Genomic DNA, 55,003 nt, shown 5'->3' with positions numbered 1-55,003 from the left:
GACCTTGTGGAAGTCCGGGTACTGCGACAGCGCACGCCCCCCCTGCACGATGAACTCCAGCACGCCGTCCCAGTGCGCGTGGTCCAGTGCGGCGAAGGCATGCGTCCGCCGCACCTGCTCGAACAGCGCCTCGGGATCGAAACCACCGCCGAGCGCGCAGCTCACCGCATGCTGCGCCAATACATCCAGCGACAGCCGCAGCGGCCGGCGTGCTTCGATGTGCCCTTGCGCCAGCGCCCGACGTGCCGCCGCATACTCGACCAGCTCCAGCGCATGCGATGGCACACACACGATGTGTCCGGATTCGCCGGGGCGATGTCTGGCACGCCCTGCACGCTGCAGCAAACGTGCGATGCCCTTGGGGCTGCCGATCTGAAGCACCTGATCGACACTGGGGAAATCAACGCCCAGGTCCAGGCTGGAGGTGGCCACCACGCAGCGCAGCCGGCCCTCGCGCAGGCCTTCTTCGGCCGCGCGGCGCAACGCCGGGTCGAGCGAGCCGTGATGCAGCGCGAGCGTGTCCGGGTCTTCCGGCCACACCGCAGACAGCGCCTGATGCCAGAGCTCGGCGTGCGCACGGGTGTTGGTGAACAGCAGGCTGGTACGCACCGTCAGCAGTTTTTCCAGCACGCGCTGCAGCTGTGACAGGCCCAGATGGCCCGCCCACGGGAAGCGCTCGCCCTGCGCGGGCAGCAGCGTTTCCACGCTGACCGGGCGCGGCCGCGCGCCGGCCACCAGCGGGGCATCGGGCACGTCGGGCAACAGCACCTCGCGCGCTTCGTCCAGATTGCCCAGCGTTGCAGACAGCCCCCATACCTGCAGCGCGGGCAGGGCATCGCGCAGGCGGCGCAGATTCAACTGCAGCAGCACGCCGCGCTTGTTGCCCAGCAGTTCGTGCCACTCATCGACCACCACGCAGCGCAGGTGCTGCAGGCGCGCCATCGTGTCGGGATAGCTGAGCAACAGCGCCAGCGACTCCGGCGTGGTGACCAGCACATCGAGCCGGCCCTCTCGCGCCAGCCGCTTGTCGCGCGCGCTGGCATCGCCGGTCCGCAGGCCCACCTGCCAGTCCAACCCGAGGGCATCCAGTGGCTCACGCAGCGCGCGTGCGGTGTCGGCGGCCAGCGCGCGCAGCGGGGTGATCCACAGCACCTGCAGGACGGGTACGGGGGTCTTCGCGCGGCCGCGGGTGGTCCGGGGCGGTGGATCGTTGAGTGCCTGCAGCAGTGGCCCACCGAACATCGCCAGCGTCTTGCCGCTGCCCGTCGGTGTATGCAGCAGGCCGGACGCGCCGGCCAGGTAGTGCCGCCACATCGCTTTCTGGAAGGGCAGCGGTGCCCAGCCCAGGCTGGCGAACCACGCCGTCAGGCGGGCCATGGCCTCGCGTCGCGTCACCGCGCCAGCGCCTGCAGCTGGGCCAGCGTGTCGGCCTCGCTGGCCGGCTTGTCATGCCGCCAGCGCAGAATGCGCGGGAAGCGTACGGCGATGCCGGATTTGTGCCGTTTGCTGCGGTTCACCGCTTCGAAGCCGAGCTCGAACACCTGCTCGCCACGCACGCTGCGCACCGGCCCGAAGCGCTCGATCGTGTTCGCGCGGATCCAGCGGTCCAGCGCGAGGATTTCCTTGTCGTCCAGGCCCGAGTACGCCTTGGCCACCGGCACCAGCGTTTCGCCGTCCCACACCCCGAAGGTGTAATCGGTGTAGAGCGTACTGCGACGGCCGTGGCCGGACTGCGCGTAGATCATCACCGCATCGATGGTCAGCGGGGCGATCTTCCATTTCCACCAGTCGCCGCGTCGGCGCCCGGCCTGGTAGACAGAGTCGCTGCGTTTGAGCATCAGCCCTTCCACCCCGCGCTCGCGGGCCAGGTCGCGCTGTGCGGCCGCCGCGCTCCAATCCGCCACGCGGACCGCCGGAGACAGCATCAGGCGCGGATCCGCCAGCGTGGCGAGCACCTCGGCCAGACGCGCACGCCGTTGCGAGAGCGGCAACCCGCGCAGGTCGTCACCACCCAGTTCAAGCAGATCGTAGGCAAGCACGCGCACCGGCGTATCGCGCAGCGTCTTCGGGCCAGGCTTGAGGCGCTGGATGCGCGTCTGCAGCGCGGTGAAGGGCAAGGGCAGATCATCGCCGTCGGCCCAGGCCAGCAACTCGCCATCAATCACGCAGCCATCGGGCAAGGCCATCGCCGCCGCTTCAATCTCCGGGAAGCGGCCATCCAGACGTTCTTCGCCGCGCGACCACAGCGCGACCTCACCCTGGCGGCGCAGGACCTGCAGACGGATACCGTCCCATTTCCACTCCACCAGCCAGTCGTCGATCGGCCCGAGCGTGTCGACCTCCGCCTCCAGGGGGGAGGCCAGGAAGAACGGGTAGGGCTGCTGGCGATCTTCCGGCCGCTCTTCCGGTGACAGCAACGCCGCCAGCAGGCCGGGCGTGGGCACCCAGCTGCCGAGCATGCGCTGGGCGATGCGCGCGATATCGATGCCGGACCATTCGGCCAGTGCCTGCTGCACCAGCCGCTGTGACACCCCCACGCGCAGCGCGCCGGTCAGCAGCTTGTTGAACACCAGCCGCTCGTCGAAGGCAAGCTGTTGCCACGCCTGCGTGATCGTGGCGTGGCGCACCGGCTCGGGTTGATTGGCCACCGGCAGCAGCTTCTGCTCGATCCAGTCGGCGAGCGCGATATCCGCACCGGCCTGCACCGGATCATCCATCAACAGGGTGAGGGTCTCGGCCAGATCGCCAACCTGGTCATAGCTGTCGTCCACCAGCCACGCCGGTGTGTCGGACATCTCGGCCACCCACGCGCGCAGCTCGGCGTTGCCGGCGATCTTCTGCCGCGCACTGGTGACCTTGCCGCCGGCCAGCAGGAACAGGGCCCACGCCGCGTCGTGCGGGGGCGCCTGCTGGAAGTAGCGCACCAACGCCGCACGCTTGTCGCCGGTGGCGGTGCTGCGGTCGAGTTCGCTGTAGAGCGCGGCGAAGCGTTTCATTCTTCGTCCCCGTAGCCGGTGGCGAACGCTTCGGCGGCGACACCGCGCTCGCGCAGGAACCGGATCAGCGCATCGGTATTGCCGTGCGTGGCGATGACGCGGCGGGCGCCGGTCTCGGCGATGGTGCGCAGCAGGTCGGGCCAGTCAGCGTGATCGGAGACCACAAAGCCGCGATCGTAGTTGCGCCGGCGGCGGTTGCCACGCACCCGCATCCAGCCGGAGGCAAAGCCCAGCTGCGCGCGCTTGAAGCGGCGCATCCACGCGCTCCCCGCGGCCGAGGGCGGGGCAAGAATCAGCTTGCCGGCGAACTCGGCGCCGCGCGCCTGTTCGCTGACCGGCTCGGTCGCCAGCATCGGGATGCCGGCCTCGCGATAGACCGCCACACCGGTGGCGATCGCACCGTGCAGCAGCGCAGGCTGGTCATCCAGGGGCAGCAGTTCGGCAAGGATCCGCTGTGCTTTGCCGAGCGCGTAGCACAGCAGCACGGCCGCCTCGCCGCGCGCTTCGCACTCGCGGCGCCATGCCACGATGTCGGCGGCGACCTGCGAGGTGTCCGGCCAGCGGTAGACCGGCAGGCCGAAGGTCGCTTCGGTGATGAAGGTGTCGCAGGGCACCACCTCGAACGGGTCGCAGCTCGGATCGGGCTGGCGCTTGTAGTCGCCCGAGGCCACCCAGACCCGTCCGGCATGTGCGATCCGCACCTGGGCCGAGCCGAGCACATGCCCGGCCGAATGCAGTGAGACCTCGGTGTCGCCCAAGGTGAAGCGTTCACCGTAGGCATGCGCGGTGCAGTCCACATCGCCGAGCCGCCAGCGCAGGATCGGCAGCGTTTGCGTGGTGCAGTGGTAGTGGCCCATGCCGTTGCGTGCGTGATCACCATGGCCGTGCGTGATCACCGCGCGCGGAACCGGGCGCCAGGGGTCGATATGGAAATCACCGGCCGGACAGTACAGCCCCTCCGGGCGCAGCACCACCAGATCGTCGTTGTCGGCATCCGCGTTCATGCCTGCACTGTGCCGACGCGCTCGTGCAGGAGGTGAGAATCCGCATGAACGGCGGCCTGTGCGGGGATGCGGCAGAATCGAGGCCTCTGTCTGCAAGGAGGTCGCCGTGATGACGTCTGCATGGCCCGCGTTCGAGACGCATGACGTAAGCAACCAGCCGCCGCCCTTCGGGGGCCGCAATCTGTGGGCTGACGACGTGGTGCTGGCGGAGGCGGTGCAGCGCGAGGGCGGAGCCGCGTTCGTGGGCCAGCTGGCGCGCTATGGCGGCCTTGCCGGCGATGAGCTTTACCGGCTCGGATTCGATGCCAACCGCGATCGCCCGCGCCTGTGCACCCACGATGGGCAGGGTCATCGCATCGACACCGTTGAGTTCCATCCGGCGTACCACCAGTTGATGACGGTGGCGAAAACGCATGGCGTGGCCGGGCTGTCCTGGCACGATGGTCGCCCCGGTGCGCATGTCGCACGCGCGGCGTTGAGCTATCTGCATCACCAGGCCGAGGCCGGCACCAGTTGCCCGCTGACGATGACCCACGCCGCCGTCGCGGTGCTGCGGCAGGCACCGTCGCTGGCCGAATGGGCGGCCAAAGCGGCAGCCCCGCACTACGACCCGCGCGATGTACCGATCGCCGACAAAGCCGGCATTACCGTGGGCATGGGCATGACCGAGAAGCAGGGCGGCTCGGACGTACGCAGCAACACCACGCGCGCCGAGCCCCAGGCCGATGGCAGCTATGCGTTGATCGGGCACAAGTGGTTCTTCTCCGCGCCGATGTCCGATGGCTTCCTGGTGCTGGCGCAGGCACCGGATGGCTTGAGTTGTTTCCTGATGCCGCGACGCCTGGCCGATGGCAACCGCAACGCGTTCCGCCTGATGCGCTTGAAGGACAAGCTAGGGGATTGGTCCAACGCATCCAGCGAAGTCGAATTATGCGGGGCCTGGGCGCAGCGTATTGGCGAGGAGGGGCGAGGGGTATCGACCATCATCGGCATGGTCATGATGACGCGGCTGGACTGCATGCTCGGTGCGGCAGCGGAAATGCGCATGGCGCTGGCCCAGGCGCTGCATCACACGCGGTATCGCAGCAGCTTTGGCAAGCGCTTGTCCGAGCACCCGCTGATGACCAATGTGCTGGCCGATCTGGCGGTCGAGTCCGAAGCGGCCACGGTATTCGCGATGCGCGTCGCGCGCGCCGTGGATCAGGCTGCCACCGATCCTCAGCAGGCTGCGTTCGCGCGCATCGCTACCGCGGTGGGGAAGTACTGGGTGTGCAAGCGGGCCGCGGTGTTCGTCAACGAAGCCCAGGAGTGCCTTGGCGGCGCGGGCTATGTCGAGGAGTCGATGCTGCCGCGGCTGTATCGGCAGGCGCCACTGAATTCGATCTGGGAAGGCAGTGGCAACATCCAATGCCTGGACGTGCTGCGTGCGCTGTCGCGCGAACCGCAGGTGCTGCATGCACTGGAGGCGGAGCTGGACACCGTGGCCGGTGTGGATGCGATCTATGACGCCGCGTTGCGGGCGTTGCGTGCGCAGCTGGCGGCAACGCCGGAAGAAGCGCAGGCGCGTCGCATCACCGAACGCCTGGCGCTGGTGTTGCAGGCTGCCGTGCTGCTGCGCGCGCAGAGCCCGAACGCATCGGTCTTCATCCGCTCACGGCTCGGTGCCGAGCATGGGATGGCGTTCGGGACGCTGCCGGCCGATGTGGACTTCGGCACCGTCCTGAGCCGCGCACTGCCGTAACGCAAACGCCCCCTCCGGGGAGGGGGCGTTGCGACAACCACGGTTCGAACAGCGTGTCTGGCTCAGCGCTTGGCTTCGTTGGCGTTCTTCTGCGCATCGTCGGCAACATCACGCGCCTTGTCGGCCACCTTCTGCGCGGCATCGGCAGTGGAATCGCTGGCGTGGGCGGCGGCATCCTTGGCGGCGACCTTGGCTTCGCCAGCGGCTTCGGAGGTTGCGGCCGCCGCGCGGTCGAGCGCCTGCTGGGTATCGGCGGCGGCGCGCTCGGAGGCGGCAGCCGCGTCATCGGCGGCATTGCGGGTCGCTGCGGCAGCCTTGTCGACGGCTTCGCGCGCGGCGGCGTTGGTGCTGTCGGCTGCCTGGGCGGCATCACGACGGGCCTGTTCGGCCTCCGGGCCCTTGCACGCGGCCAGGCCGAGCAGCAGGGAGGCGGCCAGCAGGGAGGTGGTCAGCGGACGGATCTTCATGTGGCGCTCCGGTAAGGCGATGGATGGGAGGCCAGCCTATTCATGCGTCTGTGAAGAACCGGTGGGTGGCGTCGCCTGCAAAGCACGCGCCCAAAGAAAAAGCCGCTGGCGAACCAGCGGCTTCTTCAGACTTGCTTGAAGAAAGAAGTTATTACTTCTTGGCTTCTTCAGCAGCGTCCTTGGCCTTCTCGGCGGTGCCTTCGGCAGCCTTGGCAGCGTCAGCAGCCTGGTCGGCAGCAGCGTCGGTGGCAGCGCCAGCAGCCTGGGCAGCGGCATCAGCCGAAGCGTCAGCAGCGGTGGTGGCGGTGTCAGCAGCAGCCTGGGCAGCGTCAGCAGCCGGGGCGCCAGCAGCAGCGGCCTGGTCAGCAGCGGCCTGGGCGTCAGCGGCAGCTTCGTTGGCCGAAGCGGCGGCGTCAGCAGCCTGCTCCTGCTTCGAGCAGGCGGTCAGAGCCAGGCCCAGGGCCATTGCGATCAGCAGCTTGTTGATGCTCATTGTTGTGAATCCTCGTCGTTAGATTAGGCAACGCGCTATTGCGCGCCCGGCAACATGATGACAAGCCAAGATTGGCTGTCAAGCGATCGCGCATTCAGTTTTGAGAAATGCGCGTTAAATCAAATCAAATCAATTCGATAGCGATGGCAGTTGCTTCGCCGCCACCGATGCACAGGGTAGCAATTCCGCGCTTGGCCTCACGCTTGCGCAATGCGTTCACCAGTGTGACCACCAAGCGCGCACCCGAGGCACCGATGGGATGGCCCAGTGCGCAGGCGCCACCGTTGACGTTGACCTTGTCATGCGGGATGCCCAGTTCGCGGATCGGCGCCATCGCCACGACGGCGAAGGCTTCGTTGATCTCGAACAGGTCCACCTGGTCCAGCGTCCAGCCGGTTTTTTCCAGCAGCTTCTGGATCGCACCGATCGGCGCGGTGGTGAACCACTCCGGCGCCTGCGAGTGGGTGGCGTGGCCGACGATGCGGGCCAGCGGCTGCAGCCCGCGGGCGACAGCGTCCGCTTCGGACAGCAGCACCACGGCGGCAGCGCCGTCGGAGATGCTCGAGGAACTGGCCGCGGTGACCGTGCCGTCCTTCTTGAAGGCCGGACGCAGGGTCGGGATCTTGGTGACGTCCGAACGGCCCGGCTGCTCGTCCTGCGCGAACTCGACCTCACCCTTGCGGGTGCTCACCTTCACCGGGACGATTTCATCGTCGAAGGCGCCATTGGCCTGCGCAGCCAGCGCACGGCGCACCGATTCGATGGCGAAGGCATCCTGCTCCTCGCGGCTGACCTGGAACTTCTCGACGATGCACTCGGCGAACTCGCCCATCGCTTTGCCGTCATAGGCATTGACCAGGCCGTCGTGGGCCATGTGGTCGACCGCCTGGAAATTGCCGAAGCGGTTGCCGGTACGTGAGTTGGGGAGCATGTGCGGGGCGTTGGACATCGATTCCATGCCGCCGGCAACCACGATGCTGGCCGAGCCGGCCTTGATCAGGTCATGCCCCAGCATGATGGCCTTCATGCCCGAGCCGCACACCTTGTTGAGGGTGGTGGCGCCGGTGGAGACCGGAATCCCGGCGGCGATCGCGGCCTGGCGAGCCGGCGCCTGGCCGAGATTGGCCGGCAGCACGCAGCCCATGATCACTTCGGAAACGTCCGCAGCCGGGATCCCGGAGTGTTCCAGGGCCGCGGCGATCGCGGTGGCCCCGAGGGTCGGCGTCGGCACGCCATTGAACTGGCCCAGGAAGGAGCCGATGGCGGTGCGCTTGGCGGCGGCGATGACGATGTTGGACATGTGCAATCTCTTTGGTGCGTGAGCGAAGAGCGGAATGGGAACGCGGGCGTTGGAAGCCGACGCATTTCCCGGCAGACTGCGTGGGGGTCGGTCCAGTATAGAGGGTCGGCATTGACCGCCGGTGTCTGCCCGGGAGGCCGACAGGTGGGGAAGGTCCATTCACAAGGGGAGCGGGGATGAAACAGGTTGTGATCGGCAGGTCGGCCCTGGCCGCGGCGTTGGCGTTGGCGTTGAGCGCCTGTGGAGGCGGGGGCAGCAATGTCCGCGGGGACCTGGAGCCATCGCCTCCACCGACTACCCCGCCGTCGCCGCCCCCCACCACGCCCCCGACGCCACCGCCGACCACGGCACCGCCGGCACAGCCGGCCTTCGATGCGCACCTGAGCATCATCCAGGCCGGTCCCGCGCAGGCGGCCGGCTGGACCGGCGCCGGCGTGCGCATCGGCGTAGTCGATTCAGGCGTCAACCGCAGCCATCCGGCGCTCAACGGACGCGTCGTGGCCAGTTACAACTACGTCGATCCGCGGGTGAACAACCTCAACGTGGATGATGTGGTCGGGCATGGCACCGTGGTGTCCCAGTTGGCGGCCGGTCGCCGGGTGGGAAGCTGGCCAGGCGGTGTGGCGACGGATGCGCAGATCGTGTCGGCACGGATCATCGCCGACAAAAGCCCGGTCGATGATGGGTCCGGCAGCGGCAACCAGGTCAGCGGTGCGCTGGGCCTGGCGCCCGTGCACCAGGATCTGATCAATGCCGGCGTCAAGATCATGAACAACTCGTGGGGCGGCCTGTACTGGACCAATCCGGCCGCCACCGCGCCGATTGCCCAGGAGTACCGTCCTTTCATCATCGGCAATGGCGGCCTGGTGGTGTTCGCGACCGGCAACGAGAGCAAGGCCGATCCCTCCAGCATGGCGGCCCTGCCCAGCCAGCCGGGCACCGGCGGCAGCCTGCCGGCAGCGGATCTGGAGCGTGGCTGGCTCAGCGTGACCGCGGTCGATACCGCCGACCCGAGCAAGCTGGCTTCCTACGCCAACGCGTGCGGCGTGGCAGCACGCTATTGCCTCGCCGCCCCGGGCACCGCGGCGTACGTCGATCCGGCCAACACCGGCGGCACGCCCACGTACTACTACGGCTCGGGCACGTCCTATGCAGCGCCGCTGGTCTCCGGCGCGGCCGCACTGGTGTGGCAGAAGTACCCGTACTTCACCAACGACCTGGTGCGGCAGACCCTGCTCGGCACGGCGACCGATCTCGGCGCAGGTGGCGTGGACAGCACCTTCGGTTATGGCCTGCTCAACATCGCCAAGGCGATCAACGGGCCGGCCCGGTTCGACTGGGGCGACACCACCGCCACCGTCGGGACGCTTGGCCTGGACTCGGTCTGGGCCAACGACATCAGCGGCGAAGGCGGACTGATCAAGCAGGGCGCTGGATCACTGACGCTGGCCGGTGTCAGCACCTACAGCGGTGACACCCGCATCGAACGCGGCACGCTCGCGCTGCGCGGTGGCGCCTCGATCCGTTCCAATGTGCTCATCGCGCCGCAGGCCGGCAGCCCCGACAATGCGGCCCTGCAGTTCATGAACGGCACGACGCGGGTCGGGGGCAACGTGGACAACGGCGCCAGCGTGATCCTGCGCAGTGCCAACATCGACGCCACCATCGAGGGCAATTACGTGCAGCGCGCCGGTGCGCAGCTGGTGGTGGCGCTCGGCGCCAATGCGCTCAAGATCAATGGTACGGCGTCGCTGGCCGGCAACGTGCACGTAAACAGCATCCTCAGTGGTTACGTGGCCGCGGATGGGCGCACGCAGGCGCTGCTGCATGCCGATGGTGGCGTGAGCGGAACGTTTGCCGAGGTGACCAATGCGCTGGCGACGGGCACGCTGATCGAGACCCGCCTGATCCACGCGAGCAACGATGTCAGCCTGGTCACCGAGCGGATCAACGTCACCAGCGCGACCCAACAGGCCGGCCTGGGCGGCATCACGCTGGCCTCGGCGGCGCGGGTGGAATCGGCGTTCGAGGTCCTTGATGGCAGCGGAGGTGCGCTGGCCGGCTTCGCGGGGGCGGCCGGTGAGCTGCAGCGCGTGGATGGGACCGGCGCATTGCAGGCGAGCCTGGACAGCCTCTCCGGCAAGGCCCATGCGCTGGCGGCCGCATCGACCTTCGACAGCATCGACATGAACCGCCGTGCGCTCTCTGCCCGCGTTGGCGAAGTGCAGGGCGCACCGCGTCTGCGCGGTACCTGGCAAAGCGCGCTGGGCGAGGCCGGGCAGGGCAGCTTTGCCGGCAACGGCGTGGCCACCCGGGGCTGGATGATGGGGCAGGACATGGCGCTGGGCAGCCACGGCATGCTGGGGTTCGCCTTCGGTGAGACGCGCAGCTTCGGCGGCCGTGACTGGGGCAGCGACCGTGGGCGCGACCGCCAGTCGCAGGCGCAGTTGTATGCAGGCTGGGGCACCGGCCGTGCCTATGCGATGGGGCAGCTGGGGGCGGGTCAGTTCACGCGCGAGATCGACCGCCAGCTGCTGCTTGGCGCGGGCCAGTACGGTGTCAATGCACGCTATGGCGGCAGCTTCAGTGCAGCCAGCGTGGAATCGGGGTATCGCTTCGGCAACGCCATCGCGTCGCTGACGCCGTATCTGGGCGCCGAATATGCCCGCGTGGACAGCGACGGTTTCAGCGAGCAGGGCGGCATGGGCTTCGGCCTGCGCACGCTCGATGCGGTCAGTACGCGCACCCAGGCCTTGATCGGCATGCGTGCCGAGCGTCGCTGGGGTGGGTGGTCGCTGCGCGGCTATGCCGAGTGGCAGCAGCACCTGGCCAGTACGGGGCAGGTGCAGGCGGCCAGTTTCGTGGGCGTGGAGGCCTGGGCGCCACTGTCCGGCCTGCAGCCGGCGCGCTCGGGCGGCCTGTTCGGGCTGTCGGTGGAATCGTGGTTGAGCCGCAAAACGCGCCTGGCGTTCGGCTATGACCAGCGGTTCGGCCCGCGTGGCGATCTGCGCCAGGTGCAGCTGCGCTACTCGGCCGGGTTCTGAGGGCAGGCCCCACCGCGAGGGGCGCTACAAAAAAGAGGGCGCGATCCATGATCGCGCCCTCTTCGTTTTGATCGCCGCAGCAGATCAGTTGCCGCGCAGCGTTCCCAGCCGCGGCGTGGCGCGGCCCAGCGGCATCTTCAACTTTCCGATCGACAGGATGCGCGACTCGGCGATCTGATCGGCGGCGCGCTGTGGCGCGATGCCTTCGCTCTGCGACAGCGCGAAGATGCGGCCCAGGTTGTGGTAAATGCTGCGGATCAGGCGCATCGCACGCTCGCGGTTGTAGCCGTCGATTTCCAGCGAGACGTTCATCACGCCGCCAGCGTTGACCGCGTAATCGGGCGCGTAGAGGATGCCGCGCGCATGCAGCTCGTCACCCACGTCCAGGCTGGAGAGCTGGTTGTTGGCGGTGCCGCAGACGATCTTGCACTTCAGGCGCGGCAGCGTCTCCGGGTTGATCGCACCTTCCAGCGCACACGGGGCGAAGATGTCGGCGTTGACGTCGTAGATGTCCTCCGGCTTGACGGCTTCGGCACCGTACTCGGTCACCGCGCGCTCGACCCGCGTGCTGTCCAGGTCGCTGACGTACAGCTTGGCGCCGCGGTCGCGCAGCAGCTTCACCAGTTCCATGCCGATGTGGCCCAGGCCCTGCACCGCGATGCTGGCCTTGCCGACTTCCTCATGGCCCAGCTTGTGCTGCATCGAGGCCATCAGCGCCTGCAGCGCGCCATAGGCAGTGAACGGTGCCGGATCGCCGGAGCCACCGTGGACCTGGTGCACGCCGGTGACGTATTCGCTTTCCAGGTAGATGTTCTCCATGTCGTTGACGTCGGTGCCGACATCTTCGGCGGTGATGTAACGCCCGCCCAGCGAATCCACGTAACGGCCGAACGCGCGGAACAGCACTTCGGTCTTGTCGCGCTTGGGGTCACCGATGATCACGGCCTTGCCGCCACCCACGTTGAGGCCGGCCAGCGCGTTCTTGTAGGTCATGGTGCGGCTCAGCCGCAACGCATCTTCCAGAGCCTCGTCGGTACTGGCGTAGGGACGCATGCGTACACCGCCCAGGGCCGGGCCCAGCGTGGTGTTGTGGATCGCGATGATCGCCCTCAGGCCGGCATCGCGGTTGTGGCAGAACACCACTTGCTCGTGACCGGTAGATTCGAGGGTTTCAAATAACATGGTGGCTCCGATGGTGCGAACGGTGGCGAACAGCGGCGAACGCGCCAGCAAAAGGTGGGGTGTAAAACAAAAAAAGCGACGTCGTCGGGTCTCGGACGGGTCGCGCGGCGCCATTCTAGAGCATTCCGCTGGAGGGTGTTGTCAGGGGCCCCTGGTGACGGGCCGGGCCGGCGCCATCGTGGCCGCCATTAAAGTTGCTGACCTGCAGGCCGATGCCGTCGCAAGGGTGTGCATCACCGGCAATCGCAGGACGGATCACGTGGGCGCAGTCGCAACAAGGCAAGTGCGGTACCCCACGTGGCCAGGAGCCCTGGCGTGACGGGCGCGGTCCTCATCGCGGTCCTGGTGGCAGCCCTGCTGGGTGGGGGGCTGCTGCTCCGCCGTCGGCGGGCCGTGGCAGCGCCATCGGCCGCCCGCGCGGCACGCGGGCACTCCCCGGCGGCAGCGGCCGCGGCCCCGCCCCTGTGTCAGGGGGCCGATCCGGTGGCTGCCCTGCAGGCCGGCCTGCACGCGCTTGCCCTGGTGCCGCGCAGCGGCGATGCCGCCGATGCCGCCGTGCGGCACACGGTCGAGCTTCGCGATGCGGTCACCGCGTCGCTGCTGGCCCGGGACTGGTCGGCCAAGCACCTGCCTCGCCGCCCGCAGCTGCTGCCGCAGCTCATCCAGACCGTCAACGACAGCGACGCCTCGGCGCGCGCGATGGCCGGGATCATCGGCCAGGATCCGGTGCTGACCGGCAACCTGCTGCGCATTGCCAACAGTCCCGTCTACCGGGTGCAGGCCAAGCCGGTGGAAACCCTGCAGCGCGCCGTCACCCTGGTCGGCACCGACGGCATCCGCCAGATCATCAGCGCGGTGCTGGTGCAGCCGGTGATGCAGCTGCAGTGCGATGCGTTTCCGCAGTTCAGCGCGGTGATCTGGGAGCATGCGCTGCTGGCCTCGCGCGTTGCCGCCGACCATGCGCGCACGGTGACCCATGAGGACGGTTTCGCTGCGCAGTGGCTTGGCCTGACCCAGGGGCTCGGCGCGGCGCTGGTGATGCGCCACCTGCTCGATGCCTGCGCGCAGCAGCAGGTGGCCGCGCCGCCGCGCGTGCTGGCCGCCGACCTGCTCGATAGCTGGACCCTGCCGGTGGCGAGCCGGATCGCTGCGGCATGGGAGTTGCCCAAGGCCGTCCATGACGCCCTGATCCGGCAGAGCGGCACCGGCCTGGCCGCGAGCCTGCGGTTCGCGCGGGCAGTGGCTGCGGCCAGCCTGCTGTGCCGCCATGGCCAGATCGGGCAGGTCCAGGCACTGGCCTGGCTGGAACAACTGGACGACACACCGCCGCATGCACTGCAGTGGATCTGGCGGCGCGTCCATGGGCGTGCGGTGGAAACGCTGGAGGGCGATGAGCCTGGCGTCGAGGTGGAGCACGCTGGCTGAGCTAGAGCTGTGACTCCAGCGGCAGCCAGCTGATCGCGCGCGCGCTGGCCCGCAGCCAGAACCCGGCATCGGGTTCGGTGTACAGCCAATGCGGCGGCTGCGCATCACGCTCCAGCCAGCGGACGTCGCCCTCCGGACCCAGCGTTACCCAGTAACTCTGCCGCGGGTCGGCCAGGTGCAGGTATTCCTTGCGCAGCTGGCCCGCCAGCACCGGATCGTCGAACAGCACGCCCATCTCGGTGTTCAGATAGGCCGAGCGCGGGTCCAGATTGAACGAGCCGACGAAGCCGCGCCGGTCGTCGATCATGAAGGCCTTGGTGTGCAGGCTGGCGCCACTGCTGCCGAACAGACCGCCGCCATCGACGTTGCCGCGCGATTTGAGCTCGTACAGCTGCACGCCACTGCGCAGCAACGGTGCCCGGTAGTGCATGTAACCGCTGTGCACGGCGGCCACATCATTGGCAGCCAGGGAGTTGGTGATGACCCCAACCTGGGCCCCGCGCGCGACCATCGCACCCAAGCCTTCAGTGCCGTCCTCGCCGGGCACGAAGTAGGGCGAGATCAGCAGGGCTTTGTGTTGGGCGCTTTCCAGTTCCTGCACCAGGCGCGTGACCAGCCAGCCGGCCTGATCGTCGCGGCGGTGCTTCATGGGCGGGTCCGAGGCGATCTCCACGTGGTGTGACCAGTGCAGATCCAGCGCATCGCGGTAATACGATTTCTCCGCCTGCGAACGCGCCACGCGTTCCAGGTAGGGCTTGGCACTGTCCAGGCGCGCTTCGTGCTCGCTTTCGCGGATCAGCAGGCGCAGCTGCGGTTCGGTGTAGAACGCCAGCGCACGGATCGGCACGGCGGTATCGCTGTTCCAGTAATCGTCGAAAATCGTGTTGGCCTGCTGCACCGCTTCGCCGGCCACCAGCAGGTCCAGGTCGCGGAAGTTCACATCCGGGCGTGCACTGAAATATTCCTCGCCGATGTTGCGGCCACCGACGATCGCCACGCGCCCGTCGGCGATCCATGACTTGTTGTGCATCCGGTGGTTGACGCTGAAAACGCGCTGCACCATCTCGACCAGGCGCCAGAGCCCGTTGCGGTTGCGGAACGGGTTGTACAGGCGGATCTCGATGTTGGGGTGCGCATCGAGCGCCATCATCAGCGCGTCCTTGTCCTGCGCGTTCATGTCATCGAGCAGGATGCGGACCCGCACGCCGCGCTCGGCGGCGCGGTACAGCTCGTTGGCCATGAGATGGCCGATGAGGTCGTCGTGCCAGATGTAGTACTGCAGGTCCAGGCTGCGCCCGGCGTGCTGGGTGATCACCGCGCGCGCGGCGTACGCGTCCAGCCCGTCGGACAGGAAGGCCACACCGGTCTGGCCGGGGTGCTCGGCCTGCAGGCGGACCAGCTCGCGATCGATCGGGGTCTGGTCGGCCTGCGTGGGCAGCACCGTCGAACGCTCGCCTACGGCCTGCGGGGTGAGGTGGTCGGCCAGCAGCAGGCCGCTGAGGACCAGCAGGATCAGCAGGGCGACAATGATCCCCAGCCAGCGCAGCAGCCGGCGCCAGAACGGTTTTTTCTCGGTCATGCCCCGATCGTAAGCGGCCGGGGCGTGCAGGGCGAGTGCTGGCGCGGTTTAGAAACGCTCGTCCGGCGCCAGGTAACGCCACTGGCCCGGGACCAGCTTGCCCATCGCCACGCGGCCGATGCGCAGGCGGCGGATGCTGATGACCTCCAGCCCGACCTGGGCGCACATGTCGCGCAGCTGGCCCGGATGCACCGGCTTGATCGCAAAGCGCAGGCGGGTTTCGTTCTGCCAGCTCACCTTGCACGGTGGCAACGGCCAGCTGCGGAAGCTCAGGCCGTGCGCGAGGCGCTTCATGCCGTAGGGCGCCAGCTCGCCACTGACTTCCACCAGGTATTCCTGCTCCAGCGTTGCGCCGCGATCCTTCAGGTGCGAGATCACGCGCCCGTCCTGGCTGACCACGACCAGGCCGCTTTCGTCATCGGACAGCGGCATCACCAGCTGCAGGGCGTGGAAATGCCGCTGCAGCAGGGTCACACCGGTGGCGTCGAGTTCACTGCGGCTTTCCGGAGTCACCAGCGCGCACAGTTCGTCCGAGCGCATGCCGGCCGGCTTGTGCAGCAGCATGCTCACGGTCTCGGTGCGGGTCGCCTCGGCGTTCTCGCGCAGCACGATGTCCTCGTCGGTGACCATCGTCTGCGGCTGTTCGACCACCTGGCCGTTGACGGTCACCCAGCCGCCCTCGATATAGCGCTGGGCGTCGCCACGGGAGCAGCCGATCAGGCTGGTCAGGCGTTTGTCGAGTCGGATCGGGTCGGTCATCGGGCTGGCAACATAAAACGGGAAACGGGCGGGGAGTGTACTGGCTGGGGCCCGGCGCTGCGCGATGAGGGCCGCTGCGGCTCAGGCCGCCGTGCGTTCCAGGTGGGTCAAGTACAGGCGCAGATCGAACTCCAGCTGGTGGTAATCCGCTTCCATGTGGGTGCACAGCTGGTAGAACGCCTTGTTGTGGTCCGATTCCTTCAGATGGGCCAGCTCGTGCACCACGATCATCTTCAGGAACGGGGCCGGTGCCTCCCGGAATACCGTGGCGATGCGGATCTCGCGGCTGGCCTTGAGCCGGCTGCCCTGCACACGCGAGACCGTGGTGTGGGTGCCCAGCGCGTGCTTGAGGACCTGCAGCCTGCTGTCGTAGATCACCTTGGACAGCGGCGCGGACTGGCGCAGGTAGCGCTCTTTCAGGCCCTGGGTGTAGTCGTACAGCTGGCGGTCGTTGCGCACCGTATGCAGTTCGGCATAGCGGCGCTCCAGCCAGGGCCCCAGCCGGTCGCCCGCGATCAGCTCGCGCACCTGCTGCTGCAGGGCGTCGGGATAGCCGGCGAGGTACTTCAGGGCGGTCATCGGGCGGTTGGGACGGGGCGGGCAGACCAGTATGATGGCCTCCGGAATCCCGTAACAACAGATGCTAGGCGTATGGCGAAGGCAAATCCCCTGCAGGAGCAGCTGCTCAAAGCTGGGCTGGTCAAGAAATCCCAGGTCTCCCAGGCCGCCCGTGAACAGGTGAAAGCCCGTCACGGCAAGGCTCCGGCCGCGCCCAGCGAAAGCCAGCGTGAGGCCGAGCGCCTGCGCGCGGAAAAGGCCGAGCGCGATCGCGCGCTGGAAGCCGAGCGCAAAGCCAAGGCCCACGCCCAGGAACTGCAGGCCCAGGTCCGCCAGATCATCGAGGCGCACAAGGTCAAGCGTGAAGGTGAAAGTGAGTACCGCTTCAATGACGGCACGCTGATCCGCACGATGCTGGTCAACAACATGCTGCGCCGCCAACTGGCCTCGGGCAGCCTGGTGATCGTGCGCCATGGTGACGGTTTCGAACTGCTGCCGCGGGCGGCGGCCGAGAAGGTCCGTGAGCGCGATGCCAGCGTGATCGTGCTCGACAACAGCCAGCCCGGCAGCGAGCCGAGCACCGGCAATGCCGAGGACGATGCGTACTACGCCCAGTTCCAGGTGCCGGACGACCTGGTCTGGTAAGCCACGTCTGAAGCGTTCACCCGGCGCCGCGTGCGTTCAGCCCCGCGTCGGCTGGGCGCGGTGACCCGGGTCTATGCTGGTTCTCTGGCACCGGCATGGGAGAAGCATCATGGCGACAGGTTGGGCAGGCGACGGCGCCGTCCAGGATCAGATCGACGCCACCGTCGATGAGGCCATCCAGCGCGCCCGCGCCCAGCTGCGTGACGGCCCCGGATTGACCCACTGCGAACACTGCGAGGCGCCCATACCCGAGGCGCGGCGCAAGGCGGTGCCCGGCGTGCGCCTGTGCGTGCGCTGCCAGGAAGAAGAGGACGCCGCCCAGCAGGAAGGAAGCAGCTACAACCGCCGCGGCAGCAAGGACAGCCAGCTGCGCTAGCTATCGATCCTGCGGCGGGCATTGCCTGGCCGACGGCGGCGGGGACTCAACCGTCCCCTTGAATGCCGCCCGGCGCCTGCGACGGATCCCGCCAGCGGCGCACCGTGCGCTGGAAGAACATGTTGTTGGGCATCTGCAGCACCGTGCCTTCGTGCCCGCTGCCGGTTTCCTGCAACGTGGTGTAGATCAGATTGATGTCGATCACGCGGCCCTTGAGTCCAGGCTTCTCACCGTTCTCCAGCAGCTCGATGTAATCGTGCAGGCGGAACGGGCGTGTGGTGAAGATCAGCAGCGTGCAGAAGATGTTCGACAACACGCTCCACGCCGCGAAGAACGCCACCGCGCCGACCGCAGCAAACCCGGTGAAGGCGGTCCACAGCACTGTCGCCGAGACGCCCACGATGTTGAGCACGATCAGCAGCACGGTGAAATACACCACGAAGGTGAACACCCGGCGCGCGCCCATGATCATTTCCGGCGGCAGCGTGTAGTGCTCACCGACGCGGCGGATCAGCCGCCGGGCAACCAGCCGCAGCAGCCAGGCCACCAGCAGGGTCACCAGAATCTGCAGGGCAGGGACCCCGTAGTGCAGCCATTCGTGGGTCCAGACGGGCAGATGCTCTTTCATGGGGGCGGAATTCCTTTGCAGCGATAGTGCCGATCCCGCCATGGTAATGCCGATGCGCGTCACCGCATCGTGGTATCGGTTTACGACAGGGGGCTGCCGTACACGTCAAACACAGCGATCATCGCCGACGCACACAGCGGCGTGTTCTGCGCGTACTGCACACAGACATCGGGCGCTTCGGGCCTCAACGTGACCTGGATCTGCAGCGGGCTCCACGGCAGCGTGCAGCCGGTGGCCAGCGAGAGCAGAAGGGCCAGGCAACTGGAAGGCATGGGAATACTCCTTGGCGGGGGCCGGTAGTGACATGGGATTGGATGCAGCGCCGGCCAGGAAGGTTTAAAGACCGCAGAAATAATCCGCCTTGCCGCACGCGTGCCACACGCGAGTCCCGTAGCGGCCGGTAGGCCCCTGGGGCCTGCCGGTTGCTACGGGGCCCTCACGCTCGCGGCAGCCCCAAGCGGAGGCACCTGAAAAGTAAAGTCAGAACGGGCTTAAACCTTTTCCATGCCCCCCGCATCCAACGGATATGCTCGACACGACCATGCCCGCCTCCAGCGCCACGACCCAGGCCGATGCCGCCGATGACCACGCCCTCGTGCGTGCCGCGGCGGCCGGAGACGTGACCGCATACGAACGCATCTACCGGCGGCATTCGCCGCGCGTGTACGCCGTGCTATGGCGGCTGTGCGGCGGCCACGCGGCCCGCGCCGAAGACGCCCTGCAGGAGGCCTTCCTGCAGGCATGGCGCGCCCTGCCGGGCTTCCGTTTCGAAAGCAGCCTCGGCACCTGGCTGCACCGGCTGGCGGTCAACGCAGCGCTGATGGAACTGCGCGCCAACGCCACCGGCGATGCGCGCGATGCCGGCGAGGAGGGCTGGGAATCGTTGGCGATGCTGCCGGCCCAGGACCGCTGCGCCGGCACCTCCATGGACCTGGAGCGCGCGCTGGAAACACTGCCGCCACGGGCCCGCGCGGTCCTGGTCCTGCATGACATCGAAGGGTGGAAACACCAGGAAATCGCCGACCAGCTGCAGATGGCCGTCGGCAGTTCCAAAGCACAATTGCATCGTGCGCGCGGCCTGCTGCGTGCACGCCTGGGAGAAACCGCATGACCCCCCATGATTCCGATCACGACGAACTGCCCGCTCACGACGAGCTGAGTGCACGCCTGCGCGCCCTGCCGACCGAGCGCGTCCCGCCGGCACGGGTGTGGCAGGGCATTGCCGCGCGGCTGCCAGGCCAAGCGCCAGCCCCTGAGGGTGCCGCCCGTACCCCGGCCGCACGGTGGCCGCACCGCCATCGCTGGCCGCTGCGCGTAGGCCTGGGAATGGCCGCCGCACTGGCCGTGCTGATGGTGGTGCCCACGCCGATCCCGCAGACCCCGGCACCGTCGCTGCTGCAGCGCCAGGCCGATGCGATGGCCGGCGAATACCAGCAGGCGATTGCGGCCTTGCCCAGTGCCGATGTCACCGATGAGTGGCGCCCGGCTCTGCATGAACTCGATGCCAGCGCGGACACCATCCGCGCGGCCATCGCTGAAAACCCCCGCTCGCGCTATCTGCTCGGGCAACTGCAGCGTACTTACGCGCTGCGGCTGGAACTCACCCAGCAGGCGGTGCTGTCCGCCGGCCTGCCCACTTGAAGGAGAACCCCATGCGTATCCCTCTGTCCCTGATCGCCGCCCTGGCTCTGTGCCTGCCGCTCGTCGCCCAGGCCGCCACCAACGTCAATGAGCGCCATCCACTGGGCGCCGGCGGTCGCGTGGAGATCAGCAACATCGCGGGCAAAGTCACCGTGCGCGGCTGGGATCGCAGCGACGTGGCGTTGACCGGTTCGATGGCCGACGGGCTCACCCTCAAGCAGGACAAGAGCAGCAACCGCGTGCGCTGGGAAGTGGAGTACCCGCGCGGCCGCAGCAACGGCGGGGCGACCCTGGAACTGCGCGTGCCACGTTCGGTGGAAGTGCAGCTGGGCACCGTCAGCGCAGACATCGATGTGGCCGACATCGACGTGCGCCGGCTGCAGGCCAACAGCGTCAGTGGCAGCATCACGGCGGCCGGACGCAGCGGCGAAACGACGTTGAACACGGTCAGTGGTGGCATCCGCTCGCAGCTGCAGACCGCACGCCTGGATGCGCGCACGGTCAGCGGCCAGTTGCTGGCCGGCGGCGGGGCATCAGGAGAAGTGGCGGCCGAATCGGTCTCCGGCCGGGTCAACGTCAATGCTGGGCGTATCCAGCGGCTGGCGGTGGAAACCGTCTCGGGCAGCCTGGATGTGAGCGCGACCGGCATGGCGCCGGGCGGCAAGGTGACGATGCAGACGGTCAGCGGTTCGGTCGCGCTGAAGCTGCCGGCCAATGTCTCGGCCCAGTTGAACGTCAAGACGTTCAGTGGTGGCATCCAGTCCGATGCCGGGCAGGTGGAGAAGCCGCGCTATGGTCCGGGCCGCAGCCTGGATGCGCGTCTGGGATCGGGCGATGGGGATATTTCGATCAGCGCCCATTCCGGGAGCGTTCGGGTCAGTCTGGGCCGCTGAGTGCGGCCACCGCACCGGCCAATGCCGGTGCGGTCGGCAGCAACGTCAGCCGGCTTTCTTCAGCGCCAGGGTATTGCCCAGCACTTCGATCTTGCCGCCACCTTTACGGAAGGCAGCCAGATCCGCAGCGATGCTCTGGCTGCTGACGGCGGAGTTGGACCCTTGCTTGCGGTCGACGCGAACGGTGTTGCTTGCCTTGGGGGAGGTCTTTGGCGTACGAGCCATGGATGCTCCTGCTATGGATGAAGCGTGGAAGAAAACGTCGACAGATCCTGCTGTTGTCGACGGTAGTCCTGCCGCACGAGGCGGCAATCATCGCCGCCCATGTCAAACTGGCGGCAGATCGCGGGTCGCTGCGAGTAGATCGTGCAGCGCAGGTGATACGGGTCGATCGCAGCGCACCAGCCTTCTTCGTTGCGTGCCATCACCGTCCCGCCACGCGCATCGGTGTCCAGCAGGTAGCCGGGCACGTTGTCGTCAGGCATGACGGTGACGGTGAGCCGACAGCACACCGCGTCGCAACGACGGCAATCGATGGGGTCGGGCTCGGACGATGTAAGAAGTGCAGCCAGGCGTTCGCCCAATCTGAGTGTCTCTTGGCGGCTCGGGGTGCAGCAGGCTGTGAACGAGCCGGATCACAGCGATGAGCGATCCCGGCACCGCGGACAGGTCCGGACGGTGGCAGTATCGAAAAGGACGGTGGCCTGGGAGGCCAGGAAGAGGGTGCTTGTTGCGTCAAGCGCATTGCGCTTTGAAGCCGAAAGATGATAGCGCTTTCGGCGTAACGTTTTGTTAATAAGGTCGTTCACACCTCTTCAGGCCTTGTGGGACAAGGCCTGGCGTTGCCGGTGGATCAGCTGGCGGCGGCCAATGCCAGCCCGTGGACCACACCGAACGACGGATTTCCGCGGACCAGGGTCGAGCCCGGGAAGGCGTTGGCCACGGCCTGCTGCAGGTAGCCGGCGCGCGACATGCCACCGGTCAGGAACACCGCTGCCGGGTCGTGGCCGATGTCGCTGCGCACCTGCTCCAGCAGCGCGGTCAGCTCGCCCAGATACCCGCCGGCGGCGGTTTCCAGCCGCGAGGCATCGATCTGCATCTGCAGGCCGCGTTCGATGAAGTCCAGCGCGCTGTCGTGGCTGGCCACGCTGCTCAGGGCGATCTTGCAGCGCTCGACTTCACGGTACAGGCGCGCGGTATTGCCGGTGTCCTGCAGCGCGGTCAGGCGCGGGCCGAACGGCGCGTCCACATCGCGGTAGGTGTGCTGGCGGAAATCACGCTGACGGGTCATGTCCTGCACCATCGCCGCTTCCACGTAGTGGTGCGCCGGCACGCGGGTGATGCCGCGGCCGAACAGCGGCATGTAGCCGCCCAGGCTCAAGGCCAGATCGATATCGGTACCGCCACGGGCGATACCCCAGGCACGGTGGATGGTCGGGGCCTGGCCGCCGCCTACGCGCGCATGGGCAACGTCGGTGGTACCACCGCCGATATCCACCACCACCGCGTCGTGCTCGCGCGGGCTCTCGGCGTGGTAATGCATCGCGGCGGCCGCCGGCTCTTCGAGGAAATCGATGCTGTCGAAGCCGGCTGCGATCGCCGCACCGTGCAGGATCTCCAGCGCCTGCGCGTTGCCGGCCTCGCCGATCGAGCTGCGGAACTGGACCGGGCGGCCCAGCGTGGCGGTGCGGATCGGCGTGTCCAGCTGGCGCGAGGCGGTCAGGCGGATGTGCTCGAGGATGTGCGTGGCGATGCCGGCGATGGTCTGGCGCGCACGCGGGTGCAGGTTGTAGCCGAGCATCGACTTGGGGCTCTGCACCAGGTTGCCTTCGTTCTCTTCGAAGTAGGCCTCCAGCGCGTCATCACCGTAGACCGCGTTCTGCAGCAGGGTGGTCGAGCTGAGCGGGGCGCGCATCTGCTCTTCCATCCACTGCCGGCGCACCACACGCAGGGCCTCGCGGCGCAATGCATCGGGGCTGCGCTCCTGGCCGGCGGCACGGGCATCGCGCGCGGCCGCGTCGACCAGCCGGGCCAGGTCGTGCTCCAGTGCCGGGGTCAGTTCGAAGTCGTTCGGGTCGCGCATCACCTCGGGGAAATACACCGTGGTACGGAACTGTTCGGCCTGGCCGAACTGGATCGGCACGACCTTGCCGTCGATCACCACGGCGGCGGCGGAGTTGCTGGTGCCAAAGTCGATGCCGAGTTTCATGCGCGGGCCGGGCCGGTGGTCAGGGGGCGCGCACTTTGCGGCAACGGGACCGCCGACGCAAGGGCAGAGGGTAACGGGCGGTTACACTACGGGCCGTTTCGTAACCGAAGAGCTGTCGATGTCCGCCATTCCCGCCTGCCCGCAGTGCACCCTGGAAAACACCTATGCCGATGGCGCGCTGTTCATCTGCGCGGACTGCGGCCACGAGTGGGCGGCCGGTGACGGTGGCGGCGAGGCCGTGGTGGTGCGCGACAGCAACGGCAACGTGCTGGCCGCCGGCGACACCGTGACCGTGATCAAGGACCTGAAGGTCAAGGGATCCTCCATCCCGCTCAAGCAGGGCACCGTGATCCGCAACATCCGCCTGGTGGAGGACGATGCCGAGCACATCGAAGGCAACTCGGAGAAGATCAAGGGTCTGGTTCTGAAGACCTGCTTCCTCAAGAAGGCCTGAGCCGGCTCAGTGGGCGTTGGTGCCACGCTGGCGCCAGCGCTGCAGGCTGTCCAGCTTGGCCTGGTAGCGGGAGGTGACCGCATCGCCGTTTTCCCCCGCCAGGTCCCGTGCGCGCTGCATCTCCAGCGAGGCGCGATGCGGGTCGCCGGCCAGGAAGTAGGCCCGGGCCAGGGCGAAATGGAAGGGATGCGCGCTGCCGTACAGGCGCACGGCGCGGCGGTAGAACTTCACCGCGTCGGGATACTCCCGGCGCTGCTCCGCCCGCGCACCGAACATGTACTGCGCGAAGGGATCGCTACGCTGTACCCGCGCCAGCCGGCCCGCCAGCCGTTGCGCCTGGCGGGTATCGCCCACGCGCCGGTACAGCGCACTGGCATTGCTCAGGCTGGCGCCGTGCCGCGGCTGCAGGCGCAGGGCGGTCTCGTAGTCGCGCCGGGCCTGGTCCAGGTCCCCCATGCGCGCATCCAGCACCCCCAGATTGTTCCAGCTGCCGACAAAGTCCGGTGCCTGGGCGAGCGCGGCACGGAAGTAGGTGCGCGCACCGGCCGTATCGCCGGCGGCCATGCGGTCGGCGCCGCGGTTGTTGTAGAAATGGGCCAGCGCGCGTTGTCCGTTGATCTTCTGCGGGCCATACCGGTCATAGAGCACGTTGTGGTCAAGATCGACGGTGCCGCTGCGCCCGTCCAGCACGATGCTGGCGTTGACGTGGCCAATGCTGTAGATCACGCCGGATGACTGATACCAGGACACCACCTGCGCCACTTCCTGGACATGCGCATCGATGCCGGCAAGGTTGGCCAGGGTCACGAACAACAGCGTGAACGAGAGTCAGTTGGCGCGCCGCGTCTGCCACGTCTGGCTGATCGTGTGGGTCGCATCGGGGTCGTAGACCAGGTGCAGCCCCTGCGTGTCGAAGATCATCTCGACCAACCGCTGCAGGCGGCGCTCGCGCGAGTACCCCGGGTCGATCACCTGCTCCTGCAGCAGGGTCAGCAGCGGGGCGGGCACCTCCAGGATCTGCGCCGGCGTGGGCAGTTCAGTGGTGACCGGCGCGGTGGGAAGGGGAGGCGCGGCGGTCTCCGCCGCCCAGGCCGGTACGGCAGCCAGGGCCATCCACAGCATCAGTAGTCTGCATGCGGTCATCGCCGTCACCTCGCAGGGCGCTTGGGGTCCGTCGCGTCGAGTCTAGGCGCGTTGATACGTGCCGGCGTGCCGTTCATCGGCTGTCCACGCCATCCACAGAGGATGTGGACCAGCGGTCGACAAACATGTGGATAACCCTCGCGACGCCCTGTGCAGGAAGGGGGCAATGGACGTGGTCAAAAAAGTGCCGGTCTTGCCAGCACGCGCCCGGCGGCCAATCATGGCCGCATGCGCTTTGAACCGATCCCGCTGCCCTCCGGACAGCTCGCCGAGCTGGAAACCGCCTACGCCCTGCCGCCGCGGGCGTACCACAACTGGTCGCACGTGCAGGCCGTTCTGCAGCACTGCGTCACGGTCGCCGAAGCTGGCCCGGGCTGGCGCCAGCCGCGCGAGGTGCAACTGGCCGCGCTCTATCACGACGCCATCTACGACGCGGGCCGCGGCGACAACGAAGCCCGCTCGGCGGACATGGCGCGCGAGGCCATCGCGCGCTGGCTGCCCGATGCCGGGATCGATGCGGCGCGCGTGGTCGAGTTGATCGCGTTGACTGCCCGCCACAGCAAACTGGCGCCCGGTGATGTCGATCCGGAGGCGGCCCTGTTCCTGGACTGCGACATGGCCATTCTGGGCGCACCGGCGACGGTGTTCGATGCGTACGACCGCGGCATCGCCGAGGAGTACACCGGGCACGTGCCGGGCTTCCTGTTCCGGCTCAACCGCCGGCGCTTCCTCAAGCAGGTGCTGGGGCAACCGCGGATCTTCCTGAGCGACTTCTTCCACCAGCGGCTGGATGCGGCCGCGCGCGACAACCTGCGCCGGCGGGTTGAGCGCTGAACCACGCCCGCTACACTGTGCGCGCTGTTTTCCCTACGTGTGTGGCCATGTCCGTGTCCGTTCCAGATCCCGATCCGCGTCCGCAGCCGCCGGAAGAACCCGGCCCCAACGAGTGCTGCGGCAGCGGCTGCCCGCTGTGCGTGCTGGATCTGTACAGCGATGAGCTGCAGCGCTACCGCGCCGCGCTGGCCGCCTGGAAACAGCGTCACCCCGAGGCCACCGACTGACCGCAGGAGCTGCGATGTCGCTTCCCTTGCCACGCCCTTTCCGCTGGCCCGCGCAGCATCACGCACGCGTTGCTCTGCTCACGCTGATGGCGCTGGCGCTGTTCGTGGCCATCGCGTTGTGGACGCAATGGGCACGCGATGACCTGGACTGGGTGCAGGCCACCCTGAGCCTGTACCTGCATGGCCCCTGGGGGCTGGCACTGCGCGCGGCTTACGGTGTGCTGGCGCTGGCGATCATGCTGCTGGCCCTCTCCCTGCATGCCAACAGCCGATCACCCCGCCGCAGTGCTGCCGCGCCGCTGCTGTTCTGGGTGGCCGCGCTGGGATTGATGGGCGTGGCGATCGGCGACAGCTGGCTGCCCGAGCGCGCGCCGCTGCTGGCACCGCTGGTGCACGGGCTGTCGGCCAACACCGCGTTCCTGTGCGTGAGCGTGGCGATGCTGCTGCAGAGCTGGTACCTGCGCGCCGATCCGCGCTGGCGCACGTGGGCCGGGCCGGCCTGGTGGTGGGCCTGGCTGTGCTTCGTGCTGCTGTGGCTGCACGTGCTGTGGCGCGGCCCGCCGCGCGGCGCTGGGCAGAAGCTGGTGATCGCCGTGGTGCTGGTGTGGCTGGTCTCGGTGGCCTGGCAGCTGTGGCGGCAGGCGCGTCGCGATGCGCGCTGAGCGTCCGGCCACGCTGTGTACATGCCCTTGGCAGGGCAGGGGCGTATCGTTGGCGCACTAGTCATGGGATGCGCGACGATGCGGCAAGCCGGTTGGGGGATGATGCTGGGTGTGGTGCTGGCGGGGATGTCCGGACAGGCGCTGGCCGCGCCGCCGCAGCAGCTCAATCACGGGCGTTTCGAGAACGTGCCGGTGTATCTGCCGGACGGTCGCCCGCAACGGGTGGTGGTGTGGTTTGACGGTACCGCCAGCCATGCCGACAGCCAGCAGCGCATCGAGGCATTGCGTGCCGAGGGCGCCCTGGTCGCCCAGGTCGATGTCGCGCATCTGCGCCAGGTCCTGGCCCGCGAGAAAAGCGGTGATTGCGCGTTCGGTGCCGGCGATGTGGAGAATTTCTCGCGCTGGTTCCAGGCCTACCTGCACGTGCCGGGCTATCACCTGCCGCTGATTGGCGGCGATGGCGAGGGCGCGGCGCTGGCGTACGCGGTGGCCGCCGAGGCCGATACGCAGGTGTTCGCCGGACTGATCACCACTGGCTTCTGCCCGTCGGGCGTGCGCGAGCGCAAGGTCTGCGGCGCCGGCAGCAGCCACGGTCGCCTGCAGCCGGCTGACCTGAATTTCCCCTGGTTGAACGCCGCCGGCGATGTGCATTGCCCGGCCGGCGAGTCGGCTGCGTTCGTGCGCAAGGTCGGCATGGGGCGCCAGTTCGAGCGCACCGCGCGGGGCGACGCGTTGCCCGGCCTGCTGGCCGCGGCAAAGGTGATCGGCGCGCAGAAGGGCGTCAGCCTGGCGCCGCCGCCGGATGACCTCAAGGGCCTGCCAGTGGTCGATGTACCGTCGAGCAAGCCGGGCGACACCTTCGCCATCTTCGTCTCCGGCGATGGCGGCTGGGCCGGGTTGGACAAGGAGGTTGCCGCGTCGCTGAGCGAGGCCGGGGTGCCGGTGGTCGGGGTGGACTCGCTGCGCTACTTCTGGACCGCACGCACGCCCGACGGCTTCGCCCGCGATCTGGAGCGCATCGTCACTCACTACAGCCACCAGTGGCAGCGCCGCAACGTGGTGCTGGTCGGTTTTTCGCAGGGCGCCGATGTGCTGCCGGCGGCAATCAATCAACTGTCACCGGCCACCCGCGATGCGGTCTCGATGATCGCGCTGCTGTCGGTCGGCAAGACCGCCGACTACGAGTTCCATGTCAGCAACTGGCTCGGCGGCGGCGGTGATGGCCTGCCGATCGCACCGGAAGTGGCCAGGCTGCCCGCCGGCAAAACGTGGTGCGTCTACGGCGAAGACGATGGCGACGCGCTGTGCCCGTCGCTTCCCGCCGGTGGCAATGCGCAGGTCATCAAGCTTCCCGGCGACCATCACTTCAAGGGCGATTACGATCGCCTCGCCGACACCATCGTCCAGCATCTGCCGGCGCGCTGAGCGCCGGTGGTCCGTGCCGGCACGGGCTCAGTCGTGCCGGCGGGGGTCCAGTGAGATCAGCCGGGTCGCATCCAGCAGGGCGGCCGGCAGGTGCACACCGCCCGGCGCGGCCAGATACCGTGCGCGCCAGACCGGGGCGAACTTCGACTTGAAACGGCGCAGGCCGCTGAAGCCGTAGAAGCGTTCGCCATGCCGCGCGACCAGGTTGGCGAAGCGGTTCCAGCGCCCGGCAAGGCGATGCTGGGCCAGCCCCGACAGCGGTGCCATGCCCAGCGAGAACCGGTGGAAGCCGTGCGCGCGGCCCCACAGGAACAGTTCGATGAACAGGAAATCCATCGTGCCCTTGGGCGCATCGTCGACGTGCCGCATCAGGTCCACCGAGAGCTCGTTTCCGGCCGGTGCCTGCCACAGATTGGCGAAGGCCACGATGCGCCCTTCGGCCTCCACCACCGCGACCGGGAAACGCGCCAGATAGGCGGCATCGAAGCTGCCGAGCGAGAACCCCTTTTCGTCGCCGGCCTTGTCGTCCAGCCATTGCTGGGAGACCACTGCCAGCGCCGGCAGCAGGGCAGGCACTTCCTCGGGCATGGCGACCCGGAAGCTCAGCCCACCGCGCTTGCCGCGGTTCCAGGCCTGGCGCAGATCGGCGCGCTCGCGGCCTTCCAGGGTGAAGTCCTGCAGCGGCACCATCGCCTCTTCGCCAAGCTTGACCAGGGTCAGGCCCAGGTCGAGATAAGTCTGCCAGTGCGCCTCACCGACCTGGTAGAACACCGGGCGCAGGCCGAGCCGATCGGCTTCCTCACGGAAGCGCCAGATCAGCGCACGGACCACGTCGGGCGGGCCGACCGGATCGCCCATCGCGATCAACGAGCCGCCGTAGCGCTGCATCATCACGAAGCCCCGCTGCGCTTCATCGCGCAGCACCGCCTTGTCTGCGGTGAGCACCAGGCAGGCCTGGGTGTCTTCGGCGGCAGCCAGGATCGGCGCGAGTGCGTCCAGGGTGGAGGCATCGGCAGCCGGCAACGGACTGCGCGTGCTGTGCAGCAACCGCGCCAGGCCGAAGATGGTCAGCGCGATCGCCACCAGCAACAACGCACGCAATGCACGCGGCGCGTTGCCCTGCAGTGCGAACTGCCACCACAGCTCGTTCTGGTATTCCACGTGGCTGTAGACGAAGAACAGCAGCCAGATCACCGCGACCAGCACCAGCCCGAGGTTGCGGATCCACGGCCACGACCAGGCCTCATCCAGCAATGCGCCCTGGCGATAGAACTCGCGGCGCGAGGCCCACAGCGCGGCGGCCACCAACAACGCCGACAGCGCGATCAACACCTGCCCGCCGCGCAGCCAGATCGGCAGCGGGGACAGCACGCAGATGCCGAGCGCGAGCATCCACGCGGCATGGCTGCGGCGCTGCAGGCCCTGACCGATCAACAGCAGCGCGACACCGGCCAGACTGCCCAGCAGGTGCGAGGTTTCCAGGATCGGCAGCGAGGCGGTGATCAGGTGCCGGCGTGGTGTCGGCAAGGTGCCATCGATCACCAGTGCGGCGCCGACGCTGAACACCGCCAGCGCGATGATCTGCGGCAGCCAGGGGCGCAGCGCGGTCCAGCCGACCCGGGTGGCACCGGCGCCGGCACGCAGCGGGCGGCGCAGCGCTGGCGCGACAGCGAGCACCGTGGCCAGCAGCAGCGGCAACACGTAATAGGTCACGCGGTAGATCAGTGCGGCCGCCAGCACCGCGGCGGGCGCCACCTGCGGCAGCAGCTTGAGCAGGCTCCACTCGAACACGCCCAGGCCGGCCGGCACGCTGGAGATCAGGCCGGCCAGCACCGCGACCAGATACAGCCCGACGAAACCGGGCAGGCCGGTCGGCGTATCCATCGGCAGCAGCACATAGAACGCGGCACTGGCCAGCACCAGCTCGACCACACTCAGGGCGGTCACGCCGAGCATGGTGCGGCGGTCGGGCAGCCACAAGGCATGCCCGCGGATCTGGAAACTACGGCCCTCGCGGCCGACCAGCAGCACCGTGCCGGCATACGCCAGCAGGCCGAGAATGCCGATGACCCGCACCGCCGGCACCGGGATCGGCAGGGCCAGCGCGGCAGCGCCGGGTTCAAGCAGGAAGGCCAGCGCCAGCAGCAGCCATGCACCGAACACGAAGCCCAGTGTGCTCATCAATACGACCTGGCCGATCTCGCCCAGCGTCAGCCCCGCGCGACCATAGCCACGCAGGCGCACGGCACCGCCGGTGAGGGCCGCAAAGCCCAGGGTCTGCCCCAGCGTATGCGCCAGGAACGCGGTGATGCCGACCCGCGCCGGATGCAGGCGCTTGCCGCTGCGGCGCAGACCGATCGCATCGAAACCGATCAGGCAGGCATAGCTGGCCAGGCCAAGCAGCACGGTCAGCGCGATCTGGCCGGCGCCCAGATGCCGGAACGCCTCGCGGATCGCGCGGTAGCCATGCTCATCGAATTCGTTGGCCAGCCCGCGCAGGGCCAAGGCCAGGATCACCAGCGGGATGACGACGGTCGCGGCGCGGCGCCAGGGGGCGCGGGCCGGCGGGGGAGCAGGGGCGGTGTCGGTCATCGGTACAGCGTGCTCCGGGGTGGGCGATGAAGGAGTCAAGGCAGGCGTGGGCGCCTGACCGGCAAATCGTGCGCCTGATGCCGACGCTTGCCAAGCGGGTGGGATGTGCGTGCTGTGGCTGCTTGATCTGCGGTGGCGGGCACGCGCGCGCCGCATCGGTGACAATGCGGTTTCATCCAGAGGAGCAATCGCCATGTTGGAACGATTCGACGTTGGCCCGCGCATGTCCGAAATGACCGTGCACAACAAGGTCGCCTATCTGTCCGGGCAGATCCCCGAAGACACCAGCCAGGACATCACCGGCCAGACCCGTCAGGTGCTGGAAGAGATCGACAAGCTGCTGGCGCTGGTGGCCAGTGACAAGCAGCACATCCTGCGCGCGGAAATCTTCCTCGCCGACATCAATGATTTCGCCGGCATGAATGCCGCGTGGGATGAGTGGGTGGTGGCCGGCATGACCCCGGCGCGCGCCACGGTGGAAGCCAAGCTGGCGGATGCGAGCTGGAAAGTGGAGATCGTGGTGACCGCGGCATTGCCGTAAGCGCACCGCGGGACCGCTGGGCGCCATGGTGATCGACGCATCGCCGTGCGCCCAGACCCTGCCGCCGCCAGCGGCTGGCGCAAGGGTCAGCGCGCGCTGACCAGGTCGATGCAGTCCACCGGGCACGGCGGGATGCACAACTCGCAGCCCGTGCACAGATCGGCGATGACGGTGTGCATGTACTTGGCGCCGCCGACGATCGCATCGACCGGGCAGGCCTGGATGCACTTGGTGCAGCCGATGCAGTCGGCTTCGATCACCACCGCGATCTGTGGTGCCTTGTGTGCACCGCGCGTGCGGTCGAACGGCACCGCCGCCACGCCCAGGACATTCGCCAAGGCGCGCGCACCGGCATCGCCGCCGGGCGGGCAGTGATCGATGCCCGCCTCGCCGCGTGCCATCGCCTCGGCATACGGGCGGCAGCCGTCGTAGCCGCATTGCCCGCATTGGGTCTGCGGCAGGAGGCGGTCGAGGCGTTCGGTGAGGGTATCGATGGGGAGGCTCATGGCGTGGCGGTGGCTGCGCAGTGGGGCATCAGGCCCGGCTGTCCCGGGCCGGTGGTGGTGTAGCCGGTGAATCCCGGCGCGGCTTCATGGGCTTGCCGCGATACCAGCGCTCGTGGGCGAGCCCGAGCATCGGGCGGTCTTCGCGGCTGTCGCCGTAGGCGTGGATGCGCAGGTAGCGCGCGAGGTCGTAACGCCGGCGGATGTGCTCCACCTTGTGCGGCGCGCAGTCGCCCTCGGCGTAGCGCCCGGTGAGGCGTCCGTCGCCGCTCTCCAGCCGGTTGCAGATCAGCTGCAACCCCATCGCCTCGCACCACGGGCGCAGGTACAGGTCCAGCGAGCCGGACACGATCACCACGGTGTGTTGCTGTTTGAGGTGCCAGTGGATCTGCTCGAGCATCTCCGGCCGCATCACCTGCGGCAGCACCTCACGTGCGTAGCCGGCGGCCTGGGCGGTGATGTCCTCGAGATGGCGGCCGGTGAAGGTCAGGCGGGTGACACGGGCGCGGATGCGTTGCGCGGAGATCAGCCTCAGGCGATAGGCCAGCAGCCACGGGCCCACTTTCCACCAGGCCTTTGCAAGCTGTTCGGGGGTCGCCACGCGGCGCAGGAAACGCCCGTAGGTATCGCAGGTGGTGACCGTGTGGTCGAAATCGAACAGCGCCAGTTCCAACCCACACCTCCAGGCAGAAGAGCGTGGCAGGGCGACCCGGTGGCCGCCCTGCCGCAGCGATCAGCGGACCGGCATGCCCGGCAACGCGGCGCTGTCGGCATCCAGCAGGGCCAGCGCGCCGCCGTCGAAACCGGCCGACAGGATCATGCCTTCGCTCAGGCCGAAGCGCATCTTGCGCGGGGCCAGGTTGGCGATGAAGACCACGCTGCGGCCGACCAGCTGTTCCGGCTCGCCGTAGCTGGCGCGGATGCCGGAGAAGATCTGGCGCTTGCCCAGATCACCGGCGTCGAGTTCGAAACGCAGCAGCTTGTCAGAACCTTCCACGAACTCGCAGACCAACACCTTGCCGATGCGCAGATCCAGCTTGGCGAAGTCGTCGATGCCGATGTAGGCCGGTGCGGCCTCGCCATCGGCCGCAGCAACCGGTGCCGGTGCGGCAGCGGGCTTGGCCGGTTTGGCCGGGGCGGCGGGGGCCGGGGTGGCGGCCTGCAGGGTGTCCTTGGATGCGTCGGTCATGGCGTCGATTTTTTTCGGGTCGATACGGGTGAACAGGGGCTCATACACCGCGATGGTGTGCGCGGTCAGCGGGGCGACGATGTCGGTCCAGGCGTGCACGGGCGCGGCCAGGAAAGCCTCGGCCTGCGCGGCGGTGGCCGGCAGCACCGGCTTGAGTGCGGTGACCAGCACGCGGAACAGGTTCAGGCCCTGGGTGCAGACCGATTGCAGCTGCGCGTCGGCACCGTCCTGCTTGGCGATCACCCACGGCTTCTGGTCGTCGATGTAGCGATTGGCTTCGTCGGCCAGGGTCATGGTCAGGCGCAGCGCGGCAGCCGGATCGTTGCGCTCGTACGCCTCGCGGATCGGCGCCAGTGCGGCGACGAAGCGGTCGTACTGGGCGGCATCGGGCAGCGCAGCCGCCAGGCGGCCCTCGAAGCGCTTGCTGATGAAGCCGGCGCAACGGCTGGCCAGGTTGACGAACTTGCCGACCAGATCCGCGTTGACGCGCGCGATGAAATCACCCAGGTTCAGGTCGAGATCGTCCACGCCGCCAGAGGACTTGGCCGCGAAGTAATAGCGCAGCGCTTCCGGTTCCAGCCCGGCATCCAGGAAGGTGCGGGCCATCACGAAGGTGCCGCGCGACTTGGACATCTTCGCGCCATCCACGGTCAGGTAGCCGTTGACGTGCAGGCGGGTCGGGGCGCGGTGGCCGGTGCCGTGCAGCACCGCCGGCCAGAACAGGCCGTGGAAGTTCACGATGTCCTTGCCGATGAAGTGGTGCAGCTCGGTGCTGGTGCCGGCGCGCAGGTGCGCATCGAAATCTTCGCCGGTCTTCGCGCACAGGGTCTGGAAGCTGGAGAGATAGCCGATCGGCGCATCCAGCCACACATAGAAGTACTTGCCCGGGTGACCCGGGATCTGGAAGCCGAAGTACGGCGCATCGCGCGAGATGTCCCACGCGCGCAGGCCACCCTCGGCATTGAGCCACTCACCCAGCTTGGCCTTCACGCCCGGCAGGGCGACGTCGCCGGCCAGCCACTCGCGCAGGAAGCCTTCGAAGCGGCCGACTTCGAAGAAGAAATGCTCCGAATCGCGGATTTCCGGCGTGGCGCCGGAGATCACCGATTTGGGGTCCTTCAGGTCGGTCGGGCTGTAGGTGGCGCCGCAGACTTCGCAGTTGTCGCCGTACTGGTCCGGGGTACCGCAGTTCGGGCAGATGCCCTTGATGTAGCGGTCCGGCAGGAACATGCCCTTGGCCGGGTCGTAGAACTGGGCCACGGAGCGGCGCGCGATGTGCCCTTCGGCCTCGAGCTTGAGGTAAAAGGCTTCGGTCAGCGCCTTGTTGGCGGCCGAGTTGGTCGAGTCGTAATGATCGAACGCCACGCCGAACGCGGCGAAATCACGCTCGTGGCTGGCCTGGATGTTGGCGATGAAGGCCTCCGGGGTCACGCCGGCCTTCTCGGCCGCGAGCATGATCGGGGTGCCATGGGTGTCATCGGCGCAGACGAACCAGGTCTTGCCGCCGCTCATTCGACGCGCGCGCACCCAGATGTCAGCCTGGATGTAGCCGACCAGGTGGCCCAGGTGCAGCGGGCCGTTGGCGTAGGGCAGGGCGGTGGTGACGAGAGCGGTGCGGGTCATGATGAGCGCTGTTGCCAGGGGAACCGGGGATTATCGCACGCCAAAACGCAGTAACCCGGCCGAAGCCGGGTTACGGGGGCTCAAAAGCAGCGCCGGGCTTACTCGCGCACCCAGGTCTGGGCGCGGCAGATGAAGGCCACGCAGCCGGACACGTCCAGCTTGGCGCCGCCGGTCTGCAGCTTCATCTTGGACTTGTAGGTCTTGCCGTTGCCCGGATCCAGGATGGTGCCGCCGGACCAGGCGTTGGTGCCGTCGGCCTTGAGGTTCCACAGGATGGTCATGCCTTTGACCGGCTTGTTCTTGTTGGCGCCCTCGCAGCCGTCGCAGACCGGATTGGGGCCCTTGTCCGAGTGCAGGATGTCCACGACCTTGCCGGTCAGCGTGCCGTTGGTGGCCTGGGTGATCTCCACGATCGACTTCACCTTGCCGGTCTTGTCATCGATGGTCTTCCAGCGGCCGACGGCGCCGTCGGCGGCGCTGGCCGACATCGCGGCCATCATCAGCGGCAGCGCCAGCAACAGGGTCTTGAAAGTCTTGCGCATGTTCCCCTCCCAGGGATGTCCGTGAACGCCGGCGCAGGCGGCCGGTACAGGGCCGACTGTATACCCATTCGCTCCGGTACGGAACGTGCCCGGCGCACGGTTCAGCCGGCGTCGGCCGGGATCTCGTACAGCTCCAGCGGCAGGTCGTCCGGGTCGGCGAAGAAGGTGAAGCGGCGGCCGGTGTACTCGTCCACCCGGATCGGTTCGCAGGCCACGCCGGCCGCGGTCAACCGCTCGATCATCGGCTCCAGCGGATGCACGCGGAAGGCCAGGTGGCGCAGACCCTGCGCCTCGGGGCGGCTCGGCCGTGCCGGCGCGCCCGGGAACGAGAACAGCTCCAGCTGGCTGCCATCGGGCAGCGCCAGGTCGAGCTTCCAGGAGTCGCGCGCCTGCCGGTAGTTCTCGGCGATCACCTGCAGGCCGAGCACGCGGGTGTAGAAGTCTCTGGAGCGGACGTAATCGGCGCAGATCAGGGCCACGTGGTGGATGCCGATCAGTGGGGAAGTGTCAGAAGCGTTCATTGCAGAGTATCCAGCCAGCGCCGGGCGATCTGCAGCGCCAGCGGATAGGGTTCGGGGGCGTTGCGGTTGCTGAGTACGATCACAGTGAGGCGCTGCGCCGGATAGCGCAGGATCACGTTGCGGAAGCCGATGCTCTCGCCGCTGTGCCACTGCGCGCCACCGTTGAGCCGCCAGCCGAAGCCGTAGAACGGCACATCCGTTTCGGCGGTGGGGGTGGCAGGGGAGAACATCTGCTTCAACGATGTCGCCTTCAACAGGCGCTGGTCATACAGCGCCGCATCCCAGCGCGCCAGGTCATCCAACGAGGAATACACGCCACCATCGCCGAGCACCGCGCTGGTCGGGCTTTGATCGGTGCGCTGCCAGCGCCCGTCGCGCTCGCTGTAGCCATAGGCGCGGCGCGCGATGTCGTCCACGCCGTCCTGATGCGCCACGCTGTCGCGCATGCCCAGCGGCAGGAAAATCCGCTGGCGCAGGAAGCTGGCGAAATCAGTGCCGGAGGCCTTGCCGACCACCAGCGCCAGCAGCGCGTAGCCGCTGTTGCTGTAACGGTAGGCCGAGCCCGGCGCGAAGTATGTCCGGTCCTGATGTTCCAGCAGATGCAGCACGTCCTGGTCATGGACCTGCACGGTCGCGTCGGCAGTCATCTGGTCTTCGTAGTCGAGCAGGCCGCTGGTGTGGCTGAGCAGCTGGCGCAGGGTGATGGCATCGGCGGCCGCTGGCAACGAGGGCAGCCAGCGCTTCACTGGGTCATCCAGGGTCAACGCGCCATCTTCGGCCAACAGCAGGATCGCCGCGGCGGTGAACTGCTTGCTGACCGAGGCCAGGCGGAAACTGGTCTGCGCGGTCACGGCGGTGCGATCTTCCAGCACCGCCAGGCCGTACCCGCGCCGGAACACCGGCGTGCCGTCGTGCAGGACCAGCACCGCGGCGCCGGGGACCTGGCCATCGTAGCGCTGCATCAGCGCATCGATGCCCGGATCCGGTGGCGTCAGCACCGGCGCTGCGATGACGGTGCCGCTGCCGGCGATGCACATCGCGCTGATCCACACACGTAGATGCCGCACGATGTGCATGTTCGGTTCCTTCTGCGATCAGGGCGCGGGCGTTGCCGCACCGTTCTGGCTGGCGATCCAGCGGGCGATCTTGGCATCCAGGATGTCCAGCGGCATCGAGCCATCGCGCAGCACTTCCTCATGGAAGCGGCGCGCGTCGAAACGCGGCCCCAGTGCCGCCTTGGCCTTGTCGCGCAGCTCCATCATCTTCAGCTCGCCCAGGCCATTGGCCAGGGTCTGCCCGGGCAGGGCCATGAAGCGCTCCACTTCGGCGGTGGCATCGCTGGCGCTCATGTCCGCGGTCTTGACCAGATAGTCCACGGCCTGGCGCTTGCTCCAGCCCTGCGCGTGCACGCCGGTGTCGGCGGACATGCGCGCGGCACGGGTCAGCGCGGCCTGCAGGTAGCCGATCCGCTCGTAGGGATCCTGATAGACGCCCAGTTGCTCGCCCAGCGACTCGGCATACAGGCCCCAGCCTTCCACGAAGGCGATATCGCCGCCCAGACGACGGAAGCGCGGCAACTTGTCCAGCTCCTGCTGCAGGCCCAGCTGCACGTGATGGCCCGGAATGCCCTCGTGCAGGAACTGCATCGGTGCGGACCAGCGGCGGCGGCTCGGCAGATCGCCGGTGTTGATGTACAGCACGCCCGGGCGCATGCCGTCCGGCAACGGCTGCTGATAGCTCACCGCGCCGGCGGTGGCCGTGCGTTCGGGCTCGACCGCGCGGATTTCCATCGGCGCCTTGGGCAGCGTGCCGAGCAGCGTGGGCAGGCGTGCGTTGACCTGGCTCTGCAGCTGCTTGTAGCGGTTGATCAGTGCATCGGCGTTGGCGTACTGGAAATCGCGGTCGGTGCGCATGGTGCGCAGCAGCTTCTGCTGCGAGCCGCGGATCTTGTTCTCTTTCATGATCGCGGCGATCTGCGCCTGCAGGGTGGCCACGCGTTGTTCGGCCAGCGCATGGATCTGTTCGGGCGTCAGCGTGGACGCGGTGCTTTGCACGATGGTCTGCGCATACCAGGCCTTGCCGCCGGGCAGGCCCGCCAGGCCATCGGTGCTGCGTGCGGCGGGCAGGTACTCGGTGGCGATGAAGCCGCGCAGGGCGCGGTAGGACGGCATGATGCGCAACTCGATCATGCGCTTGTATTCGGCGGTGATACGGGCCTTGTCGGCGGCCGGGAAATCCTCCGGCAGATTACGTATTGGCGCCCAGAAGATGCTCTCTTCGGCGGTCGGCTTGATCACCGCATCCAGCTGCGGCAGTACTTTTTCCATCAGATCGCGTGGCTGTACCACACCGGCGGCCATGCCCTGGCGCATGTTGGCGATGGCCTGTTCGAACAGGGCGGGAATGCCCAGCGAACGGCGTGACCAGCCATCGTAATCCTGCACCGTGTTGAAGGGCTGCGCACCGGAGCCGGAGCCGAGAATGGCCATGATGCTGCCAAGGTTGTAGTACTGGCTCACCGGCAGCATCCAGCCGGGGAACTGCTCGGCGGCCAGCGACATGCGCGCATCGCGCACGAAGATCTCGTAGCTGAGCAGGTCCTGGCCGGTCAGGCCGTCCGGGCCGATCTTCTCGACCTTGCCCAGCCACTCCACGGTGAAGTCATGCGACTGCTGGCGGTAGGCGGCAGAGAGGATGTTCGGGAGCTGATCGTTGTGGCGGCTGTCGCCCTGGAACGTGGCCTGCAGCGGATTGAGCCGCATCGAGGCATCCCAGTACTCATCGTAGATCCGGTCCAGCTGCGCGGCCTTGGTCTGCTGGCGCACCAGCGGCTGGCGGGCAGGGGCGGCGGCCGGGCGTGCACGCGGCTTGGCTTTGGGCTTGGCTGCAGGCCGGGTCTGTGTCGCGGCGGGCCGGGTGGCCTTTTTCTTGGCAGCTTCGGCCGGGGCGGCGGCGCTGAAGGCCATCAGGACGGCGATGGCAAGCGCCAGGGCGCGGGCGGGGTGGGGCATCGGCTGTTTCCGTAAACGCACAGACACGGGAGCTTGCCCGATTCGCCTGCGTACGGCCAGCATCGGCCCCCGGTCAGGTTTGTCATGTACGGCGGCCAGTCAGCTGCGGCAGCATGCTGCTGCCGCGATGCTCAACGATCGCCGGCGCGGGTGAACGGCACGCTTTCCGGAGCGACCGCGCCGCCGGAGATGATGAAGCTCATTGCCTGGTCCACGGTCCAGTCGGTGGGCGTGAGCAGTTCCACCGGCACGATTTCCAGATAGCCAGAGGTCGGGTTGGGTGTGGTGGGTACGTACACCGCCGCCAGTTCGCGGCCGGTGCCCTGTTCCTTGATCACCCGGGTGACCAGGCCGACCGACTTCATGTCCCGGTGGGGGAAATCGATCAGCACCACGCGCTGGGTACTGCCCGGCTCGGTCTGCAGCATGTCCAGCAGCTTCTTGGCGCTGTCGTAGATGATGCTGGCCAGCGGAATGCGTTTGATCACCGCGCCGAACCAGCGCAGCAGGCGCTGGCCGATCACGCGGCGGCTGAGTACGCCCACCGAGAGGATCACCAGCAGCGTGGCGGCCAGGGCGATGATGTCCTGCATCCACTCGACCTTGATCCAGCCCAGGTAATGCGGGAACGAGGCGGCGATCTGCTCGGAGAGCGGCACCACCAGCGGGCTGGAAATGCCGGAGAGCAGCACGAACACGAATTTGACCACCACCCAGGTCAGCCAGATCGGCAGCAGGGTCAGCAGGCCGGTCAGGAACAGGCGCTGCAGGGAGGGACGCGGAACGAGTTGGGGGGCTTCGGGCGACATCCGCGCATTGTAGCGGTGGCGATGCCCGGTTTACGCTGCGGCTCCCTGCAGGACGCGGGGTCTGGGAGAACGCTGTGTTGAAGACAGGTCTGAAATGGGTGGGCATCTCGATCCTGAGCCTGGGAGTGGCGGTCGTCGTGCTCTGGGCGGCGTCGCGGTTCTGGCCGTTGCCAGTTGAACAGCGCAACGCGATGCGGCTGCTGCAGGCGCCCTTGCCCATGCGTGGCGAGAACGGCTTCACCGCGCTGTGGACCCTGCGTTACGACGGGCTGGAGGGCGCCGGCGGTGACGCCGTCATGGCGCAGGACGTCGAGCGGTGGCGCACCGGTTCACCCGGCCAGCGACCGGTCTCGTCCAGTGCGGAAGGCCGCTTCCCCGCAACGCCGCTGTCCGCCCCGGCAGGCTGCGGCCAGCGGGGTATCGGGTGTCTGGCGGCGGTGCGCGCCGACCCGGACGGTGTCGAGGCTGCGCATGCCGGGCACGACGCGCTTCACCAGCGCGTGGCCGCGCTTGCCGGCTACGGTCACTTCACCTCGCCGTTCAAGCCGTTCGACACGGATCCGATGGTCCCACTGCCGGTCTTTCAGCCGGTGCTCGATCCTGTCTCCGCGCACGCGCTCGCCCATGTGCGTGGCGACAGTGGCACCGCACTCGCCGGTGCATGCGCGGACATCCTCAGCGGTCGGCGGATGACCGGGCAGGGCGATACCCTGATCACCAGCATGATCGGTGCGGCGATGGTGGAGAGCAACGCGCGGCTGCTGGCCGACATCCTGGTTGAACTGCCTGCTGATACCGCGTTGCCTGCCATCTGCGGCGCCGCACTGGCGCCGATGACGGCCGACGAGCAGAGCCTGTGCACGGCGATGCGCGGTGAGTTCGGGCTGGCCGGGGCGGGAATGCGCCTGACGACCGGGAACCCGGCGGCGCAGCACCTGCTGTTGGATGTGCCGCGCACCCAGGCACGCATGGCGCCGCGCTATGCGTGGGCATGCGCCGCCAGTGCTGAACTGGTGGCCACCCGGGATGCGCCCACCCCGATTCCCGGGCCCGCACAGGATCGCTTTGCCTGCATCGCCAATCCGCTGGGATGCGCCTTGTCCAACATCACCGGGCCGGACATGCGGCAGTACGCAGGCCGCCCGCAGGACGCGGCCGCGATGCTGCGCCTGGTTGCGGCGCAGCGCTGGTTGCGGCAGCAGCCCACCCCCGCGTCCGTGGCCCTGCAGCGCCTGCCAGAAGCGCTACGCTCGCCCACCCGCACACCGGTGCTCAGCGACGATGGCCACTGGCTGCAGGTGGAGCGGCGCGCGGTGATGAGCGATGTCGGACCGACGCTGCGGGTGCCGATGCGCGCACCTGCGCACTAGCAAACGCGCCGGGATGCCGTGGCTCAGCGATCCTGTGCCGATGCCAGCGGCTCGAACGCGCTGCCGTCGCCGACGGTCTCCAGGGTCCAGCGCTGCGGCGAGCTCAGGGTCTCCCAGCGCACGCTGTCCTCGTCCGATTCCATGCTGCCTTCGGCATGACGCACGCGTCGGGTCGAGTAATTGATGCTCAGGCTTTCGGTCTGCCCGGAGTTGCGCATCATCGAACTGCGGTCGTAGCCGATCAACGCGAAGGCACCCTCCTGCCAGCGGAAGGTGTAGCTGGCCGAGCCGGTCGACCAGCTGCCGGCGTTGGAGAAGAAGAACAGCGTGGTCTGCAGCGTGCCGCGCACGATCGAAACGCCGGCGCCCTCCTCGAAGACATCGGACAGGTTCGGCGCCTCGTGGCGGGTGATCAGCGTATGGTTCTGCGCAGCGAGTGAGTAGCCGTCCGGCGTGGCCCAGGCGATGGCGAGCATGCGTGGATTGCTGTCCAGCGGGCTGATGCCGAACCCATCGTGTTCGACGATGTTGCGCGGGTCCTGCTGGCGCAGGATGAGAACGAGATCCTCGCGCTTGTCGCCGTTGAGATCGCCGCGAAGCTGCTGCTCGATGCGCCATCCTGACGGCACGAAACCTTCGGCCCGGGTGGCGTGGGCGGGCAATACCGGATAGTCGACCAGTGGGATCCGCAGTTCCTGCGCGAACGCGGGCAGGGCAGTGAGCAGCAGGGCAGCAAGCAGGGGCAGGCGCATGGTCGTCCGTGGGGTGAAGCCGGCGCGCGAGCATAGCAAGCGCGCGAGGGCTCATCCCGCGCGCTGGCGTGCCTCGGGCTTGAGGCGCAGGTAGACCTGCTTGCGCACACGGGCGATGACCTCGCCTTTCGCATCGACAATGTCATTGCTGAACCAGTGCAGGTACTTTTCCCCGCTGGCAGTGGCGGCACGCAGTTGATCCAGCAGCGCCTCGTCCAGCCTGAACTCGGCGGCCACCGTGCCGCGGCCCGGCTTGAGGAATCCGATTTCCCCGGCGCGGTCCCAGACGTAGTAATCGCGGCCCAGGTTCTGCATCACGGTGAGCATCCAGAACGGATCGGTCATCGCGAACAGGCTGCCACCGAAATGGGTGCCCACGTAATTGCGGTTCCAGGGGCGCATGCGCAACTCGACGCGCACATGGCGGTAGTCGGCGCTGACCTCGGTGACATGGATGCCCGTGAACAGGAACGGCGGCCACAGGTTGAGGCCAAGGCGGAAGACGGAGGCCTTCATTCGGATCGCATCTCAGTGGAGAGGTGATCGGAGTCTACCATTCGCTTGCGTATGGAGTGGCGGCGCCTCAGCCCGGCCCGCCGTCGTCCACCGCATACCCATTCCGGCCGGCCGCCTTGGCCTGGTACAGCGCTGCATCGGCACCTTCGAAGAAATGCCGCGGCTCGGTGTTCGCAGTCGGCACGCGCGTGAACACGCCGACGGTCACGGTGATATGCGTGGTCGCGCCGCGCCCGGCGGGGATCTCCAGCGCCTGTGCGCGTGCGACCAGATCCTGCACCACCTGGAGGGCGCCTTCCGGCGTGGTGTCGGGCAGGATCAGCGCGAACTCGTCGCCGCCGAAGCGCGCGGCCATGTCACGGGGGCGGCGGGCATGCGCGTGGAGTTCCTGCGCGATCCGGCGCAGCACGTTGTCGCCGGCCTGGTGGCCGAACTCATCATTGTGGCGCTTGAAGTGGTCCACATCGATCAGCACCAACGTCAACGGCCGTCCGGAACGGCGCCCCGCATCATGCTCGGCCTGCAGGGTCTGTTCGAAGCGCAGCCGGTTGCCCAGCCCGGTGAGGGCATCGCTGTTGGCCTGGCGCCGCCAGGCACTGACCCGCCACAGCGCCCAGGCCAGGATCACCGCCAGCATGCCGGTCAACGCAGATGCCGGGGCGAACCACAGGTTGCCCGCGCGCAGCAGCACGAAGCTCAGCAGCAGCGTCGACGGCAGCGCCAACATCCCGCTCAACCAGGCGCGCGGCAGCGTCAGCATCAGGCAGCACAGTGCGACCAGTACCCCGGTGAGCGCGCTCTGCCACGCCGGAGGCAGCGGTGCGATGACCTTGTCGTCCAGCAACATCGAGGCGACATTGGCCTGGTACTCGCTGCCGCTCATCCAGCGTTCGCGGGTAGTCGGGGTGAGCAGGCGCGGGGCAATGCCGCTGGCGGTCATGCCGACCAGGATCAGCCGGCCGCGCAGCACGTCCGGGTCCACCTCGCCCTGCAGCACATCCACGTAGGAGACCTGCGGGAAGCGTTCGGGCGGCCCGGCATAGCGCACGCGCACGTAGTGGTCGCGTCGCCACTGGTAGGGCGAATCGAGGCCCGGACGATCATCGCGCAGCCCGGGCAGCGGACCCGGCGGATTGGCCAGCGCCAGGCCGAGCGCTGGCCAGTGCGGGGAACCGATGCCGGCGGTGAGAAACAGCCCGCGGGCGACCCCGTCGCTGTCCACCTCGATGTCGGTGTGGCCGAGGCTGGCCGCGTTGGCGGCGATCAGCGGGATCGGCAGCAGCTCCTCGGCCATGCGCGGGCCACTGGCCGGTGCGGCCACCACCGGAAGCACGACATGGCCGTTGCGGCGGATCGCTGCGGCCAGCTCGGCATCCTGGCTGCTGTCCTGGCGGTCGGCTTCGGACAACACCAGGTCCAGTACCACGCGCTCGGCGCGGGCATCGGTGAGCCGATCCAGCAGGCGGGCATGGGTGCCGCGTGGCCACGGCCACTGACCCAGCTGCTGCAGGCTGTTGTCGTCGATCGCGACGATCAGCAGGCGCGCGTCGGGCGTGTATTCCCAACCGCCCACGTAGGCGTCGTACACCGCTTCATCCTGCTTCCAGAACCATTGCCAGTGGCTGGCGGCAACCGCAGATGCGCCGACCAGTGCGGCCAGCAGCACACGGTGTGGCCAGGGCAGATGCAGCGGCGTCACAACAGCAGCCACAGCAGCAGGGCGCCACCGCCGGCGCCGTAACAGGTGCGGCACGGCAGGGCGATCTGTTGTGTCGGCGAGAACGGACCGGCGTAGCCGTCTTCGTCGATGTACTGCACGCGGACATGCAACGTGCCGCGCCAGGGGCGCTTGAGTGTCACCTCGAGTTGCTCGAGCTCGCGGTCCAGCAATGGCGTGGCGAAGTCGCCGCGCCGATCCAGCTGCACGCGATAGCGCTGACCCGCTTCACCGGCCTGCCACCGCAGCGTCAACTGGCCCTTGGCGGCCTCCGGCGGCTGCAGCGCCGGATCGATCGGCAGATCGGTGATGGTGAGCGGCAAGGGCTGGCTGTAGCGACCCCGGTGTCCATTGCCGTCGACCGAGGCGACGCGCCAGACATAGTCGCCCGGGACCAGTTCCTGGCCGGGGCGCAGGTGCGTGGCGCGGGTGTCCTGTTCGAGCAGCGGATCCAGGAACTGCGGGTCGCGGGCGATCTGCAGGACGGTCCGCGCGGCGTCGGAAACGCGGGTCCACTCAAAACGGGGCCGCGGGCTGTTGATGGTCTGGCCATGCAGCGGGCGTACGGTCAGCGGGGCGACCGGCTGGTCACGCACCTGGAAGTCCTGCTCGGCATCCAGCCCTTCCACCTGTTCCGCACTGACCGACCGCACCAGCACGCGCAGATCGCCGGGCGGCAGGTCGGGCAGGGTGAGCGCCGTGGTGTCGGTATCGCGGGCGAACAGCAGCACCTCCGGTTGGTCGGCGCGGACCACTTCGACGCGGTAGCCAACGGCATCCGGCACCGGCTGCCAGGCCAGCGCAGCGGGCAGGGTGGCCAGCCGCTGGGGATCGGTCGTCAACACGGGTGCTGGCAGCAGCGCTTCCAGATCGGCCGGGCGCGCATCGCGCGACGGGCTGCGCGTGGCTTGGCCGTGGGTGACCAGACGCTGGCCGCGGCGGTTGCCGACCTGCACGCGGCCTTCCAGTACCTCGGTGGCCGCGCCACGGCCGTCCCGGCCGGCGCTGACCCGGAAGACGGTGCCGCGTACGCTGCTGGTCGCCGTGGGCGCATCGATGATGTAGCGCGACGCCGGACCATTGGCAGGCGTGACGCGGTTGCTGGCACGGCCCTGTTCCAGGCGCAGGCGGGTATCGACCATGCCGGTGCGCCCATAGCGGCTGAGCTGGTCGAAGCGCAGCCGGGACTGCTCGCGCAGTTGCAGGCGTGAATCATCGGCGAAGACCACGGTGACGCTGGCATCGTCGCCGGTGAACAATTCCTGGCCGATCCGCAGCAGATCGCCTTCGGCCACCTCGCGACGGGGCTGGCCGTCGATCAGGCTGTGTACCGGGCCCCGCACGGCGAGTACGCGCGCCGGTGCAGGCTGGACCTGCAGCCAGGCCACGGGGAAACGGAGTTGGCTGCCGGGCGGCAGCCCGTAGGGATCGGCGATGCCGTTGTGCGACTGCAGCTGTTCCCATGCGATGGACGGTTTCAGATAGCGGGCGCTGAGGTCCCAGATCGTGTCGCCGGGGCGCACCCGATAGGTCCAGTCCTGAGCCAGCAACGGCGCGGCGGACAGCAGCAGCACCACCAGCGCGAGCGCGCGCACGGCCAGGGGGAAACGAAGCAAACGGGTCACTTTCACGGTCATTACGGCCCTGCAAGGCGGGGCGCAGCCACGGGGCCAGCATGGCCCAGACCTCATCCTCCCCGATGGATCGCGGCCTCCAGTGTGCCGCGGCGGCATTATTGCCCGGCGGCTGTGCAGGGTTTCTGAACGTGATTCACGTTCGGCCAGAGCCCGGCAAGGCTCTGGCCCGCATAGATCCGATCATCCCGGTGAGAGCTGGCCGATCAAAACAGCAGTGAGGCCATCCGGCGGCGGTACTGGCCGACCAGGTCTTCATCCTCGATCACCTTGAAGGCATCGATCAGCAGTTTGCGCGGGCGGCCCTCGTCGTAGGTGCGGTCCCGGCGCAGCATGTCCAGGAACTGCTCCAGCGCGGCGGCGTCCTGTCCGGACAGCAACAGCTGCACGCCACGCAGATGGCGTGCCTGCAGGTCATCGCCATTGGCCGCGATGCGGGCGTCCAGCACCTCGGGAGCCGGGGCGTCCTGCAGGGCGCTGGCGAATTCCAGGCGGGCGCGGGCGCGCACGGCGCGGTCATCGGTGGAGAGGTTGGCCGGCAGGGCGTCGATCAGGGCCGTGGCCTCGGCGGTGGCGCCGGTCTGCAGCAGCGCCAGGGCCAGGTCGAGCTTGAGCTCTTCCCTGTCCGGCTCGGCGGCGATGGCCGCGCGCAGCACGTCGACCTGGGCCTGCGGGTCGAGCGGCGGCGCTTCGACGGCTTCCGCTTCGTCCGGGGCCGCTTCAAGCGGGACCACGCCGTGCTGGGTCAGGAACTCACGCAGCTGACCTTCCGGCACCGCGCCCGGGAAGCCATCGACAATCTGCCCGCCCTTGACCAGGAACACGGTCGGGACCGAGCGGATCTGGAAGGCGGCGGCGATCTGCTGTTCTTTGTCGACGTCGACCTTGGCCAGCTCGAAGGCGCCATGGTATTCGCCGGCCAGCTTTTCCAGCATCGGGCCCAGAGTCTTGCAGGGGCCGCACCAGGTGGCCCAGAAATCGACCAGCACGGGGGTCTGCAGGGACTTCTGCAGCACCTCGGTCTCGAAGGTCTCGGTGGTGGCGTCAAACACGTGGGGCAGATCGCTCATGGTTTCAGATCAACGGGAAACTGGAGAGGAAGTGTATGGTGCCGGCTGCTGCCGGACGCAACCCCACCGGGCGGAATCGGCGCGGAACGGCGACAATGCAGGCCTTGTGAACAGGCCGGGTGCGAGATGTCGGGAATCCATCGTTGGGAAGGCGCGTTCGGCATTGCCGCCGCTGTCGCGTTCGTGGGCGCGGTGCTGGGCTTCGGCGCGGCGCTGCCGTTGTTCGATCCGATCGGCCACCCGGTCGCGCTGCTGGGTGCGCTGGGCGTACCGCATGCGCTGGCCTTCAATCTGCTCGGCTTTGCACTGCCCGGCCTGCTGGCCAGCCTCGTCGCGCTGCGCCTGCTGCTGCGGGTGCCGCGCACCGCGCCATGGTCGATGCGGGTCGGCGCGCAGTTGCTGATGCTGGCCGGGGTCGGCTTCGCCGCAATGGGCGTGCTGCCGCTGGATACCAGCGATCTGGACAATCCCGCCAGCCAATACCACGCCAGTGCCTGGATGATCTGGGTGCTGGCCTTCGTGCCGGGCGCGGTGATGTCCGGGATCGGCGCGCTGCGGTTGCCGGCGTGGCGTGCCGTGGGCGCCCTGCATCTGGCGTGCGGGGTGGGCGTGCTGCTGGCCGCGTTCGCGCTGCAGGCCCTGCTGCCGGCCCCGCTGGCCCAGCGCGTGGCCTTCGGGGTGTGGCTGGTCTGGCTGGTGGCGGTGCTGCCGCTGGCCCCGGCGGCGCGGCGGGGCTGAGCGCGGGCAGGTCGTTGCTGCGCCCCGGTACGCCGCGTGGCGCGGGGCAGGGGCAGAGCGTGTTCTGCCAATCCCCTGTCAATTCAATGAGATGACAGGTTTGGCCGCGGCAGTGGGCAACGTCGATTGGAGCCCTTTGCCGCACTGCGGTACCCTGTGCCGCTTTGCCGCCGCACTAGCGTTTTTATGACCAGCGTCGAACCCAACGTTTACGATCCGCAGCAGGTTGAATCCGCCGCCCAGCAGTACTGGGATGCCACCCGTGCCTTCGAAGTCACCGAGACCTCGGACAAGCCGAAGTTCTACTGCCTTTCGATGCTGCCGTATCCGTCCGGTGCGTTGCACATGGGCCACGTGCGCAACTACACGATTGGTGACGTGATCAGCCGCTACAAGCGGATGACCGGTCACAACGTGCTGCAGCCGATGGGCTGGGATGCGTTCGGCCTGCCGGCCGAGAACGCGGCGATCAAGAACAAGACCGCGCCCGCCAAGTGGACCTACGCCAACATCGAGCACATGCGTGGCCAGTTCAAGGCCATGGGCTATGCGATCGACTGGTCGCGCGAGTTCGCCACCTGCACGCCCGAGTACTACGTGCACGAGCAGCGCATGTTCACCCGCCTGATGCGCAAGGGCCTGGCCTACCGCCGCAACGCGGTGGTGAACTGGGACCCGATCGATCAGACCGTGCTGGCCAACGAGCAGGTCATCGACGGCCGCGGCTGGCGTTCCGGCGCGCTGGTGGAAAAGCGCGAGATTCCGCAGTGGTTCCTGCGCATCACCGATTACGCCCAGGAACTGCTGGATGGTCTGGACGAACTGCCGGGCTGGCCGGATTCGGTCAAGACCATGCAGCGCAACTGGATCGGCCGCTCGGAAGGGCTGGAGATCCAGTTCGACGTGCGTGACGCTGACGGCAGCACGCTGGACCCGCTGCGCGTGTTCACCACCCGTCCGGACACCGTGATGGGCGTGACCTTCGTGTCGATCGCCGGCGAGCATCCGCTGGCCCAGCACGCGGCCAAGTCCAACCCGGCGCTGGCCGCGCTGCTGGCCGAGATGAAGCAGGGCGGCGTCTCCGAGGCCGAGCTGGAAACCCAGGAAAAGCGCGGCATGGATACCGGCCTGCGCGCCATCCATCCGGTCACCGGCGCCCAGGTGCCGGTGTGGGTCGCCAACTTCGTGCTGATGGGTTACGGCACCGGCGCGGTGATGGCCGTTCCCGGTCACGACCAGCGCGACAATGAATTCGCCAACAAGTACGGCCTGCCGATCCGCCAGGTCATCGCGTTGAAGTCGCTGCGCAAGGAAGAAAGCGCGTACGACGCCACGCGCTGGCAGGACTGGTACGGCGACAAGACGCGCGAGACCGAGCTGGTCAACTCCGAAGAGTTCGACGGGCTGGATTTCCAAGGCGCTTTCGAGGCACTGGCCGAGCGTTTCGAGCGCAAGGCCCAGGGCCAGCGCCGTGTGAACTACCGTCTGCGCGACTGGGGCGTGAGCCGCCAGCGCTACTGGGGCTGCCCGATCCCGGTGATCTACTGCCCGAAGTGCGGCGCCTTGCCGGTCCCGGAAGAGCAGCTGCCGGTGATCCTGCCGGAGAACGTCAACTTCGTCGGCACCGGTTCGCCGATCAAGGCCGATCCGGAATGGCGCAAGACCACCTGCCCGGACTGCGGCGGCGCGGCCGAGCGCGAGACCGACACCTTCGATACCTTCATGGAGTCGAGCTGGTACTACGCGCGCTACACCTCGCCGGGTGCCCGTGATGCGGTCGACAAGCGCGGCAACTACTGGCTGCCGGTGGACCAGTACATCGGCGGCATCGAGCACGCGATCCTGCACCTGATGTACTTCCGTTTCTTCCACAAGCTGCTGCGTGATGCGCGCATGGTGGACAGCAACGAACCTGCGCAGAACCTGCTGTGCCAAGGCATGGTGATCGCCGAAACCTACTACCGCCCGAATCCGGACGGCTCCAAGGACTGGATCAACCCGGCCGATGTCGATGTGCAGCGCGACGAGCGCGGCCGCATCGTCGGGGCGACCCTGATCGCCGACGGCCAGCCGGTGGTGATCGGTGGCACCGAGAAGATGTCCAAGTCCAAGAACAACGGCGTGGACCCGCAGGTGATGGTGAGCAAGTACGGCGCCGATACCGTGCGTCTGTTCTCGATGTTCGCCGCGCCGCCGGAGCAGTCGCTGGAGTGGAACGAAGCCGGCGTGGATGGCATGGCGCGCTTCCTGCGTCGCTTGTGGGCGCAGGTGCAGAAGCATGCCGCCGACGGTGCCGCCCCGGCGCTGGACGTGGCCGCGCTCAACGCCGAGCAGAAGGCGCTGCGCCGCAAAACCCACGAAACCATCGGCAAGGTCGGCGACGACTACGGCCGCCGCCACAGCTTCAACACCGCGATCGCTGCAGTGATGGAACTGATGAACGCGCTGGCCAAGTTCGATGACGTCAGCGATCAGGGCCGTGCGGTCCGCCAGGAAGCGCTGCGTGCCACCGTGCTGCTGCTCAACCCGATCACCCCGCATGCCAGCCATGCGTTGTGGCAGGTGCTGGGCCATGGCGAAGAACTGCTGGAAGACCAGGCGTTCCCGGAAGCCGATCCGGCTGCGCTGGTGCGCGATGCCGTGACGCTGGCCGTGCAGGTCAACGGCAAGCTGCGTGGCACCATCGAGGTCGCGGCCGATGCCCCGCGGGATCAGATCGAAGCCCTGGGCCTGGCCGAGCCGAACGCGGCCAAGTTCCTGGAAGGGCTGGTGGTGCGCAAGATCATCATCGTGCCCGGCAAGATCGTGAACATCGTGGCGGCCCCGCAGGGCTGATCCTGTCGTGCCTGCCGGGTGCCTGTGCACCCGGTCCGGTATCAAGTCCTGTTCACGCGGCATCCGGCACGATCACTGCTTGTTGCCGCGACCGCCCGGCTCCTACAGACTGTGTCCATGACCCGATTCCTGCTTGCCCTTGTCCTGACCGCGACCCTTGCCGGGTGCGGCTTCCATCTGCGCAACAAACTGATGCTGCCGGCCGATACCGCCGCGGTCCAGGTGGTGTCCACCGCGCCCTACAGCGAGCTGGTCAAGCTGCTGCGTCGTGGCCTGCAGGCCTCCGGGGCGCAGCTGGCCGATCCGGACAGCACGGGCCCGTCCTCGCAGTTGCAGGTGGTGTCCGAGCGGTGGGGCGATCTGCCGATCGCGATCGATGCCCAGGGCCGTGCCCAGGAATACAGCCTGCGCTACGCGGTGATCTTCATCTTCCGCCGCGAAGATGGCAGCGAGCTGGTGCCGCAGCAGGTGATCGAACTCTCGCGCGATTACGTGTCGCCGCCGACCGACGCCACCGGTACCACCACCGAACGCGAAATCCTCGCCGACGAACTGCGTCGTGAGATGTCGGCCTCGATCATGCGCCGCATCGACAGCGTGGTCCGTGCCGAGCTGGAGCACGGCCGTGCCCCGGCAAAGCCCGGTACGACGCCGGTGGAAGCGCCGGTTGAGATCCCGGCGGCGACCCCGGCCAGCCCGACCCCGACGACCCCGACGCCGGCGGTCCCCGCCGTCGTTCCGCAGGGGCGCTGAGCCCGGTCCGCCTGCGGATCGGCCTGCCCGGATGGAACTGCGCCCCGAACAGCTCGCCAGCCAACCGGCCAGCCAGCCGTTGGCCCCGGTGTATCTGATTGCCGGTCCGGAAACGCTGCGCGTGCTTGAAGCCGCCGATGCCGTGCGTGCACGTGCGCGCGCCGATGGCGTCAACGAGCGCGAAGTCTTCGATGCCGATGGGCGTGACTTCGACTGGCACCAGCTCGACGCCAGCTTCAATGCGCCCAGCCTGTTCAGTGCACGACGCCTGATGGAACTGCGCCTGCCCAGCGGCAAGCCGGGCAAGGAAGGCGCCGAGGTGATCAGCCAGTTCTGTGCCAACCCGGCGCCCGACGTGATCCTGCTGATCACCTGCAACGAATGGAGCAAGGCCCACCAGACCAAGTGGGCCGATGCGGTGGGCCGCGCCGGGGTGATCTCGGTGGCCTGGGCGATCAAGCCGCATGAACTCACCGAATGGATCGAGCGCCGCCTGCGCGGCAAGGGCCTGCGCGCGGATCCGCAGGCCGTGCAGCGCCTGGCCGAGCGGGTGGAAGGCAATCTGCTCGCCGCCGCGCAGGAAATCGACAAGCTGGCCCTCTTGGCTGATGGACAGACGCTGGACGTGGACACGATGGAGTCGCTGGTGGCCGATGCCGCCCGCTATGACGTGTTCCGTCTGGTTGAAGCGACCTTCTCCGGCCAGCCCGCCGCCGTCCTGCGGATGATCGCCGGCCTGCGTGCCGAGGGTGAAGCGGTGGCCGCACTGACCCCGATCGTGATCCGCGAGCTGCTGTCCACGGCCGGTCTGGCGCGGGTGCAGGCGCGCGGCGGCAACCTGGCGGCGGAGATGAAAAGCCGCGGCATCTGGGAATCGCGGCAGGCGCCGTTCAAGCGCGCGCTGCAGCGCCACCCCGAGGTCAAGCGCTGGGAGCGTTTCGTGGCCGAGGCCGGGCTGGTGGACCGCATCGCCAAGGGGCGCGCCGATGGCGATGCCTGGCTGGCGCTGGAGCGGCTGCTGATCGCCGTATCCGAAGCCCGCGCCGTGCGCCTGCTCGCCCGGGCCTGAGCCCATGGGGCTGCGCATCTATTACGGCGGGACCTTCGATCCCGTCCATCTGGGCCATCTGGCCATTGCCCGCGCCGCACGCGACCAGTTGCAGGTCGCAGTGCGCCTGCTGCCGGCCGCCGATCCGCCGCACCGTGCCGCCCCCGGCGCCGATGCCGCGCAGCGCCTGGCGATGCTGGCCCTGGCTATTGGTGACGAGTCCGGCCTGCTGCTGGACCGGCGGGAGCTGGATCGGGCCGAGCGCACCCCCGGCGTGCCGTCCTATACCGTCGATACCCTGCGCGAGCTGCGCGCCGAGCTGGGCCCGCGCCAGCCGATCGCCTGGCTGGTCGGCGCGGACAGCCTGTTGGCCCTGCCCAGTTGGCACCACTGGGCGTCGTTGTTCGATCTGGCGCATTTCATCGTCGCCGACCGCCCGGGCAGCTCCTTGGCCGACACCCTCGACCCAGTGCTGGCGCAGGCCTTGGAAGGGCGCTGGGCCAGCCATGAGCGCGAGCTGTTCAACGCGCCGGCCGGCCGCCTGCTGCGCCTGCCGGCCCCGCTGCGCGAGGAATCGGCGACCGCCGTTCGCGCACAGATCACGGCGGGCGGCCCCTGGCAATCGCTGCTGCCCGAGCCGGTGGCCGGCTACATCCTCGATCACCGCCTGTACGGCGCGACACCGTCGTGAATACGCGCGGGCGCGCCGCCCCGTATAATCGATCCCACATTTATCGAGTTGACCCGCTTTGAGCAACCAAGCCCAGCCCCAGACCATCAAGGTCCAACTGCCGAATCCGGCGCCCTCCGTTCTGCAGCTGCTCGAGTGCGTGCGCGGGGCCACCGAAGAACTGAAGGCCAAGGATCTCGTTGAGATCGACGTGATCGGCCGCTCCAGCGTCGCCGATTACATGGTGATCGCGTCGGGTACCTCCAGCCGTCACGTCAAGTCGATCGCCGACGAAGTGGTGAAGTTCGCCAAGAAGCTGGGCGTGATGCCGCTGGGTGTGGAAGGTGAGCGCGAAGCCGAGTGGGTCCTGGTCGATCTGGGCGACGTGGTGGTCCATGTGATGCTGCCGCGCGTGCGCGAGTTCTACGCGCTTGAGCGCCTGTGGACCGTGGGCGACCAGCCGCCGATCGAACTGCTCGACGATGCGGACGACGACTACGACGCGCGGTAATTCCCGCACGTACGGTCACGACAACGGCGCCGATGGCGCCGTTGTCTTTTGCGGCGCCACGCAGGGTGTCCGCGGAGGATGGAGATGAAAGCCAAGTTGATCGCCACCGGCGAACGCGCCCCGTCCTGGGTTGCGCAGGGGTTTGCCGAATACCAGAAGCGGCTCTCGCACTGGTTGCCGTTCGAGCTGGTCGAGATCGAGCCCGGCCTGCGTGGCAAAGGGCGCGATGCGCGCCGTGCGACCGATGACGAGGGCAAGCGGGTGATCGCCGCGCTGCCGAAGAATGCCTACGTGGTCGCGCTCGATGTGCCGGGGCGCCAGCTCAGTTCCGAGCAGCTGGCGCAGCGCCTGGAGCATTGGCGTGGGCAGGGCCGGGACCTGGCCTTCCTGATCGGCGGGCCGGAAGGTCATTCGGCGGAAGTGTCGGCGATGGCGGACGAGAAATGGTCGATCGGGCCGTTGACGCTGCCGCACATGCTGGTGCGTCTGGTGGTGGCCGAGCAGCTGTACCGCGCTGCGGCGATGCTGGCCAACCATCCGTATCACCGCGCGTGAAATAGTTGTCGCCAGACAGGTTACATCTCGCGAAAAACGGGCTACAATGCGCACCCCGCCCGAATAGCTCAGCCGGTTAGAGCACTTGACTGTTAATCAGGGGGTCGTTGGTTCGAGTCCAACTTCGGGCGCCAAGATTTGAGAAAAAGCCTCGCAGCGATGCGGGGCTTTTTTTTGCAACAAAAAGCCCGGGCATTGCCCGGGCTCCTTGTTCCCCAAGTGCGGCTACCTCATTCGAAGGTGTACTTGGCACCGACGGTGAAGTAGCGGCCGATCGCGCCGCTGAAGTGCAGCGGGTTGTAGTTCACGCCACCATAGGTGGTCGGATCCAGCGGAGCGATGCGGTCGAACAGGTTCTGCACCGAGGCGTTCAACTCGAAGGCTTCGGTGATGTTCCAGCGACCGGACAGGTCGAAGGTGGTGAACGAGGAGATCTTCTCGACGTCGGTGCCGTCGGCATAGGCGAACTGATACGAGCCGTCCGGACCGCGGAAGTCGGTGTTCTCCATCTTGGAGATGTAGTTGGCCACGCCGCTGACGCTCCACGGGCCCTGCTTCCAGGTGGTGCCGAAGTTGATCCGGTCCTTCGGGGTGCCGATGCAGTTGGTGACGTCGCAGTTGCCGTGCGTGCCGGCATAGTCGACGGTAACGTCGGCATCGGTACGCTCGAACTTGAGCACGTGGCTCCACTGCAGGTCCATTTCCAGCTGGCCCGGACCGATGTCGAAGGTCTGGCGGATGTCAGTATCGATACCGCGGACGCGGGTCGATGCAGCATTGATGTACTGCGTATTGACCGCCAGGATGCTGCCGGTACCGGGAACACCATTGAGCAGATTGTTGTCACGCAGCACGTTGCCTGCGGCAATCGCTTCGGCAGTACTGCCCTGGGCGATTTCGTTGGTGCGTTTGATCTGCCAGGCATCCACCGTCATCGAGGTGCTGGAGGTCGGCTGCAGCACCAGACCCACCGAGTAGCTCTTGGACTCTTCCGGCTTCAGGTCTGCGTTGGGGCGGGTGATGATGGCAACCGGCAGTGCGCCGCAATCGTCATCGTTCGCGCCCGGGGCTGGGGTGCCGCCGGGGCAGCGCACGGGATCGGCAGCATTGGAGAATGCGGCCAGGCCGCCGTCGCCGTTCTCGGCCGGGTTCGGCGCGCGGAAGCCTTCGGCATAGCTGCCGCGGACTGCGATCCAGTCGGCCGGGGTCCACTTGATCCCGACCTTCGGGGTCGCCTTGCCTTCGCCGCTCTCATACTTGTCGTAGCGCACCGCACCGGACAACTCCAGCTGCTCCAGCACCGGCGCGGACAGTTCGACGTAGCCGGCATATACGTTCTGGGTGCCGTCATAGGCCGAGTAGCCCAGGCCGATGATCTGGCCCTGGTCGGTGAACGTCTGCGGGGTCAGGCTGTTGCTGGTCTTGCGCCATTCCGTACCCAGCGCCAGGCCGAGCGGGCCGCCCTTCAGGTCCACCAGGCTGCGCGACACGGTGAAGTCGAACATGTCCAGGCTGGATTTGGCGCGTGCGCTGATGTCCGGCGAGATGTAGTCATACAGTGCCTGCGAGTTCAGCCCCGCGTTGTCGCCGATGCGCCACACGCCTGCCGGGCAGGCCGGATTGCCGAGCACGCAACGCACGGCGTCGTAGTTCAGGAAGCCGGTACGCTTGTTGACCAGGTCGGTGCCCGAATGCAGGTAGGCCGTGTCGTAGCTCCACTCGCCCCAGTTGCCCTTGACGCCCACCAGGAAGCGGTTGAACTCGTTGGTATTCTCGGTCACGCGTGGGCCGACATCCCAGGCGGAGTAACGCAGGCGC

Annotated in this window: 54 protein-coding genes and 1 tRNA gene (2 of these 55 only partly in view); 23 read left to right on the top strand and 32 right to left on the bottom strand. The window is 68.0% G+C overall.

The window, feature by feature from the left end:
* The 3 genes in view from ABE463_RS11520 to ABE463_RS11510 are tightly spaced (at most 14 nt apart) and all read right to left on the bottom strand, a layout consistent with a single transcriptional unit that may run on beyond the window.
* Positions 1–1,377, bottom strand: partial view of a ligase-associated DNA damage response DEXH box helicase gene (locus ABE463_RS11520; RefSeq protein ID WP_346468258.1) — the 5' portion only. 1,071 nt of this gene lie to the left of the window's left edge; 1,377 of the gene's 2,448 nt are visible here — the first part of the coding sequence; it begins with the start codon at positions 1,375–1,377; its stop codon lies beyond the left edge, outside the window.
* A gap of 14 nt (positions 1,378–1,391) precedes the next feature.
* Positions 1,392–2,996 carry an ATP-dependent DNA ligase gene (locus ABE463_RS11515; RefSeq protein WP_346468257.1) on the bottom strand — a complete coding sequence of 535 codons (1,605 nt, stop codon included), beginning with the start codon at positions 2,994–2,996 and terminating at the stop codon, positions 1,392–1,394.
* Positions 2,993–4,000 carry a ligase-associated DNA damage response exonuclease gene (locus ABE463_RS11510; protein ID WP_346468256.1) on the bottom strand — a complete coding sequence of 336 codons (1,008 nt, stop codon included), beginning with the start codon at positions 3,998–4,000 and terminating at the stop codon, positions 2,993–2,995. Before ABE463_RS11510 ends, ABE463_RS11515 begins: the two co-directional genes overlap by 4 nt.
* A 109-nt stretch (positions 4,001–4,109) precedes the next feature.
* Here ABE463_RS11510 and ABE463_RS11505 point away from each other — a divergent pair, with 109 nt between their 5' ends.
* Entirely contained in the window at positions 4,110–5,741 is a 1,632-nt protein-coding gene (locus tag ABE463_RS11505) for an isovaleryl-CoA dehydrogenase (protein ID WP_346468255.1), read from the top strand.
* A gap of 62 nt (positions 5,742–5,803) precedes the next feature.
* Here the strand turns inward: ABE463_RS11505 and ABE463_RS11500 are convergent, their stop codons facing one another.
* From ABE463_RS11500 to ABE463_RS11490, 3 genes are all read right to left on the bottom strand, one after another.
* Positions 5,804–6,208 carry a hypothetical protein gene (locus ABE463_RS11500; RefSeq protein ID WP_346468254.1) on the bottom strand — a complete coding sequence of 135 codons (405 nt, stop codon included), beginning with the start codon at positions 6,206–6,208 and terminating at the stop codon, positions 5,804–5,806.
* Positions 6,209–6,359: 151 nt separating this feature from the next.
* Complete coding sequence (locus tag ABE463_RS11495; RefSeq protein ID WP_088434503.1) at positions 6,360–6,701, bottom strand: hypothetical protein; 342 nt, start codon at positions 6,699–6,701, stop codon at positions 6,360–6,362.
* Between the two features lie 124 nt (positions 6,702–6,825).
* Positions 6,826–8,001, bottom strand: coding sequence for a thiolase family protein (locus tag ABE463_RS11490; RefSeq protein WP_346468253.1), 1,176 nt, complete (start codon positions 7,999–8,001; stop codon positions 6,826–6,828).
* Positions 8,002–8,177: 176 nt separating this feature from the next.
* Here ABE463_RS11490 and ABE463_RS11485 point away from each other — a divergent pair, with 176 nt between their 5' ends.
* Positions 8,178–11,045, top strand: a complete 2,868-nt coding sequence (locus ABE463_RS11485; RefSeq protein WP_346468252.1) for a S8 family serine peptidase — start codon at positions 8,178–8,180, stop codon at positions 11,043–11,045.
* A gap of 84 nt (positions 11,046–11,129) precedes the next feature.
* Here the strand turns inward: ABE463_RS11485 and ABE463_RS11480 are convergent, their stop codons facing one another.
* Positions 11,130–12,227 carry a Glu/Leu/Phe/Val dehydrogenase dimerization domain-containing protein gene (locus ABE463_RS11480; protein ID WP_346468251.1) on the bottom strand — a complete coding sequence of 366 codons (1,098 nt, stop codon included), beginning with the start codon at positions 12,225–12,227 and terminating at the stop codon, positions 11,130–11,132.
* A gap of 354 nt (positions 12,228–12,581) precedes the next feature.
* Between ABE463_RS11480 and ABE463_RS11475 the strand changes: the two genes are divergently transcribed.
* Complete coding sequence (locus ABE463_RS11475; protein ID WP_346468329.1) at positions 12,582–13,652, top strand: HDOD domain-containing protein; 1,071 nt, start codon at positions 12,582–12,584, stop codon at positions 13,650–13,652.
* 1 nt (position 13,653) lies between these two features.
* Here the strand turns inward: ABE463_RS11475 and ABE463_RS11470 are convergent, their stop codons facing one another.
* The 3 genes from ABE463_RS11470 to ABE463_RS11460 all read right to left on the bottom strand — a co-directional run bounded on the left by ABE463_RS11470 (position 13,654) and on the right by ABE463_RS11460 (position 16,569).
* The gene (locus ABE463_RS11470; protein WP_346468250.1) at positions 13,654–15,231 is read right to left on the bottom strand and encodes a phospholipase D family protein; all 1,578 of its coding nucleotides are present in this window, start codon (positions 15,229–15,231) and stop codon (positions 13,654–13,656) included.
* Positions 15,232–15,279: 48 nt separating this feature from the next.
* Positions 15,280–15,990, bottom strand: a complete 711-nt coding sequence (locus ABE463_RS11465) for an rRNA pseudouridine synthase (protein ID WP_121038691.1) — start codon at positions 15,988–15,990, stop codon at positions 15,280–15,282.
* Between the two features lie 81 nt (positions 15,991–16,071).
* Positions 16,072–16,569, bottom strand: a complete 498-nt coding sequence (locus tag ABE463_RS11460) for a M48 family metallopeptidase (RefSeq protein ID WP_259259553.1) — start codon at positions 16,567–16,569, stop codon at positions 16,072–16,074.
* Between the two features lie 72 nt (positions 16,570–16,641).
* Between ABE463_RS11460 and ABE463_RS11455 the strand changes: the two genes are divergently transcribed.
* Both ABE463_RS11455 and ABE463_RS11450 read left to right on the top strand, forming a co-directional pair.
* Positions 16,642–17,193 carry a DUF2058 domain-containing protein gene (locus ABE463_RS11455; RefSeq protein WP_346468249.1) on the top strand — a complete coding sequence of 184 codons (552 nt, stop codon included), beginning with the start codon at positions 16,642–16,644 and terminating at the stop codon, positions 17,191–17,193.
* Between the two features lie 109 nt (positions 17,194–17,302).
* Entirely contained in the window at positions 17,303–17,569 is a 267-nt protein-coding gene (locus ABE463_RS11450) for a DksA/TraR family C4-type zinc finger protein (RefSeq protein ID WP_259259555.1), read from the top strand.
* A 46-nt stretch (positions 17,570–17,615) separates the two neighbouring features.
* Here ABE463_RS11450 and ABE463_RS11445 read toward each other — a convergent pair whose 3' ends face one another.
* Both ABE463_RS11445 and ABE463_RS11440 read right to left on the bottom strand, forming a co-directional pair.
* A complete protein-coding gene (locus tag ABE463_RS11445) occupies positions 17,616–18,197 on the bottom strand; it encodes a mechanosensitive ion channel family protein (RefSeq protein ID WP_346468248.1) in 582 nt (193 codons plus the stop codon).
* Positions 18,198–18,277: 80 nt separating this feature from the next.
* A complete protein-coding gene (locus ABE463_RS11440; RefSeq protein ID WP_346468247.1) occupies positions 18,278–18,469 on the bottom strand; it encodes a hypothetical protein in 192 nt (63 codons plus the stop codon).
* A 254-nt stretch (positions 18,470–18,723) separates the two neighbouring features.
* Here ABE463_RS11440 and ABE463_RS11435 point away from each other — a divergent pair, with 254 nt between their 5' ends.
* Genes ABE463_RS11435 through ABE463_RS11425 form a run of 3 tightly spaced genes read left to right on the top strand, consistent with a single transcriptional unit; the run spans position 18,724 to position 20,731 of the window.
* Positions 18,724–19,308: a sigma-70 family RNA polymerase sigma factor gene (locus tag ABE463_RS11435; RefSeq protein ID WP_346468246.1), complete on the top strand. Its 585-nt coding sequence runs from the start codon at positions 18,724–18,726 to the stop codon at positions 19,306–19,308.
* Positions 19,305–19,838, top strand: coding sequence for an anti-sigma factor (locus ABE463_RS11430; protein WP_346468245.1), 534 nt, complete (start codon positions 19,305–19,307; stop codon positions 19,836–19,838). The genes ABE463_RS11435 and ABE463_RS11430 overlap by 4 nt, the downstream gene beginning before the upstream one ends.
* Positions 19,839–19,849: 11 nt before the next feature.
* A complete protein-coding gene (locus tag ABE463_RS11425) occupies positions 19,850–20,731 on the top strand; it encodes a DUF4097 family beta strand repeat-containing protein (protein ID WP_346468244.1) in 882 nt (293 codons plus the stop codon).
* Between the two features lie 45 nt (positions 20,732–20,776).
* Here ABE463_RS11425 and ABE463_RS11420 read toward each other — a convergent pair whose 3' ends face one another.
* The 3 genes from ABE463_RS11420 to ABE463_RS11410 form a co-directional block, all read right to left on the bottom strand.
* Positions 20,777–20,956: a hypothetical protein gene (locus ABE463_RS11420; RefSeq protein WP_019183415.1), complete on the bottom strand. Its 180-nt coding sequence runs from the start codon at positions 20,954–20,956 to the stop codon at positions 20,777–20,779.
* 11 nt (positions 20,957–20,967) lie between these two features.
* Positions 20,968–21,267: a YkgJ family cysteine cluster protein gene (locus tag ABE463_RS11415; RefSeq protein WP_080114834.1), complete on the bottom strand. Its 300-nt coding sequence runs from the start codon at positions 21,265–21,267 to the stop codon at positions 20,968–20,970.
* 317 nt (positions 21,268–21,584) lie between these two features.
* Positions 21,585–22,940 carry an Hsp70 family protein gene (locus ABE463_RS11410; protein ID WP_346468243.1) on the bottom strand — a complete coding sequence of 452 codons (1,356 nt, stop codon included), beginning with the start codon at positions 22,938–22,940 and terminating at the stop codon, positions 21,585–21,587.
* Positions 22,941–23,058: 118 nt separating this feature from the next.
* Here ABE463_RS11410 and ABE463_RS11405 point away from each other — a divergent pair, with 118 nt between their 5' ends.
* Positions 23,059–23,394 carry a zinc ribbon domain-containing protein YjdM gene (locus tag ABE463_RS11405; protein WP_123730554.1) on the top strand — a complete coding sequence of 112 codons (336 nt, stop codon included), beginning with the start codon at positions 23,059–23,061 and terminating at the stop codon, positions 23,392–23,394.
* A gap of 6 nt (positions 23,395–23,400) precedes the next feature.
* Here ABE463_RS11405 and ABE463_RS11400 read toward each other — a convergent pair whose 3' ends face one another.
* Entirely contained in the window at positions 23,401–24,201 is an 801-nt protein-coding gene (locus ABE463_RS11400; RefSeq protein WP_346468242.1) for a tetratricopeptide repeat protein, read from the bottom strand.
* 21 nt (positions 24,202–24,222) lie between these two features.
* Positions 24,223–24,516: a hypothetical protein gene (locus tag ABE463_RS11395; RefSeq protein ID WP_346468241.1), complete on the bottom strand. Its 294-nt coding sequence runs from the start codon at positions 24,514–24,516 to the stop codon at positions 24,223–24,225.
* Between the two features lie 249 nt (positions 24,517–24,765).
* Here ABE463_RS11395 and ABE463_RS11390 point away from each other — a divergent pair, with 249 nt between their 5' ends.
* The 4 genes from ABE463_RS11390 to ABE463_RS11375 all read left to right on the top strand — a co-directional run bounded on the left by ABE463_RS11390 (position 24,766) and on the right by ABE463_RS11375 (position 27,685).
* Positions 24,766–25,371, top strand: coding sequence for a hypothetical protein (locus tag ABE463_RS11390; protein ID WP_346468240.1), 606 nt, complete (start codon positions 24,766–24,768; stop codon positions 25,369–25,371).
* Positions 25,372–25,418: 47 nt separating this feature from the next.
* Positions 25,419–25,598, top strand: a complete 180-nt coding sequence (locus ABE463_RS11385) for an oxidoreductase-like domain-containing protein (RefSeq protein ID WP_319623573.1) — start codon at positions 25,419–25,421, stop codon at positions 25,596–25,598.
* A 14-nt stretch (positions 25,599–25,612) separates the two neighbouring features.
* On the top strand, positions 25,613–26,260 hold the full coding sequence (locus ABE463_RS11380) for a DUF998 domain-containing protein (protein WP_346468239.1): 648 nt from the start codon (positions 25,613–25,615) through the stop codon (positions 26,258–26,260).
* Between the two features lie 78 nt (positions 26,261–26,338).
* Positions 26,339–27,685 carry an AcvB/VirJ family lysyl-phosphatidylglycerol hydrolase gene (locus ABE463_RS11375; protein ID WP_346468238.1) on the top strand — a complete coding sequence of 449 codons (1,347 nt, stop codon included), beginning with the start codon at positions 26,339–26,341 and terminating at the stop codon, positions 27,683–27,685.
* Between the two features lie 27 nt (positions 27,686–27,712).
* Here the strand turns inward: ABE463_RS11375 and mprF are convergent, their stop codons facing one another.
* Positions 27,713–30,277 (bottom strand): bifunctional lysylphosphatidylglycerol flippase/synthetase MprF, encoded by a 2,565-nt coding sequence (gene mprF / locus ABE463_RS11370; protein ID WP_346468237.1) that lies wholly within the window; start codon positions 30,275–30,277, stop codon positions 27,713–27,715.
* A gap of 193 nt (positions 30,278–30,470) precedes the next feature.
* Between mprF and ABE463_RS11365 the strand changes: the two genes are divergently transcribed.
* Complete coding sequence (locus ABE463_RS11365) at positions 30,471–30,818, top strand: RidA family protein (protein WP_121038644.1); 348 nt, start codon at positions 30,471–30,473, stop codon at positions 30,816–30,818.
* 86 nt (positions 30,819–30,904) lie between these two features.
* On the opposite strand, the gene rnfB is transcribed toward ABE463_RS11365, so the two are convergent.
* The 8 genes from rnfB to ABE463_RS11325 form a co-directional block, all read right to left on the bottom strand.
* Positions 30,905–31,324, bottom strand: a complete 420-nt coding sequence (rnfB, locus tag ABE463_RS11360; RefSeq protein ID WP_346468236.1) for an Rnf electron transport complex subunit RnfB — start codon at positions 31,322–31,324, stop codon at positions 30,905–30,907.
* 28 nt (positions 31,325–31,352) lie between these two features.
* On the bottom strand, positions 31,353–31,994 hold the full coding sequence (locus tag ABE463_RS11355) for an HAD family hydrolase (protein WP_346468235.1): 642 nt from the start codon (positions 31,992–31,994) through the stop codon (positions 31,353–31,355).
* 60 nt (positions 31,995–32,054) lie between these two features.
* Positions 32,055–34,133: a methionine--tRNA ligase gene (metG, locus tag ABE463_RS11350; RefSeq protein WP_346468234.1), complete on the bottom strand. Its 2,079-nt coding sequence runs from the start codon at positions 34,131–34,133 to the stop codon at positions 32,055–32,057.
* Between the two features lie 98 nt (positions 34,134–34,231).
* Positions 34,232–34,675, bottom strand: coding sequence for a DUF2147 domain-containing protein (locus ABE463_RS11345; RefSeq protein ID WP_121038630.1), 444 nt, complete (start codon positions 34,673–34,675; stop codon positions 34,232–34,234).
* Positions 34,676–34,776: 101 nt separating this feature from the next.
* The gene (locus tag ABE463_RS11340) at positions 34,777–35,196 is read right to left on the bottom strand and encodes a VOC family protein (protein ID WP_346468233.1); all 420 of its coding nucleotides are present in this window, start codon (positions 35,194–35,196) and stop codon (positions 34,777–34,779) included.
* Positions 35,193–36,272 carry a serine hydrolase domain-containing protein gene (locus ABE463_RS11335; protein WP_346468232.1) on the bottom strand — a complete coding sequence of 360 codons (1,080 nt, stop codon included), beginning with the start codon at positions 36,270–36,272 and terminating at the stop codon, positions 35,193–35,195. Before ABE463_RS11335 ends, ABE463_RS11340 begins: the two co-directional genes overlap by 4 nt.
* 18 nt (positions 36,273–36,290) lie before the next feature.
* Positions 36,291–38,207 (bottom strand): DUF885 family protein, encoded by a 1,917-nt coding sequence (locus ABE463_RS11330; RefSeq protein ID WP_346468231.1) that lies wholly within the window; start codon positions 38,205–38,207, stop codon positions 36,291–36,293.
* Positions 38,208–38,338: 131 nt separating this feature from the next.
* On the bottom strand, positions 38,339–39,016 hold the full coding sequence (locus ABE463_RS11325) for a DUF502 domain-containing protein (protein WP_123730567.1): 678 nt from the start codon (positions 39,014–39,016) through the stop codon (positions 38,339–38,341).
* 74 nt (positions 39,017–39,090) lie between these two features.
* Between ABE463_RS11325 and ABE463_RS11320 the strand changes: the two genes are divergently transcribed.
* Positions 39,091–40,386 (top strand): hypothetical protein, encoded by a 1,296-nt coding sequence (locus ABE463_RS11320; protein WP_346468230.1) that lies wholly within the window; start codon positions 39,091–39,093, stop codon positions 40,384–40,386.
* Positions 40,387–40,409: 23 nt separating this feature from the next.
* Here ABE463_RS11320 and ABE463_RS11315 read toward each other — a convergent pair whose 3' ends face one another.
* From ABE463_RS11315 to trxA, 5 genes are all read right to left on the bottom strand, one after another.
* Positions 40,410–41,138 carry a hypothetical protein gene (locus ABE463_RS11315; protein WP_346468229.1) on the bottom strand — a complete coding sequence of 243 codons (729 nt, stop codon included), beginning with the start codon at positions 41,136–41,138 and terminating at the stop codon, positions 40,410–40,412.
* A 51-nt stretch (positions 41,139–41,189) separates the two neighbouring features.
* On the bottom strand, positions 41,190–41,654 hold the full coding sequence (locus ABE463_RS11310; RefSeq protein WP_346468228.1) for a DUF4442 domain-containing protein: 465 nt from the start codon (positions 41,652–41,654) through the stop codon (positions 41,190–41,192).
* A 67-nt stretch (positions 41,655–41,721) separates the two neighbouring features.
* Positions 41,722–43,353 (bottom strand): CHASE2 domain-containing protein, encoded by a 1,632-nt coding sequence (locus ABE463_RS11305; protein WP_346468328.1) that lies wholly within the window; start codon positions 43,351–43,353, stop codon positions 41,722–41,724.
* Complete coding sequence (locus tag ABE463_RS11300; RefSeq protein WP_346468227.1) at positions 43,350–45,008, bottom strand: FecR domain-containing protein; 1,659 nt, start codon at positions 45,006–45,008, stop codon at positions 43,350–43,352. The genes ABE463_RS11305 and ABE463_RS11300 overlap by 4 nt, the downstream gene beginning before the upstream one ends.
* Positions 45,009–45,211: 203 nt before the next feature.
* On the bottom strand, positions 45,212–46,075 hold the full coding sequence (trxA, locus tag ABE463_RS11295; protein WP_259259578.1) for a thioredoxin: 864 nt from the start codon (positions 46,073–46,075) through the stop codon (positions 45,212–45,214).
* Between the two features lie 126 nt (positions 46,076–46,201).
* Here trxA and ABE463_RS11290 point away from each other — a divergent pair, with 126 nt between their 5' ends.
* The 8 genes from ABE463_RS11290 (at position 46,202) to ABE463_RS11255 (ending at position 53,319) form a co-directional block, all read left to right on the top strand.
* Positions 46,202–46,813, top strand: a complete 612-nt coding sequence (locus tag ABE463_RS11290; RefSeq protein WP_346468226.1) for a DUF998 domain-containing protein — start codon at positions 46,202–46,204, stop codon at positions 46,811–46,813.
* 186 nt (positions 46,814–46,999) lie between these two features.
* The gene (leuS, locus tag ABE463_RS11285) at positions 47,000–49,648 is read left to right on the top strand and encodes a leucine--tRNA ligase (protein WP_346468225.1); all 2,649 of its coding nucleotides are present in this window, start codon (positions 47,000–47,002) and stop codon (positions 49,646–49,648) included.
* 117 nt (positions 49,649–49,765) lie between these two features.
* Positions 49,766–50,401 carry an LPS assembly lipoprotein LptE gene (lptE, locus tag ABE463_RS11280; RefSeq protein WP_346468224.1) on the top strand — a complete coding sequence of 212 codons (636 nt, stop codon included), beginning with the start codon at positions 49,766–49,768 and terminating at the stop codon, positions 50,399–50,401.
* Between the two features lie 31 nt (positions 50,402–50,432).
* Positions 50,433–51,470: a DNA polymerase III subunit delta gene (holA, locus tag ABE463_RS11275; protein ID WP_123730577.1), complete on the top strand. Its 1,038-nt coding sequence runs from the start codon at positions 50,433–50,435 to the stop codon at positions 51,468–51,470.
* A gap of 4 nt (positions 51,471–51,474) precedes the next feature.
* The gene (nadD, locus tag ABE463_RS11270; protein ID WP_346468223.1) at positions 51,475–52,140 is read left to right on the top strand and encodes a nicotinate-nucleotide adenylyltransferase; all 666 of its coding nucleotides are present in this window, start codon (positions 51,475–51,477) and stop codon (positions 52,138–52,140) included.
* Between the two features lie 58 nt (positions 52,141–52,198).
* A complete protein-coding gene (gene rsfS / locus ABE463_RS11265) occupies positions 52,199–52,630 on the top strand; it encodes a ribosome silencing factor (protein WP_088434466.1) in 432 nt (143 codons plus the stop codon).
* A gap of 84 nt (positions 52,631–52,714) precedes the next feature.
* On the top strand, positions 52,715–53,185 hold the full coding sequence (gene rlmH / locus ABE463_RS11260; RefSeq protein WP_259259584.1) for a 23S rRNA (pseudouridine(1915)-N(3))-methyltransferase RlmH: 471 nt from the start codon (positions 52,715–52,717) through the stop codon (positions 53,183–53,185).
* Positions 53,186–53,242: 57 nt separating this feature from the next.
* A tRNA-Asn gene (locus ABE463_RS11255) sits at positions 53,243–53,319 on the top strand.
* A gap of 96 nt (positions 53,320–53,415) precedes the next feature.
* On the opposite strand, the gene ABE463_RS11250 is transcribed toward ABE463_RS11255, so the two are convergent.
* Positions 53,416–55,003, bottom strand: the 3' portion of a protein-coding gene (locus tag ABE463_RS11250; protein ID WP_346468222.1) for a TonB-dependent receptor. Its footprint extends 1,247 nt past the window's final position; only the last 1,588 of its 2,835 coding nucleotides appear in the window; the start codon falls outside the window, past its right edge; the stop codon is at positions 53,416–53,418.

It is taken from the genome of Stenotrophomonas sp. TWI819 (genome assembly GCF_039673075.1).
GTDB classification, from domain to species: Bacteria; Pseudomonadota; Gammaproteobacteria; order Xanthomonadales; family Xanthomonadaceae; genus Stenotrophomonas; species Stenotrophomonas rhizophila_B.
Note: the sequence above shows the minus strand (reverse complement) of the source record. Positions and strands in the feature narration are given on the sequence as shown.

Excerpts from the sequence above, each read along its gene's own strand:
- ABE463_RS11515 (WP_346468257.1), bottom strand. The coding sequence starts at position 2,996 with ATGAAACGCTTCGCCGCGCTCTACAGCGAACTCGACCGCAGCACCGCC.
- ABE463_RS11510 (WP_346468256.1), bottom strand. The coding sequence starts at position 4,000 with ATGAACGCGGATGCCGACAACGACGATCTGGTGGTGCTGCGCCCGGAG.
- ABE463_RS11505 (WP_346468255.1), top strand. The coding sequence starts at position 4,110 with ATGACGTCTGCATGGCCCGCGTTCGAGACGCATGACGTAAGCAACCAG.
- ABE463_RS11500 (WP_346468254.1), bottom strand. The coding sequence starts at position 6,208 with ATGAAGATCCGTCCGCTGACCACCTCCCTGCTGGCCGCCTCCCTGCTG.
- ABE463_RS11495 (WP_088434503.1), bottom strand. The coding sequence starts at position 6,701 with ATGAGCATCAACAAGCTGCTGATCGCAATGGCCCTGGGCCTGGCTCTG.
- ABE463_RS11490 (WP_346468253.1), bottom strand. The coding sequence starts at position 8,001 with ATGTCCAACATCGTCATCGCCGCCGCCAAGCGCACCGCCATCGGCTCC.
- ABE463_RS11485 (WP_346468252.1), top strand. The coding sequence starts at position 8,178 with ATGAAACAGGTTGTGATCGGCAGGTCGGCCCTGGCCGCGGCGTTGGCG.
- ABE463_RS11480 (WP_346468251.1), bottom strand. The coding sequence starts at position 12,227 with ATGTTATTTGAAACCCTCGAATCTACCGGTCACGAGCAAGTGGTGTTC.
- ABE463_RS11470 (WP_346468250.1), bottom strand. The coding sequence starts at position 15,231 with ATGACCGAGAAAAAACCGTTCTGGCGCCGGCTGCTGCGCTGGCTGGGG.
- ABE463_RS11465 (WP_121038691.1), bottom strand. The coding sequence starts at position 15,990 with ATGACCGACCCGATCCGACTCGACAAACGCCTGACCAGCCTGATCGGC.
- ABE463_RS11460 (WP_259259553.1), bottom strand. The coding sequence starts at position 16,569 with ATGACCGCCCTGAAGTACCTCGCCGGCTATCCCGACGCCCTGCAGCAG.
- ABE463_RS11455 (WP_346468249.1), top strand. The coding sequence starts at position 16,642 with ATGGCGAAGGCAAATCCCCTGCAGGAGCAGCTGCTCAAAGCTGGGCTG.
- ABE463_RS11450 (WP_259259555.1), top strand. The coding sequence starts at position 17,303 with ATGGCGACAGGTTGGGCAGGCGACGGCGCCGTCCAGGATCAGATCGAC.
- ABE463_RS11445 (WP_346468248.1), bottom strand. The coding sequence starts at position 18,197 with ATGAAAGAGCATCTGCCCGTCTGGACCCACGAATGGCTGCACTACGGG.
- ABE463_RS11440 (WP_346468247.1), bottom strand. The coding sequence starts at position 18,469 with ATGCCTTCCAGTTGCCTGGCCCTTCTGCTCTCGCTGGCCACCGGCTGC.
- ABE463_RS11435 (WP_346468246.1), top strand. The coding sequence starts at position 18,724 with ATGCTCGACACGACCATGCCCGCCTCCAGCGCCACGACCCAGGCCGAT.
- ABE463_RS11430 (WP_346468245.1), top strand. The coding sequence starts at position 19,305 with ATGACCCCCCATGATTCCGATCACGACGAACTGCCCGCTCACGACGAG.
- ABE463_RS11425 (WP_346468244.1), top strand. The coding sequence starts at position 19,850 with ATGCGTATCCCTCTGTCCCTGATCGCCGCCCTGGCTCTGTGCCTGCCG.
- ABE463_RS11420 (WP_019183415.1), bottom strand. The coding sequence starts at position 20,956 with ATGGCTCGTACGCCAAAGACCTCCCCCAAGGCAAGCAACACCGTTCGC.
- ABE463_RS11410 (WP_346468243.1), bottom strand. The coding sequence starts at position 22,940 with ATGAAACTCGGCATCGACTTTGGCACCAGCAACTCCGCCGCCGCCGTG.
- ABE463_RS11405 (WP_123730554.1), top strand. The coding sequence starts at position 23,059 with ATGTCCGCCATTCCCGCCTGCCCGCAGTGCACCCTGGAAAACACCTAT.
- ABE463_RS11395 (WP_346468241.1), bottom strand. The coding sequence starts at position 24,516 with ATGCTGTGGATGGCCCTGGCTGCCGTACCGGCCTGGGCGGCGGAGACC.
- ABE463_RS11390 (WP_346468240.1), top strand. The coding sequence starts at position 24,766 with ATGCGCTTTGAACCGATCCCGCTGCCCTCCGGACAGCTCGCCGAGCTG.
- ABE463_RS11385 (WP_319623573.1), top strand. The coding sequence starts at position 25,419 with ATGTCCGTGTCCGTTCCAGATCCCGATCCGCGTCCGCAGCCGCCGGAA.
- ABE463_RS11380 (WP_346468239.1), top strand. The coding sequence starts at position 25,613 with ATGTCGCTTCCCTTGCCACGCCCTTTCCGCTGGCCCGCGCAGCATCAC.
- ABE463_RS11375 (WP_346468238.1), top strand. The coding sequence starts at position 26,339 with ATGCGGCAAGCCGGTTGGGGGATGATGCTGGGTGTGGTGCTGGCGGGG.
- mprF (WP_346468237.1), bottom strand. The coding sequence starts at position 30,277 with ATGACCGACACCGCCCCTGCTCCCCCGCCGGCCCGCGCCCCCTGGCGC.
- ABE463_RS11365 (WP_121038644.1), top strand. The coding sequence starts at position 30,471 with ATGTTGGAACGATTCGACGTTGGCCCGCGCATGTCCGAAATGACCGTG.
- rnfB (WP_346468236.1), bottom strand. The coding sequence starts at position 31,324 with ATGAGCCTCCCCATCGATACCCTCACCGAACGCCTCGACCGCCTCCTG.
- metG (WP_346468234.1), bottom strand. The coding sequence starts at position 34,133 with ATGACCCGCACCGCTCTCGTCACCACCGCCCTGCCCTACGCCAACGGC.
- ABE463_RS11345 (WP_121038630.1), bottom strand. The coding sequence starts at position 34,675 with ATGCGCAAGACTTTCAAGACCCTGTTGCTGGCGCTGCCGCTGATGATG.
- ABE463_RS11340 (WP_346468233.1), bottom strand. The coding sequence starts at position 35,196 with ATGAACGCTTCTGACACTTCCCCACTGATCGGCATCCACCACGTGGCC.
- ABE463_RS11335 (WP_346468232.1), bottom strand. The coding sequence starts at position 36,272 with ATGCACATCGTGCGGCATCTACGTGTGTGGATCAGCGCGATGTGCATC.
- ABE463_RS11330 (WP_346468231.1), bottom strand. The coding sequence starts at position 38,207 with ATGCCCCACCCCGCCCGCGCCCTGGCGCTTGCCATCGCCGTCCTGATG.
- ABE463_RS11325 (WP_123730567.1), bottom strand. The coding sequence starts at position 39,016 with ATGTCGCCCGAAGCCCCCCAACTCGTTCCGCGTCCCTCCCTGCAGCGC.
- ABE463_RS11315 (WP_346468229.1), bottom strand. The coding sequence starts at position 41,138 with ATGCGCCTGCCCCTGCTTGCTGCCCTGCTGCTCACTGCCCTGCCCGCG.
- ABE463_RS11310 (WP_346468228.1), bottom strand. The coding sequence starts at position 41,654 with ATGAAGGCCTCCGTCTTCCGCCTTGGCCTCAACCTGTGGCCGCCGTTC.
- ABE463_RS11300 (WP_346468227.1), bottom strand. The coding sequence starts at position 45,008 with ATGACCGTGAAAGTGACCCGTTTGCTTCGTTTCCCCCTGGCCGTGCGC.
- trxA (WP_259259578.1), bottom strand. The coding sequence starts at position 46,075 with ATGAGCGATCTGCCCCACGTGTTTGACGCCACCACCGAGACCTTCGAG.
- ABE463_RS11290 (WP_346468226.1), top strand. The coding sequence starts at position 46,202 with ATGTCGGGAATCCATCGTTGGGAAGGCGCGTTCGGCATTGCCGCCGCT.
- leuS (WP_346468225.1), top strand. The coding sequence starts at position 47,000 with ATGACCAGCGTCGAACCCAACGTTTACGATCCGCAGCAGGTTGAATCC.
- lptE (WP_346468224.1), top strand. The coding sequence starts at position 49,766 with ATGACCCGATTCCTGCTTGCCCTTGTCCTGACCGCGACCCTTGCCGGG.
- holA (WP_123730577.1), top strand. The coding sequence starts at position 50,433 with ATGGAACTGCGCCCCGAACAGCTCGCCAGCCAACCGGCCAGCCAGCCG.
- nadD (WP_346468223.1), top strand. The coding sequence starts at position 51,475 with ATGGGGCTGCGCATCTATTACGGCGGGACCTTCGATCCCGTCCATCTG.
- rlmH (WP_259259584.1), top strand. The coding sequence starts at position 52,715 with ATGAAAGCCAAGTTGATCGCCACCGGCGAACGCGCCCCGTCCTGGGTT.